Below are 51,495 nucleotides of genomic sequence, written 5' to 3'. Positions count from 1 at the left end.
AACCTGAATAATCCGCTGACCGTCACGCGCTATCACTCGCTGATTGTGGCGCGCGACACGCTGCCGCCGGAGTTTGACGTCACCGCCTGGAGCCTGCGCGACGGCGTTGCCGATGAGATCATGGGCTTCCGCCATCGTACGCTGCCGCTCGAGGGCGTGCAGTTCCATCCGGAGAGCATTCTCAGCGAGCAGGGGCATCAGCTGCTGGCGAATTTCCTCAATACGTAACTTCCGTTTGCCATTGCATGATTTTTTATGCATATTTTGTGATTATAATTTCACATCAGCTCAACAAATAACCCGATGAGGTCATCAATGGCAGCGGAAAATCTAGCGGTAAGCCGGGAAACGTTCGATAACGTTATTTTGCCTGTTTATGCACCTGCGCAGTTTGTGCCGGTTAAAGGCAAAGGCAGCCGCGTGTGGGATCAGCAGGGCAAAGAGTATATCGACTTCTCCGGTGGTATCGCGGTCACCGCGCTGGGCCATTGTCATCCGGCACTGGTGGAAACGCTGAAAAGCCAGGGCGAAACCCTGTGGCACACCAGCAACGTGTTCACCAATGAGCCGGCGCTGCGCCTCGCCAGTAAGCTGATCGCCGCCACCTTCGCCGAGCGGGTGTTCTTTGGCAACTCCGGCGCCGAGGCGAACGAAGCGGCGTTTAAGCTGGCGCGCTATTACGCCTGCAAAAAGCACAGTCCGTTCAAAAGCAAAATTATCGCCTTCCACAACGCCTTCCACGGCCGCACGCTGTTCACCGTTTCGGTGGGCGGCCAGCCGAAATACTCCGATGGCTTCGGCCCGAAACCGGCGGATATCGTCCATGTGCCGTTTAACGATCTGGCAGCAGTGAAAGCGGTGATTGATGACCACACCTGTGCGATTGTGGTGGAGCCGATTCAGGGTGAAGGCGGCGTGATGCCGGCAACGCCGGAATTCATGCAGGGATTGCGTGAACTGTGCGATCAGCACAACGCGCTGCTGGTGCTGGATGAAGTGCAGAGCGGCATGGGGCGCAGCGGTAAGCTGTTTGCTTACGAACACTATGGTATTAAGCCGGATATCATCACCAGCGCCAAAGCACTGGGCGGCGGTTTCCCGGTGAGCGCGATGCTGACCACCCATGAAATCGCCTCGGTGATGGCGCCGGGCGTGCACGGCACCACGTATGGCGGCAACCCGCTGGCCTGCGCCATCGCTGAAACCGCGCTGGATATCATCAACACGCCTGAAGTGCTGAACGGCGTGGACGCGCGCCGTGAGCAGTTTGTCTCGGCGCTGCAGAAGATCAACGAGCAATTCGACATCTTTAGCGAAATCCGTGGCAAAGGGCTGCTGCTGGGCGCCGTACTCAACGCGCAGCACGCCAGCAAAGCACGCGATATCCTCAACGCTTCCGCCGCCGAAGGCCTGATGGTGCTGACCGCCGGCAGCGACGTGATTCGTTTCGTGCCGTCGCTGGTGATTGAGCCGACCGATATCGCAGAAGGCATGGCGCGCTTCGCCCGGGCGATTGGGAAAGTCCTCAACTAACCTTTCGGCTTCAGCACGCTGAGCCAGCGGCCGTGATGCGGGCGCTGGCTCCATGCCAGCGAAGAAATGGTGTGCATTACATTGAGGTGCTGCAGAATGCGCTTCACGTGCTGCTCGACAATCGTCACCGGCCCCTCATTCAGATTCTCCGGCGCTTCCAGAATATTGCTGTCGTTGCCCGGCCCGTCGTAAGCCAGCCGCTGCTGACAGCGCTGCAGCGCGATTTCACAGGATTGCAAATAGCGCTCCGCCAGCTTTGGCGTCAGCATGGTGTGCTCGCGCGCCAGAATGGTCATGGCGTTGATATGCTCGACAATAAACTGGCTGTGGGTCACCCACAGGCGCATATCTTTCAGGTACTGGAAGTTAAAGCCCGGTTCGGTGGAGGCCTGGTTGAGCGAGTTGAACAGCGCGTTATGCGCCTGGTTAACCTTCACGCGCTGATACGCCAACTTCTCCGGCGCCTGTTCCGGACCGAGCAGCAGGCGCAGCGCCTCCTGATACGCCTCCAGCGCGTCGTGCGCGTTATTACGCAGCAGCCCGCTCTGCCACTGCGGCCACAGCCAGATCATGCCGGCGAAGGCGATCAGGCAGCCCATTAGCGTATCCATCATGCGCGGCAGCAGGAACTGCGCGCCGTTCAGCGACAGCAGCTGCAGCGAATACACCGCCGTTACCGTAAAGCCAATCATCGACCAGCCATAATATTTACGCGTGATCAGATAGCTGGCGAGCGTGATGACCAGCATGGTCAGCAGGGCAATCGACTCCGGAACGGCAAAGCGCAGCGACGCCGCAGCGATCAGCAATCCGGCGAAGGTGCCGAGCGCCCGGTGCTGAATGCGCACGCGCGTGGCGCTGTAGCCGTTCTGGCTGACAAACATGATGGTCATCAGAATCCAGTAGGGCTTGGGGATATTGAAGAACAGCGCCAGCGCGCTGCCGAACATCAGCATCACCGCAAAGCGCGCCGCGGTGCGCAGCGCGGCAGATTTCAGCGACAGGTAGCTGCGCAGCGCCGGCAGCAGCGGCAGGCGGCGCTGGCGATCGGCCATCAGGTCGCGGGTATACAGCGGCTTCTGCGTGCGCAGCACGCGCGCGATGCGGCTGAAATGGTAGAGGCAGAAATTACCGACCGGATTATCCGGATGCTGGCGGGCAATCTTCTCCAGCGCGCCGAGCTGCTTCTCCATGTAAAAGCGTTCCGGCAGCTGGTGGTAGAGAATGGCGTCGGCCAGCACCCGCAGCCGTGCCGAAATGGTTTTCGCGTTCCAGCGGATCACCGCTTCGGCGTGGCTCTGCTCCACCAGCTTTTGCACTTCTTCCGGCTGATGCAGGCTGACGGAGATGTGCTCCTGCAGATCGAGCGCAACCTGGAAAGCGCGCGTCAGGCGTTTGTGGCTGTTATCACGGCTGGCCGACAGCATATGCATCTGCTGATAACAGGTGGTGATCAGATCGACCGCTTTCTGCTGGCGCGCCAGTAAGGGCGGCAGCGCTTTTTCCGGGTCGGTCAGCTGCGTCAGCAGGGTGTATTTGGCGTCGCAGTAATCGGCCAGCTCGCGGTACAGCAGGCTGAGGGTCTCGCGCATCGGCTGCTCTTTCCACAGCCAGAACCAGAACCAGTTAAACAGCCCGTACCACAGCGTCCCGCCGATATACAGCAGCGGCGGCACCCACATCGGCATGCGCCCCACGAGGCTTAAGGTAAAGATGGCGGCGATCAGCGTGCCGGGCAGCAATCGGCCATGCAGCGGGCTGATTTCACCGGTCACGCCCACCAGCAGCGGCAGCACCAGCAGGATCAGCGGCAGCGGAACCGGGTAAGCGGTGAGATACTGAATCAGAAAACTGCCGCTGGCGAACAGCGCGCCGCCGACAATCAGCCGTTTGAAGAACCGCTTGTGTGGCGTATCGAGACCGGCGATGTTGCAGCAGGCTGGCACCAGGGAGAACAGCAGCCCTTTTTGCAGATCGCCAAACAGCCAGCCGAGCGCCACAGGCAGGCACAGCACCAGCGTTTGCCGCAGCGCATAGTTAACTTCCGGATGATAGATGATTCGACGCCACATCAGCTCATCGTAAACAGAAACGGCGCGATGTTGCCATCACGCCGTGGGTGAGAAGAAATCAGCGGGTGCCGTAAACGACGATGGTTTTGCCGTGAGCGGAGATCAGGTTCTGATCTTCCAGCATTTTCAGGATACGCCCCACGGTTTCGCGTGAGCAGCCCACGATCTGACCAATTTCCTGACGGGTGATTTTGATCTGCATGCCGTCCGGGTGGGTCATGGCATCCGGCTGTTTTGCCAGGTTAAGCAGCGTTTGCGCGATACGGCCGGTCACATCAAGGAAGGCAAGGTTGCCGACTTTCTCTGAGGTGACTTGCAGGCGACGCGCCATCTGCGCCGACAGGCGCATTAAAATATCCGGATTGACCTGAATCAGCTGACGGAATTTTTTGTAGGAAATTTCAGCCACTTCGCAGGCGGTTTTCGCACGTACCCAGGCGCTACGCTCCTGACCTTCTTCAAACAGGCCGAGCTCACCGATGAAATCTCCCTGATTGAGGTAGGAGAGGATCATCTCTTTGCCTTCTTCATCTTTAATCAGTACCGCGACGGAACCTTTCACGATGTAGTACAGCGTTTCCGCTTTCTCACCCTGGTGGATGAGGGTGCTTTTGGATGGATATTTGTGAATATGGCAATGGGACAGGAACCATTCGAGTGTAGGGTCTGTTTGCGGTTTGCCGAGAACCATTCGCTATTATCCTCTGTTGTAATCGTGCCCAAAACACAGGGGGCAGTTTTCCCTGTCAGGCGGTGAAATCGTCCAGCGTTTCCCGTGAGGGACAGTTATTCGGGGTGGATTCGTAAGCGACGCTTTTGATTCGTCCCGCTTTCGTCTGTCGTGACGAAAATATTTTCAGCACTGTTTGTAGCATAGCTTTTGCAACCTGTCTCCTGTTGTCTCGCTTCAGCAAGAGGGGGATGCATCTGCATTGCTGTTTGTCAGGTGAAAGCGTACTCTGGCGGCAAAACCGCCGCTTCAGGAGAAAGAATAATGCAGGCACGAGTGAAATGGGTGGAAGGGCTGACCTTTCTCGGAGAATCCTCATCCGGTCATCAGGTATTAATGGATGGCAATTCGGGCGATAAAGCGCCCAGCCCGATGGAGATGGTACTGATGGCTGCGGGCGGCTGCAGCGCAATTGACGTGGTGTCGATCCTGCAAAAAGGACGCAACGATGTCGCCGATTGTGAAGTCAAACTGACCTCTGAACGCCGCGAAGAAGCGCCACGTATTTTTACGCATATCAATCTGCATTTTATTGTCAGCGGCAAAGCGCTGAGCGATAAAGCGGTGGCGCGCGCGGTGGATCTGTCTGCGGAGAAGTACTGCTCGGTGGCGATCATGCTGGGCAAAGGTGTCGAGATCACCCACAGCTACGAAGTGGTGGAACAATAATTCAGCCGGGAGCGCTGCCCTGCGCTCCCGATCTCAGCTCCTCCCGGCGAAACTGGCGCGTTAGCCTGCGCTATTCAATACGTTTTCCTTCAATCAACCGCTGCACCAGCGGCGTCATGATCAACTCCATCGCCAGGCCCATCTTGCCGCCCGGCACCACCAGCGTATTCATGTGGGAAATAAACGAGCCCTGGATCATCGCCAGCAGGTAAGGGAAAGCAATGCCTTCCAGGCCGCGAAAGTGGATCACCACAAAGCTTTCGTCCAGCGACGGGATCTCGCGGGCGGCGAACGGGTTTGAGGTATCGACCGTCGGCACGCGCTGGAAGTTGAGGTGGGTACGGGAAAACTGCGGCGTGATGTAGTTGATGTAGTCTTCCATCGAGCGCACCACTGAATCCATCACCGCTTCGCGCGAATGGCCGCGCTCGCTGGTGTCGCGCACCAGTTTCTGAATCCACTCCAGATTGACAATCGGCACCACGCCAACCAGCAGATCGACATGCTCAGCGACGTTATGTTGCTGCGTCACCACGCCGCCGTGCAGCCCTTCATAGAACAGCACATCGGTGTTTTCCGGCAGCGGCTGCCACGGTGTGAACGTGCCCGGCACCTGATTCCACGGCACCGCTTCATCGTAGGTGTGCAGATATTTGCGTGACTGGCCGAGCCCGCTCTGGCCATAGTCGCGGAAAGTCTGCTCCAGCAGGCCGAAGTCGTTGGCTTCCGGGCCAAAATAGCTGATGTGACGCCCGAGATCGCGCGCCTTACGAATCGCCATGTCCATTTCCGGACGGGTGTAGCGATGGAAACTGTCGCCTTCCACTTCCGCCGCATGCAGATTCAACTGCTGGAAAATTTTACGGAAGGCGAGACTGGTGGTGGTGGTTCCGGCGCCGCTGGAACCGGTAACGGCTATGACTGGATGCCTGGCTGACATAACAGCGCTCCCTGTGAAGTCCGGCGATGAGCATTGTTACCACGAATTCCCGCGCGGCGCATCAGCCGCGAAATTCCCGCCGCGGCATAATATTGACCGACTCATGCAGTTCTGACCACACCAGCACCACCTCGCCCTGCTGCAGCTGGCGGCGCACGTCGGCCACTTTCTGCGTCAGGCTGCGCTCCTGTTCGCCGTAATCGGTGCCTTCGCGCAGCACAAAACTTTCAATCAGGTTTTCCAGCGTCGTCGGGTCAAGTTCTTGCCAGGGAATAATCACGATTCATACATCCAGATAAGTTGAGAGCCAGTCCGGCACGCGCTGCTCCAGCCACATTTTCGGGCGCAGCAGGCTGCCGCCCACGAAGCCGACGTGACCACCTTGCTGCGTCAGCTGATACTCAATTGTGGCAGACAACTGCTGCGGCTGCGGGATCACCGCATCGGTCATAAAGGGATCGTCTTTGGCATGGATGATCAGCAGCGGCTTGCGCACGCCGGTCAGCAGCGGCAGGGCGCTGGCACGCTGATAATAGTCGCGTGCATCAATAAAACCGTGGGCGCGGGCGGTAATCGCATCATCAAATTCCCGCAGCCGGCGGAAAGCGCGCAGCTGCGTCAGATCGACCGGCAGCGTACCCGGCCAGGCACGCAGTTTGCGCGTGGCGTTTTTCTTCAGCTGGGTCAGCAGATAGTGTTGATAAAAGCGTGAGAAGCCGACGTCCAGCTTCTGGCTGCACGGCTCCAGCGCCAGCGGCGCGGAGATAGCGACCGCCGCATCCAGCGGCGCTGCCGTACCCTGCAGCCCCAGCAGACAGGCCAGCATGTTACCGCCGAGCGAAACGCCGACCGCCGCAGTCGGCACCGTGCCCCATTCGCGCTGCAGCCAGTGCAGAAAATAGGTCGCATCTTCGGTTTCACCGGAGTGATAGATGCGCTGCAGACGGTTAGGCTCGCCGCTGCAGCCGCGGAAGTGCATGATCACCGCCAGCCAGCCGCGCGCCTGACACGCCTGCATCAGCCCATGGGCATACGGGCTGCGGAAACTGCCTTCCAGCCCGTGGAACAGCACCATGCGCGGCTTGTGGCGCGCCTGTGCCGGATCTTCGCTCCACGCCAGATCGACGAAGTCGCCGTCCGGCAGATCGAGGCGCTGCCAGTGCGGGCGCAGCGTGACGCGTCGGCGCAGCAGGCGCGGCAGCAGCGTTTGCAGATGCGCATTGCTGAAGCCGCGCAGCGGGGTAAAGCGCTCGCCGCTCGGGCGATCAAAATAGCCTGGGATTGTACTTGTCTGATGCATAACTCGCTGATAGCTTCGATGGGTTGTTCGCTTTTCTGGGTGAGGAGCACCCGAATATACATGGAACTGAGTCTCTTTTTATCAATGCTGGGCTTTCTCTGGGTCGCGGCCATTACGCCTGGGCCCAATAATATGTTACTTACCGCCTCAGGTGCTAATTTTGGCTTCCTGCGCACCTTTCCCCTGCTGATTGGTATCATGATTGGCATGCAGGTGATGTTGCTGATGGTGGCGTTTGGCATCGGCGGCCTGATCCTGCTCTATCCCTCACTGCATCTGGTGCTGAAGATTGCCGGCAGCCTGTACCTGCTGTGGCTGGCATGGAAAATTGCCAGCGCCGAGTACGAAACGCTGGAGACCGACGATGCCAGCGTGAAGCAGATGCCTTTCTGGCAGGGCGGGTTACTGCAGCTGATTAATCCGAAAGCCTGGCTGATGGCGCTGGGCGCGGTCGCCAGCTTCAGCCTTGCCGGCAGCGCCTATCTGCATTCGGTGGTAGCGATCAGCATCGGCATGGCGCTGGTGAACGTGGTTTCCGGCGTGATCTGGATGGGTTTCGGCTCGCTGATTGGCCGCCTGCTGCGCAGCCCGCGCGCGTGGAAAATTTTCAACCTCGCCATGGGGGCGCTGACCGCGGCCTGCGTGCTGTTGATCTGGCACTGAGTCAGCTGGAGGCGCGCTCAATGCGCGTCCACGGCAGCACTTCGTGCACCACTTCTGACTGGCGCTGACGGATGCGTGCCAGCAGCAGCTGCACGCTGCGGGCGCCCATCTGGTTCATCGGCTGGGCAATGGTGGTCAGCGGCGGGTTGATGCTGCTGGTAAACGGAATGCCGTCGAAGCCGACCACCGCCAGATCCTCCGGCACGCGCAGCCCGGCCTCAAGGGCAGCGTGAATCACGCCAACCGCCAGCACATCCGATACCGCAAACACCGCATCCGGTCGTTCCGGCTGCGTTAACAGTTCGCGCAGCGCCGCGCTGCCGGCTTCGCAGGAGATGTCGCTGGCGTAAGCGACGCCGTGCCAGTCGAGCCCCAGCTGTGCGATGGCCTCGCGATAGCCGCTTTCGCGCTGGTGCGAATAGAGATAGCGCATATCGCAGTTGACCAGCGCAATGCGCTGACGCCCTTTGCCGGCCAGATAATGCACCGTGTCATAGGCCGCCTGACGGTTATCGATGGTGACGCTGGAGGCATTGACCGAGGGATCGTACTCCGCACACTGCACCCACGGCGCATCACCAATCAACTCTTTCAGTCCCTGCAGACAGGCCGCGGCGTCCATGGTGATCACGCCATCCACCACTTTGCCGGCCAGCAGCGCCAGATAGGCGGTTTCCCGCCGCAGCTGTGACGCGGAATTACATAACAGGATGTGATAGCCGTGCGCTTCGGCCTCCGCCTCAATGCCCTGCACCACCCGGGAACAGAACGGATTGGTGATATCGGAAATCAGCACCAGCAACATGTTGCTCTGCGCGGTGCGCAGCTGACGCGCCAGCAGATTGGGCTGGTATTCGCACACATTAATGGCGGCCAGCACCCGTTTACGCGTATCCGGCCGGACGCCAGGATGCTGGTTTAACACCCGTGAAACCGTGGCTTTGGACACGCCCGCGAGGCGCGCAACTTTCTCAATCGACATGAAGGCCAGTACCGCTATAAAAGGGGGAAAAAAGCAAAACGAGATCAATACCACAGTCGGCATGTGAGCGCCTGACATATTTCTTCCGCATCAGCGGTTTTGTATTTGCACTTTTTGCATAGCGTTACCTGATGTTGATCTAAGAACGGTTTTTCATTAGGGATAATTTTTAATTCCTTTATGAAATCATTACGGCTGGCGACACTGCCGTCACGACTCAACATTGGGGTGAATGACGATGGCAGTAACCAAAACAATAAGCGCGATAGCCGCAGCGCTAGCGCTGATGACCTTTCAGGCGCAGGCGGTCAACGTGACCGTGGCTTATCAGACGTCGGCGGAACCGGCCAAAGTGGCGCAGGCTGACAATACCTTTGCTAAAGAGAGCGGTGCCACGGTTGACTGGCGCAAATTCGACAGCGGCGCCAGCGTTCTGCGCGCGTTAGCCTCGGGCGATGTGCAAATTGGCAACATCGGTTCCAGCCCGCTGGCGGTGGCCGCCACGCAGCAGCTGCCGATTGAAGCCTTCCTGCTGGCTTCACAGCTGGGCAATTCTGAAGCGCTGGTGGTGAAAAAAGGCATCAGCTCGCCCAAAGATTTGATCGGCAAACGCATTGCCGTTCCCTTCATCTCCACCACCCATTACAGCCTGCTGGCCGCGCTGAAACACTGGGGCATCAAACCCAACCAGGTGCAGCTGGTTAATCTGCAGCCGCCGGCGATCATTGCCGCCTGGCAGCGCGGTGATATCGACGGCGCTTACGTCTGGGCACCCGCCGTCAATGAACTGGAGAAAGACGGCAAGGTGCTGACCGACTCGTCGCAGGTCGGGCAGTGGGGCTCACCGACCCTCGACGTCTGGGTGGTGCGCAAGGATTTTGCCCGGCAGCATCCTGAGGTGGTCACCGCGTTCGCCCGTAGCGCGATTGCCGCGCAGCAGGCTTATATCGCCAATCCGCAGCAGTGGCTGCAGCAGCCGGATAACCTCAGCAAGCTGTCGCGCCTGAGCGGCGTGCCGGAAAGTGACGTTCCCGGGCTGGTGAAAGGCAATACCTACCTGACGGCGCAGCAGCAGGTGGAACAGCTGGGCAAACCGGTCAACAAGGCGATTGTTGATACCGCACAGTTTCTGAAAGAGCAGGGCAAAGTGCCGGATGCCGCCAGTGACTACAGCAGCTTTGTCACCACGCGCTTTGTTGCCCCCTTAGCCAAATAACGGAGGCCATATGCTCAGCATCACCCATCTCAACGCGCGTTACGCCGGGCAACCGGCGCTGCAGGATATCAATCTGCAGCTGGCCAGCCGTGAACTGCTGGTGGTGCTGGGGCCGTCCGGCTGTGGCAAAACCACGCTGCTGAACTTGATCGCCGGCTTTCTGCCGCTGGAGTCCGGCAGTATCACGCTGGATGGCAAGCCGGTACGCGGACCGGGCGCCGAGCGCGGCGTGGTCTTTCAGAACGAAGGGCTACTGCCGTGGCGTAACGTTATCAATAACGTGGCGTTTGGCCTGCAGCTGGCGGGCATGGCGAAAGCGGAACGGCACGCGATTGCCCGCCGTCTGATCCGTAAAGTCGGGCTGGAGGGCGCAGAAAAGCGTTTTATCTGGCAGCTCTCTGGGGGGCAGCGTCAGCGCGTGGGGATTGCCCGTGCGCTGGCTGCTGACCCTCAGCTGCTGCTGTTAGATGAGCCGTTCGGCGCGCTGGATGCCTTCACGCGCGAGCAGATGCAGACGCTGCTGCTGACGTTGTGGCGCGACACCGGCAAGCAGATTCTGCTGATCACCCATGACATCGAAGAAGCGGTGTTTCTCGCCAGCGAGCTGGTGCTGCTGTCGCCGGGGCCCGGTCGCGTGGTGGAGCGGCTGAAGCTCGACTTTGGCCAGCGCTTCGCCGCGGGCGAGGCGTGCCGCAGCATCAAATCCGATCCGGCGTTTATCGAACGACGTGAATATGTCCTGAATCAGGTGTTTGCGCAGCGCGAGGCGTTTGTATGAGTGCGGTTATCGATGAAAAACGCCGGACGCCGCGCGTTCGTCGCCTGCGCTGGCCGTTCTCCCGCCAGCTGTCGCTGAGCCTGCTGAGCGTGGCCGTTCTGCTGCTGCTGTGGTGGAGCGTCACCGCGCTGGGACTGATTGCACCGCTGTTTCTGCCACCGCCGCAGCAGGTGCTGCACAAGCTGCTGGTGATTGCCGGTCCGCAGGGTTTTATGGATGCCACGCTATGGCAGCACCTCGGTGCCAGCCTGACGCGCATGCTGATGGCGCTGTTTTTTGCCGCGCTGATCGGCATTCCGGTGGGCATTGCCATGGGCCTTAGCCCGGCGGTGCGCGGGCTGCTCGATCCGCTGATTGAACTCTACCGGCCGGTGCCGCCGCTGGCCTATTTGCCGCTGATGGTGATTTGGTTTGGCATTGGCGAAACCTCAAAAATATTACTGATTTATATGGCCATTTTCGCGCCGGTCACCTTGTCCACGCTTGCTGGCGTGAAGAATACGCAGCAGGTGCGGATTCGCGCGGCACAGGCGCTGGGCGCGACGCGCGGGCAGCTGCTGCGTTTTGTCATCCTGCCCGGTGCGCTGCCGGAGATTCTCACCGGCCTGCGTATTGGTCTTGGCGTGGGCTGGTCCACGCTGGTGGCGGCCGAACTGATTGCCGCAACGCGCGGACTGGGCTTTATGGTGCAGTCGGCCGGGGAGTTTCTTGCCACCGATGTGGTGCTGGCGGGCATCGCGGTGATTGCCCTGATTGCCTTTAGTTTAGAACTGGGTTTACGTGCGCTTCAGCGCCGACTGACGCCCTGGAATGGAGAACAGCAATGAACGAACGAGTGAATTTTACCGCGCTGGGTCCGTATATCGGGGCGCAGGTTAGCGATGTCGATCTCAGCCGTCCGCTGAGTGACGCGCAGTTTGAGCAGCTTTACCACGGTCTGCTGCGTCATCAGGTGCTGTTCCTGCGCGATCAGCGCATTACGCCGGCGCAGCAGCGCGCGCTGGCGATCCGCTTCGGCGATCTGCACATTCATCCGGTTTATCCGCATGCCGAAGGCGTGGAAGAGATTATCGTGCTGGATACGCATCAGGATAATCCGCCGGACAATGATAACTGGCACACCGACGTGACCTTTATTCAGACGCCGCCGGCGATCGCCATTCTGGCCTCAAAGCTGCTGCCGGAGAGCGGCGGCGATACGCTGTGGACCAGCGGGATTGCCGCTTACGAGGCGCTGTCAGAGCCGTTTAAACAGTTGCTGAGTGGCCTGCAGGCGGAGCACGACTTTAAGAAATCGTTCCAGGAGTATAAGTACCGTAAGACGGAAGAGGAGCATCAGCGCTGGCAGCAGGCCGTAGCGAAGCATCCGCCGGTGCAGCATCCGGTGATCCGCACCCATCCGGTGAGCGGACGCAAGGCGCTGTTTGTGAATGAAGGTTTTACCACCAGGCTGCTGGGCGTAAGCGAGAAGGAGAGCGAGGCGCTGCTGGGCTATCTGTTTGCGCACGCCACCAAACCGGAGTTTCAGGTGCGCTGGCGCTGGCAGCCGAACGATGTGGCGATCTGGGATAATCGCGTGACGCAGCATTATGCCAACGCAGATTATTATCCGGCGCGGCGCGTGATGCACCGCGCGACGGTGTTAGGGGATGTGCCGGTGTGATTTCGGCGCGTTGATTGCCCTCACCCCAACCCTCTCCCGCCAGCGGGAGAGGGGGCCGACCGTGCGTAGCAGGTAAGGCGGAGTAAGGTTTGTTCCCTCTCTCGTGGGAGAGGGCCAGGGTGAGGGCATCATCGCGCACCTTTAACCCGCGAGCATCTGCTCCAGCTGCTCCTGCGCCTCCAGCCACGCCATCTCGACTTCTTCCAGCGCCGCTTTGCTTTCCGCCTGGCGCTGCAGGGCGGCGGTCAAATCGGCTTTGCGGCTCTGCTCGTAAATCGCGCTGTCGGCCAGCTGTGTTTCGGCTTCACTGAGCTGCGTCTGCCATTTGACCATCTGCTTCTCCAGCTTTTCGATCTCTTTGCGCAGCGGCTGCGTCTGCGCACGCAACTCGGCATCGCGGCGCTTCTGATCTTTGCGGGACTGCGCGCTGTTGGCGTTGTCCTGCTTCGGTGCGGCATCCTGCTGCGTCTCCTGCTTCTGCAGGTCGCTCAGCCACTGCTGGTAATCGTCCAGATCGCCCTCGAACACGTCGACTTTGCGGTCGTGCACCAGGTAAAGATCGTCGGTAGTCGAACGCAGAAGGTGACGGTCGTGCGACACCACCACCAGTGCGCCTTCAAAGTCGATCAGCGCTTCGGTCAGCGCCTGGCGCATATCCAGATCGAGGTGGTTGGTCGGTTCGTCGAGCAGCAGCAGATTTGGCCGCTGCCAGACGATCAGCGCCAGCACCAGCCGCGCTTTCTCGCCACCGGAGAAACGCTCGGTGGCTTCGCTGACTTTATCGCCCTGGAAACCAAAGCCGCCAAGGTAATCACGCAGCTGCTGCTCCAGCGTTTTCGGGGCGATGCGCGCCAGATGCTGCAGCGGCGACTCATCGGCACGCAGATATTCGAGCTGATGCTGCGCGAAGTAACCCAGCTTGATGCCTTTTGCCAGGCCAACTTTGCCCGCCAGCGGCTCCAGCTCGCCGGCCAGCAGTTTGATCAGCGTGGATTTACCGGCGCCGTTGCGCCCCAGCAGGCCGATGCGCGAACCCGGCACCAGGTTGAGTTTGATGGCATCCAGAATCACGCGCTCACCGTAACCCGCCGAAACCTGCTCCATCTTCAGTAACGGGTTCGGCAGACTCTCCGGCGCGCGGAAGCTGAAGCTGAACGGATTGTCGACGTGCGCTGGCGCAATCAGCTCCATGCGCTCCAGCATTTTGATGCGGCTCTGCGCCTGTTTGGCTTTGGTGGCCTGTGCGCGGAAGCGATCAATGTACTTTTGCAGGTGCGTGACTTTTTCCTGCTGGCTCTGATACAGCGCCTGCTGCTGCGCCAGTTTGGCGACGCGCTGACGCTCGAACGAGCTGTAGTTGCCGGTGTATTCGAACATTGTCTGCTGTTCGATATGGATGATTTTATCCACCACCGGATCGAGGAAGTCGCGGTCGTGCGAAATCAGGATCAGCGTGCCGCTGTAGCTCTTCAGCCAGCGCTCCAGCCAAATCACCGCGTCGAGATCGAGATGGTTAGTCGGTTCATCCAGCAGCAGCAGGTCGGAACGGCACACCAGCGCCTGGGCAAGGTTGAGACGCATCCGCCAGCCGCCGGAGAAATCGCTCACCGACCGCATCAATTGTTCCTGGCTGAAGCCCAATCCGTGCAGCAGACTGGCGGCGCGCGCGTGTATGCTCCACGCCTGAATAGCGTCCAGCTTACCGTGCAGCAGCGCGATAGCGTTGCCATCGTCGCGTGCATTGGCCGCCGCTAATTCGGATTCGAGCTGACGATATTCGCGGTCGCCGTCGATAACATATTCCAGCGCGGCTTTACTCAGCGCCGGGGTTTCCTGGTTGACCCATGCCAGCGCCCAGTTGCCGGGAAAAGTCACGGTGCCGGCATCGCTGCTGATTTCACCCTTCAGCAGGGACAGCAGCGTGGATTTACCGCAGCCGTTTTTACCCACCAGGCCGACTTTTTGCCCCGGGTTAATGGTGGCCGTTGCGTTATCCAGCAGCACATTAGTGCCGCGACGGATTTGTAATGCGGAAAAGACAATCATAAGCGCCGTATCGTCAGAATATGTTAATTTATCGGCAACATAATTCGATAATGTTTGTTGCGTCGAGCATGGTAGCGGAATTCCGCCGCGGTGACGACGCTTTGGAGGGGAACGATGTCGCAGCCGCCCAAAATATTGCTGCTTTACGCCCATCCGGAATCACAGGATTCGATTGCCAATCGGGTTTTGCTGCAGTCGGCTATGGAACTGGACCACGTCACGGTGCACGATTTATACGCCCACTATCCGGATTTCTTTATTGATATTCACTATGAGCAGCAGCTGCTGCGCGACCATCAAATCGTGGTGTTTCAGCATCCGCTTTATACCTACAGCTGTCCGGCACTGCTGAAAGAGTGGCTGGATCGCGTGCTGTCGCGCGGCTTTGCCAGCGGCCAGGACGGCAATGCGCTGGAAGGCAAATACTGGCGCAGCGTCGTCACCACCGGTGAGCCGGAAACCGCCTATCACCACAGCGGTCTCAATCGTTATCCGATGAGCGACATCATGCGGCCCTTCGAGCTGACGGCGCAGATGTGCCGCATGCACTGGCTGACGCCGATGGTGATTTACTGGGCGCGTCGTCAGACGCCGGAAGTGATGCGCAACTTTGCGCGTGCCTATGGCGACTGGCTGGCGTCACCGCTGCCGAACGGAGGAGTGTGATGGAAGGCCAAACGTTACTCACCGCCGGGGTGATCTATCTGGTGGCGGCGGTGCTGGTGGTGCCGATTGCCGCCCGGCTCGGCATCGGTGCGGTGCTCGGCTATCTGCTGGCCGGTATCGCCATCGGCCCGTGGGGGCTGGGCTTCATCAGCGACGTGGACGAGATTCTGCACTTCTCGGAGCTTGGCGTGGTGTTCCTGATGTTCATCATCGGACTGGAACTGAACCCGGCCAAACTGTGGGCGCTGCGGCGATCTATTTTTGGTGTCGGTGCCGCGCAGGTGCTGGTATCGGCGGCGATTCTCGGCGTGCTGCTGTGGCTGACCGACTTCAGCTGGCAGGCGGCGGTGATTGGCGGTATCGGCCTGGCGATGTCCTCGACCGCGATGGCGCTGCAGCTGATGCGCGACAAAGGCATGAACCGCAGCGAATCCGGTCAGCTGGGCTTCTCGGTGCTGCTGTTCCAGGATCTGGCAGTGATTCCGGCGCTGGCGCTGGTGCCGCTGCTGGCCGGTAGCGACAGTGGCCACGTCGACTGGCTCAAGGTCGGCATGAAGGTGCTGGCTTTCGCCGGCATGCTGGTGGGCGGACGCTATTTGCTGCGGCCGATTTTCCGTTTCATCGCCGCGTCCGGCGTGCGTGAAGTGTTTACCGCTGCCTCGCTGCTGCTGGTGCTCGGATCGGCGCTGTTTATGGATGCGCTGGGCCTGTCGATGGCGCTGGGGACCTTTATCGCGGGTATCCTGCTGGCAGAGAGTGAATATCGCCACGAACTGGAAGTCGCTATTGAGCCGTTTAAAGGGCTGCTGCTTGGGCTGTTCTTTATCTCTGTCGGCATGGCGCTTAACCTCGGCGTGCTCTATACCCACATCCTCGAAATTCTCCTTGGCGTGGTGGTGCTGGTGGCGGTGAAAACGCTGGTGCTCTATGTGCTGGCGCGCATTTATGGTCTGCGCAGTTCGGAGCGTCTGCAGTTTGCCGGCGTGCTGAGTCAGGGCGGTGAATTCGCCTTCGTGCTGTTTTCGGCGGCGTCGTCGGCGAAACTGTTCAGCGGCGATCAGCTGCCGCTGCTGCTGGTGACGGTGACGCTGTCGATGATGACCACGCCGCTGCTGATGCAGGGCGTGGATAAGATTCTGGCGCGGCGCTTTAACGAACCGGAAGAAGAGGGCGAAAAGCCGTTCGTCGAAGACGATCAGCCGCAGGTGATTGTGGTGGGCTTTGGCCGTTTTGGTCAGGTGGTCGGGCGTTTGCTGATGGCCAACAACAAGCGCATTACCGTGCTGGAGCGCGATATCTCGGCGGTCAGCCTGATGCGCAAATATGGCTACAAGGTTTACTATGGCGATGCCACCGAGCTGGAGCTGTTACGCGCCGCCGGGGCAGAGAATGCGCAGTCGATCGTCATCACCTGTAACGATCCGGAAGATTCGATGACCATCGTGCATTTGTGCCAGCAGCACTTCCCGCAGCTGGAGATTCTGGCGCGGGCGCGTGGCCGCGTTGAGGCGCATGAGCTGCTGCAGGCCGGCGTGACGCTGTTCTCGCGTGAAACCTTCTCCAGCGCACTGGAGTTAGGCCGCAAGGCGCTGATATCGCTGGGCATGCATCCGCATCAGGCGCAGCGCGCCCAGCAGCACTTCCGCCGGCTGGACATGCGCATGCTGCGCGAACTGGTGCCGAGCCACGACGACAGCGTGCAGGTTTCACGCGTGCGCGAGGCGCGACGCGAGCTGGAGGACATTTTCCAGCGTGAAATGCAGCATGAAAAACGGCAGTTTGACGGCTGGGATGATGAGTAAGGCTACACTTAACGTATCCGTTCTGATGACGGGCAGGAAAGACTATGCGTAAACGTTTTATTGCCGGTGCGGTTTGTCCGCACTGTCAGGAGAAAGACACGCTGGCAATGTGGCGTGAAAACAATGTCGATGTGGTGGAGTGCGTGAAGTGCGGCCACCAGATGCGTGAGGCGGATAAGCAGGCGCGCGATCAGGTTCGCAGCACTGAGCAAGTGATTGGCATTTTTCATCCTGAGTAGCGGGATGGCGCAGCTTTTTTTATGCTTAGCCTTACAGCGGTATTGAATTCCGCTACAATCGGCGCCATTAACGCTGAGCAGTATGGCCCAACAGCCCTGTTGGCCTCCTCAGTACTGAACCTTTCTGGTTGGTTATTGCACGCGAGAATAGACCAATGAGACGGGATTCTTTGTTCTCAACGGTTAGGAGATATCATGAAAGTAGCAAAAGACCTGGTGGTGAGCCTGGCGTATCAGGTTCGTACCGAAGACGGTGTGTTGGTTGACGAGTCACCGGTGAGTGCGCCGTTGGACTATCTGCACGGTCATGGTTCCCTGATTTCTGGTCTGGAAAAAGCGCTGGAAAATCACGCGGTCGGCGACAAGTTTGACGTGCATATCCCGGCAAACGATGCATACGGCCAGTACGATGACAACCTGGTGCAGCGTGTACCGAAAGACGTGTTCATGGGCGTTGACGAGCTGCAGGTTGGCATGCGCTTCCTGGCGGAAACCGATCAGGGCCCGGTGCCGGTCGAGATCACGGAAGTCGAAGACGAGCACGTAGTGGTTGATGGTAACCACATGCTGGCGGGTCAGAACCTGAACTTCAACGTGGAAGTCGTGGCTATCCGTGAAGCTACGGAAGAAGAGATCGCCCACGGCCACGTTCATGGCGCTGACGGCCATCATCACGATCATGACCACGACCATGGTCACGATCACGGTCAGGGCGGCTGCGGCGGCCACGGTGGTTGCGGCTGCAACCACTAAGCGTAAAAAGGCCACCTGCGGGTGGCCTTTTTATTGGGCTGTCCTGCGCGCAAGATTAATAGTGCGGCGGCGGGGTCTCTTCCGACTGCGAAGCAATCATTGACGGGGCGGCGGCCTTCACTTTGTCCACCAGCAGGCGCACCTGCTCACGCAGTTTACTCATTTCCAGTTCGTGCTGAACCACCGTCTGATTGAGCTGCTCAATGGTATGTTCCTGGAAAGCCAGCTTGCTCTCCAGCGCCTCAAGGCGTTGATCCCATTCTGGTTGTTGCATCATCACTCCTCCTGTCACGGTGCTGCGCGTTGATCTAATCGGGCGTGATTCTACGGTCTTTCGTGTCAGAATCACCTGATATTTCACCTTCGGCCGGGCGTATGCATTGAATTCCCGCGTTACGCCTATATCTCTGATGAAACTTCCTGAAGCAAAAAAGGTCGGAGGTTGACCGGGTAATTACACTGTGGGAGTGTTCGCCACTGCCACGTAAAGTTATAGTGTGGGCCACTGTCCGCAATGATTCCCGAGGTTTTGAGGCTTCGGTTTTGGAGAAAGGATGAAATCACTGTTTAAAGTCACATTGTTAGCTACCACCATGGCCGTCGCGCTGAATGCACCGCTGGCAATGGCAGCAGAAACTACTGCGGCTCCGGCTGACGCAGCGCAGGCTGCGCCACAGGCGCCGAAAAATGCTGCCTTCAAAAACGAAGACCAGCAGTCCGCTTATGCGCTGGGCGCTTCTCTCGGTCGCTACATGGACAACTCTCTGAAGGAGCAGGAAAAACTGGGTATCAAACTGGACAAAGACCAGCTGATTGCCGGTGTTCAGGATGCGTTTGGTGGCAAGAGCAAGCTGTCAGACGAAGAGATCGAACAGACGCTGCAGGCGTTTGAAGGCCGCGTGAAAGGTGCGGCTCAGGCGAAGATGGAAAAAGACGCGAAAGAGAACGCTGACAAAGGCACGGCTTACGCGGACAAATTCGCCAAAGAGAAGGGCGTGAAGAAAACCGAATCTGGCCTGCTGTATCAGGTAGAGAAAGAGGGCAGCGGTGAAACGCCGAAAGACAGCGATACCGTGGTCGTGAACTATAAAGGTACGCTGATTGATGGCACCGAGTTCGACAACTCGTACACCCGCGGCGAGCCGCTGTCGTTCCGTCTGGACGGCGTGATTCCGGGCTGGACCGAAGGTCTGAAGCACGTGAAGAAAGGCGGTAAGATCAAGCTGGTGATCCCACCGAACCTCGCCTACGGTAAAAACGGCGTGCCGGGCATCCCGGCTAACTCAACGCTGGTGTTTGATGTTGAGCTGCTCGACATCAAGCCGGCGCCAAAAGCGGATGAGAAAGCGCAGGCGCCAGCCGCCGCTGACAAGAAAGCGCAGTAAGCTGCCTTGTACCGCCGCCTTCGGGCGGCGGTTTTGTATCGTTTACCCTGAATTAGGGTGCGTGATGAGTAAAGCTCTGGCTAAAAACGGTGACATTTGCCAGACTAGCGCCTGCACAATGATCATAAGATGAGTCTGCCCCAATGCTGTCGAGACAGGCTCCAGCCATTTAGGGTAATGTCTTCGATGTCTAATCCATTCAATCCCGGCGAACTGACTGACTTCGATTTACTGGAGCAGCGCCCGTTCGAGCAAGCAGACTACGATATTCTTAAATCCTACGAAGCGGTGGTCGACGGCCTGGCGATGCTGATTGGCTCGCACTGCGAAATCGTGCTGCATTCACTGGAAGATCTTAAATGTTCCGCCGTGCGCATCGCCAATGGCGAACATACCGGCCGCAAAGTGGGCTCCCCGATTACCGATCTGGCGCTGCGCATGCTGCATGATATGCACGGCGCAGAGAGCAACGTGTCGCGCGCCTACTTCACGCGGGCCAAAAGCGGCGTACTGATGAAGTCGGTAACCATTGCTATCCGCAACCGGCAGCAGCGGGTAATTGGTCTGCTGTGTATCAACATGAACCTGGACGTGCCGTTTTCGCAGATTATGTCGACCTTCATGCCGCCAGAGACGCAGCAGGTGGATTCTAACGTCAACTTTGCCAGCTCGGTGGAAGATCTGGTCACCCAGACGCTGGAGTTCACCATTGAAGAGGTGAGCGCCGACCGCAACGTGTCGAATAACGCCAAGAATCGCCAGATTGTCCTCAATCTGTATGAGAAAGGCATTTTCGATATTAAGGACGCCATTAACCAGGTGGCCGATCGCCTCAATATCTCCAAACACACCGTGTATCTGTATATCCGCCAGTTTAAAAGTGGCGATCTGCAGGGGCAGGATCGCTGATGCGCTACACGCTGCTGGTGACCGGACCGGCTTACGGCACGCAGCACGCCAGCAGCGCGCTGCTGTTTGCCCGTGCGCTGCTGGCGCAGGGACATCAGCTGGAGAGCGTGTTCTTTTACCGCGAGGGCGTGCTGAATGCTAACCAGCTTAGCGCACCGGCCAGCGATGAAGTGGACATGGTGCGCGCGTGGCAGCAGCTGCGCGACGACAGCGGCGCAGCGCTGAATATCTGCGTAGCGGCGGCGCTGCGGCGTGGCGTGACCGATGCGCAGGAAGCAGCACGCCTGCAGCTGGCCGGCAGCAATCTGCAGCCGGGATTTACCCTGAGCGGTCTGGGGGCACTGGCGGAAGCCGCGCTCAGCTGCGATCGCCTGGTGCAGTTCTGATGAACCGCGTGGCGTTTTTGTTTACCCAGGCACCGCACGGCAGCAGCGCCGGCCGGGAAGGGCTGGATGCGGTTCTGGCAACCGGCGCGCTGAGCGAGGAGATCGGCCTGTTCTTTATTGGCGACGGCGTGCTGCAGCTCAACCGCGATCAGCAGCCGGCGCAGATTCTGGCGCGTGACTATATTGCCACCTTTGGCGTGCTGGCGTTGTACGACATCGATCACTGCTACATCTGCCAGGCATCGCTGCTGGCACGCGGTCAGAGCCTGACGGCCGCGCGCGTGCTGGATGCGCAACTGCTGGAACCCGCCGCGCTGCGCCAGACGCTGGCGACCTATGACCGTATCCTCCGTTTCTGAGAACTGATCATGCTCTACACCCTGCTGCACTCTCCCTGGCAATGCGATTTCGACAGCCTGCTGTTGCTGTTGCAGGAGGGCGATGACCTGCTGCTGTTACAGGATGGCGTGACGGCCGCGCTGACAGGCAGCCAGAAGCTGGAGCAGCTACTGGCATCGCCCGCCACGCTGTGGGTATTAGAAGAAGACGTGATGGCGCGCGGACTGACTGCGCAAATTTCGACCAATGTCTTGCGTCTGAACTATACTGGTTTCGTTACGCTGACGACGAAGCACTCACAACAAGTGGCCTGGTGAAGGGTAAAACCTGGTTATTTCTTGACACCCTATTGGCACAGCCCTAAAATTCTGCCTCCTCGTAGTAATACGAGGCGATTTATTACGTGTTTACGAAGCAAAAGCTAAATCCAGGAGCTATTTAATGGCAACAGTTAACCAGCTGGTTCGCAAACCACGCGTTCGTCAGGTTGCTAAAAGCAACGTGCCGGCGCTGGAAGCTTGCCCGCAAAAACGTGGTGTTTGTACTCGTGTTTACACCACTACCCCGAAAAAACCAAACTCCGCACTGCGTAAAGTCTGCCGTGTGCGTTTGACTAACGGTTTTGAAGTCACCTCCTACATCGGCGGTGAAGGTCATAACCTGCAGGAGCACTCCGTGATCCTGATCCGTGGCGGTCGTGTAAAAGACCTGCCAGGTGTGCGTTACCACACCGTTCGTGGCGCGCTGGACTGCTCAGGTGTTAAAGACCGTAAGCAGGCTCGCTCCAAGTACGGCGTGAAGAAGCCAAAGGCTTAATGGTTCTCCGTTAAGTAAGGCCAAACGTTTTAACTTTAATGTCAAAATAAACTCGTAGAGTTTTGGACAATCCTGAATTAACAACGGAGTATTTCCATGCCACGTCGTCGCGTCATTGGTCAGCGTAAAATTCTGCCGGATCCTAAGTTCGGATCAGAGCTGCTGGCTAAATTTGTAAATATCCTGATGGTAGATGGTAAAAAATCCACTGCTGAATCAATCGTCTATACCGCACTTGATACCCTGGCTCAACGTGCTGGTAAAGATGGTCTGGAAGCTTTCGAAGTTGCACTCGAAAACGTACGTCCGACTGTCGAAGTTAAGTCACGTCGCGTTGGTGGTTCAACCTACCAGGTTCCAGTTGAAGTCCGTCCGGTTCGTCGTAATGCCCTGGCAATGCGCTGGATCGTAGAAGCTGCTCGTAAACGCGGTGATAAATCGATGGCTCTCCGCCTGGCGAACGAACTTTCTGACGCTGCAGAAAACAAAGGTACTGCAGTGAAGAAACGTGAAGACGTTCACCGTATGGCTGAAGCCAACAAGGCGTTCGCACACTACCGCTGGTAATCGCCACGTAGTTGTTGTTAAACCAGCGGGCGCTCATTCAGCCAACCCGCTGGGGTCGACTTACATTGAACGTCCGAGAATCAGAGGAATCAAATGGCTCGTACAACACCCATTGCGCGCTACCGTAACATTGGTATCAGCGCACACATTGACGCCGGTAAAACCACTACCACCGAGCGTATCCTGTTCTACACCGGTGTTAACCACAAAATCGGTGAAGTGCACGATGGCGCTGCAACCATGGACTGGATGGCTCAGGAGCAGGAACGTGGTATTACCATCACGTCTGCAGCGACCACTGCGTTCTGGTCAGGTATGGCGAAGCAGTTTGAGCCGCACCGCATTAACATCATCGACACCCCGGGACACGTTGACTTCACCATCGAAGTAGAACGTTCCATGCGTGTGCTCGACGGCGCAGTAATGGTTTACTGTGCAGTAGGTGGCGTGCAGCCACAGTCTGAAACCGTATGGCGCCAGGCAAACAAATATAAAGTTCCACGTATCGCGTTCGTTAACAAAATGGACCGTATGGGTGCGAACTTCCTGAAAGTTGTTGGTCAGATCGAATCACGTCTGGGCGCGACTCCGGTTCCACTGCAGCTGGCTATCGGCGCAGAAGAGAACTTCACCGGTGTTGTTGACCTGATCAAGATGAAAGAGATCAACTGGAACGACGCCGATCAGGGTACTACCTTCGTATACGAAGATATCCGTGCTGAGTTGCAGGAACTGGCTGAAGAGTGGCGCGGCAAGCTGATTGAAGCAGCGGCTGAAGCTTCTGAAGAGCTGATGGAGAAATTCTTTAGCGGTGAAGAACTGTCTGAAGAAGAGATCAAATCTGCTCTGCGTAAGCGCGTACTGAACAACGAGATCATCCTCGTGACCTGTGGTTCTGCATTTAAGAACAAAGGTGTTCAGGCGATGCTGGATGCGGTAGTTGAATATCTGCCAGCACCAACTGACGTTCCGGCGATCAACGGTATTCTGGACGACGGTAAAGATACTCCGGCTGAGCGTCACGCAACTGACGACGAGCCGTTCTCTGCACTGGCGTTCAAAATTGCCAACGACCCGTTCGTAGGTAACCTGACCTTCTTCCGCGTTTACTCGGGTGTGGTTAACTCGGGCGATACCGTACTGAACTCCGTGAAATCTGCACGTGAGCGTTTCGGTCGTATCGTTCAGATGCACGCTAACAAACGTGAAGAGATCAGCGAAGTTCGCGCAGGCGACATCGCTGCAGCAATCGGTCTGAAAGACGTGATCACCGGTGATACCCTGTGTGATCCTTCTAACCCGATCATTCTGGAGCGTATGGAATTCCCTGAGCCGGTAATTTCTATCGCCGTTGAGCCGAAAACCAAAGCTGACCAGGAAAAAATGGGTCTGGCTCTGGGTCGTCTGGCGAAAGAAGACCCGTCATTCCGCGTATGGACTGACGAAGAGTCTAACCAGACCATCATCGCTGGTATGGGTGAGCTGCACCTCGACATCATCGTTGACCGCATGAAGCGTGAATTCAACGTTGAAGCGAACGTCGGTAAACCTCAGGTTGCTTACCGCGAAGCGATTCGCTCTAAAGTTACCGATATCGAAGGTAAACACGCCAAGCAGTCTGGTGGTCGTGGTCAGTACGGTCATGTTGTTATCGACATGTACCCACTGGAGCCGGGTTCAAACCCGAAAGGCTACGAATTTGTCAACGATATCAAAGGTGGTGTGATTCCTGGTGAATACATCCCTGCGGTTGATAAAGGTATCCAGGAGCAGCTGAAGTCTGGTCCACTGGCCGGTTATCCGGTAGTTGATCTGGGCGTGCGCCTGCACTTCGGTTCTTACCATGACGTTGACTCCTCTGAGCTGGCGTTTAAACTGGCCGCTTCTATCGCCTTCAAAGATGGCTTTAAGAAAGCACAGCCGGTTCTGCTTGAACCAATCATGAAGGTTGAAGTAGAAACCCCAGAAGAGAACACCGGTGACGTTATCGGTGACCTGAGCCGCCGTCGTGGTATGCTGAAAGGTCAGGAATCTAACGCGACTGGCGTTCAGATTCACGCTGAAGTTCCGCTGTCTGAAATGTTCGGATACGCGACTCAGTTGCGTTCTCTGACTAAAGGCCGTGCTTCTTACTCCATGGAGTTCCTGAAGTACGATGATGCGCCGAACAACGTCGCTCAGGCCGTTATTGAAGCTCGTAGCAAATAAGGCTACGGTTTAAAAATTGTGAACTGATGCCTTCATCACTGATGAAGGCATAACGTAAGGATTATCGCCATGGCGAAAGAGCAATTTCAACGTAACAAACTGCACGTAAACGTGGGCACCATCGGTCACGTTGACCACGGTAAAACCACCCTGACTGCAGCGATCACCACCGTTCTGGCTAAAACCTACGGCGGCCAGGCTCGTGCATTCGATCAGATCGATAACGCGCCAGAAGAGAAGGCTCGTGGTATCACCATCAACACCTCTCACGTTGAATATGAAACCCCGACCCGTCACTACGCACACGTTGACTGCCCAGGCCACGCCGACTATGTGAAAAACATGATCACCGGTGCTGCGCAGATGGACGGCGCGATCCTGGTTGTTGCTGCGACTGATGGCCCAATGCCACAGACCCGTGAGCACATCCTGCTGGGCCGTCAGGTTGGCGTTCCTTACATCATCGTGTTCCTGAACAAGTGCGACATGGTTGATGACGAAGAGCTGCTGGAACTGGTTGAGATGGAAGTTCGCGATCTGCTGTCTCAGTACGACTTCCCAGGCGACGATACCCCAATCGTACGTGGTTCTGCGCTGAAAGCGCTGGAAGGCGACGCTGAGTGGGAAGCGAAAGTCGTTGAGCTGGCTGGTCACCTGGATACTTACATTCCAGATCCAGTACGTGCTATCGATCTGCCGTTCCTGCTGCCAATCGAAGACGTATTCTCAATCTCTGGCCGTGGTACCGTTGTTACCGGTCGTGTTGAGCGCGGCATCGTTAAAGTGGGCGACGAAGTAGAAATCGTTGGTATCAAAGCGACTGCTAAATCTACCTGTACCGGTGTTGAAATGTTCCGCAAACTGCTGGACCAGGGTCAGGCAGGCGAGAACTGTGGTGTTCTGCTGCGCGGTATCAAGCGTGAAGAGATCCAGCGTGGTCAGGTTCTGGCTAAGCCAGGCACCATCAAGCCACACACCAAGTTCGTATCAGAAGTGTACGTACTGTCTAAAGACGAAGGCGGCCGTCATACTCCGTTCTTCAAAGGCTACCGTCCACAGTTCTACTTCCGTACTACTGATGTGACCGGCAACATCGAACTGCCAGAAGGCGTTGAGATGGTAATGCCAGGCGACAACATCAAAATGACCGTTGAGCTGATCCACCCAATCGCGATGGACCAGGGTCTGCGTTTCGCAATCCGTGAAGGCGGTCGTACCGTTGGCGCGGGCGTTGTTGCTGAAGTTCTCGCTTAATTGCGTTAATAACGGTGGTAACTCCGGTTGCCACCGCAGCATCAAAAAGAGCACTTCGGTGCTCTTTTTTTTGCTCTGCATTGACCGGCGCCACGAATCCCACACAAAAGCTACGTTGAAATAAAAACCATTCTCATTTACACTTTGATCATAAATTGTACTGGAGTGGGCTGTAAATGTACGTCTGTCTGTGTAATGCCGTAAGCGATCGAACTCTGCGTGAAGTGGTCCGCCGTTATCAACCCAAATCGATTCAGCAACTGCGCCAGCTGGTGCCTGTTGGCAAGCAGTGCGGCAAGTGTATTCGCGCTGCGCGCGAGATTATGGATGATGAAATGCAAAATGTGCCGCTATACAAAGAGATAGCGTAACAGCACATGCGCCTCGCTTAAATAACCCCAAAAACTGTCGAGTTTTTTTGACTTCTTTTTATCCGCATCTACGCTCTATTTAACGGCAAGCGGAGGAAGCGAAATGAAGGGCGACGGCAAAATCATTACTCATCTCAATAAATTGCTGGGAAATGAGCTGGTTGCAATCAACCAGTACTTTCTACATGCGCGCATGTTCAAAAACTGGGGCTTAATCCGCCTCAACGATGTCGAATACCATGAATCCATTGATGAAATGAAACATGCGGACAAATACATTGAACGCATTTTGTTTCTCGAAGGTATTCCTAATCTGCAGGATCTCGGCCGGCTGCGCATCGGTGAAGACGTGCCGGAAATGCTGCAGTCGGACCTGACGCTCGAACTGGAAGGGGCGAAGGACTTGCGCGAGGCGATTGCGTACGCCGATAAAGTTCATGATTACGTCAGTCGTGACATGATGATCGAGATTCTGGCCGATGAAGAGCACCATATCGACTGGCTGGAAACGGAGCTCGACCTGATTCAGAAAATTGGTCTGCAAAACTATCTGCAGGCCCAGCTGAAAGAAGAGGGCGATAAGTAGCGTTTGCCATGCCGTTCCACTGACGGATACCAGCCCGCCCGGTGCGGGCTTTTTTGTTCGCGCACGCTTTTGCGGTTAAAAACGCAGCATGGGTTGCTTCCTGAACAGATTTACGTATAATGCGCGGGCCTGCCGATATTGGTGTGGCGCGATTCGAGCAGAATCGCAGGCGATAGCGATTAGTGTATCGCCTGACAATACTCCCGATTGGGGAGTTATATGCTGAACGATTACACTCCCCCATCAATCGTAATGGGTGTGGGTAGTAATTTTTTTCGTTTATAAAATGTTTGGAGCCTTGGTCTCATGTCGAACCAAAGAATCCGTATCCGTCTTAAAGCGTTTGATCATCGCCTGATCGATCAATCAACCGCGGAAATCGTCGAGACTGCCAAGCGCACTGGTGCGCAGGTACGTGGTCCGATCCCGCTGCCGACTCGCAAAGAGCGCTTCACCGTTCTGATCTCTCCGCACGTTAACAAAGATGCGCGTGATCAGTACGAAATCCGCACTCACAAGCGTCTGGTAGACATCGTTGAGCCAACTGAAAAAACCGTTGATGCTCTGATGCGTCTGGATCTGGCTGCCGGTGTTGACGTGCAGATCAGCCTGGGTTAATCAGGTCATCGAGCGATTGAGAGGTTGATACAATGATTGGTTTAGTCGGTAAAAAAGTGGGCATGACGCGCATCTTCACTGAAGAAGGCGTTTCAATCCCAGTAACCGTAATCGAAGTTGAAGCAAACCGCGTTACCCAGGTCAAAGGTCTGGAAAACGATGGTTACCAGGCGATCCAGGTTACCACCGGTGCTAAAAAAGCAAACCGTGTTGGTAAGCCGGAAGCAGGTCATTTTGCTAAAGCTGGCGTTGAAGCTGGCCGTGGTCTGTGGGAATTCCGCACCGAAGGTGAAGAATACTCTGTTGGCCAGAGCATCAGTGTTGAAATTTTCGCTGACGTTAAAAAAGTAGACGTTACCGGTACCTCTAAAGGTAAAGGTTTCGCAGGTACCGTTAAGCGCTGGAACTTCCGTACCCAGGACGCTACACACGGTAACTCCTTGTCACACCGCGTTCCGGGTTCTATCGGTCAGAACCAGACTCCGGGCAAAGTGTTCAAAGGCAAGAAAATGGCTGGTCAGCTGGGTAATGAGCGCGTAACCGTTCAGAGCCTGGAAGTAGTACGTGTTGACGCTGAGCGCAACCTGCTGCTGGTCAAAGGTGCTGTCCCGGGTGCAACCGGCAGCGACCTGATTGTTAAACCAGCTGTGAAGGCGTAAGGGGATAGCAATGGAATTAGTACTGAAAGACGCGCAGAGCGCGCTGACTGTTTCCGAAACTACCTTCGGTCGTGATTTCAACGAAGCGCTGGTTCACCAGGTTGTTGTTGCTTACGCTGCAGGTGCTCGTCAGGGTACTCGCGCGCAGAAAACTCGTGCTGAAGTAACTGGTTCAGGCAAAAAGCCATGGCGTCAGAAAGGCACCGGCCGTGCGCGTTCAGGTTCTATCAAGAGCCCGATCTGGCGTTCAGGTGGCGTGACCTTCGCTGCGCGTCCACAGGACCACAGTCAAAAAGTTAACAAAAAGATGTACCGCGGCGCGCTGAAAAGCATCCTGTCCGAGCTGGTACGTCAGGACCGTCTGATCGTTGTCGAGTCGTTCTCTGTAGAAGCGCCTAAAACTAAGCTGCTGGTACAGAAACTGAAAGACATGGCGCTGGAAGACGTGCTGATCATCACCGGTGAACTGGATGAGAATCTGTTCCTGGCTGCGCGTAACCTGTACAAGGTTGACGTGCGTGATGCAGCGGGTATCGACCCAGTTAGCCTGATCGCCTTCGACAAAGTCGTTATGACTGCAGAAGCAGTTAAGCAAGTTGAGGAGATGCTGGCATGATCCGTGAAGAACGTCTGCTGAAAGTACTGCGCGCGCCGCACGTATCTGAAAAAGCATCAACCGCGATGGAAAAAACCAATACCATCGTTCTCAAAGTTGCCAAAGACGCGACCAAAGCAGAGATCGTTGCTGCTGTTGAGAAACTGTTCGAAGTAGAAGTGAAAGACGTAAACACCCTGGTTGTTAAGGGTAAAGTTAAGCGTCACGGACAGCGTATCGGTCGTCGTAGCGACTGGAAAAAAGCTTACGTCACCCTGAAAGAAGGCCAGAACCTGGACTTCGTCGGCGGCGCTGAGTAAGTCGGAGGAGAAAGACAATGGCAGTTGTTAAATGTAAACCGACATCTCCGGGTCGTCGTCACGTAGTTAAAGTGGTGAACCCTGAGCTGCACAAAGGCAAGCCTTTTGCCGCGCTGGTTGAAAAAAACAGCAAATCCGGTGGTCGTAACAACAATGGTCGTATCACTACCCGTCATATCGGTGGTGGTCACAAGCAGGCTTACCGTATTGTTGACTTCAAACGCAACAAAGATGGTATCCCGGCAGTTGTTGAGCGTCTTGAGTACGATCCGAACCGTTCTGCGAACATCGCACTGGTTCTGTACAAAGATGGCGAGCGCCGTTACATCCTGGCCCCTAAAGGCCTGAAAGCTGGCGACCAGATTCAGTCTGGCGTTGATGCTGCGATCAAAGCAGGTAACACCCTGCCGATGCGTAACATCCCGGTTGGTTCAACCGTGCACAACGTAGAAATGAAACCAGGTAAAGGCGGTCAGATTGCCCGTTCTGCTGGTGCTTACGTGCAGATCGTTGCGCGTGAAGGTTCCTACGTTACCCTGCGTCTGCGTTCAGGCGAAATGCGTAAAGTCGAAGCTGACTGCCGCGCAACCCTGGGCGAAGTCGGTAACGCTGAGCACATGCTGCGCGTTCTGGGTAAAGCCGGTGCAACCCGTTGGCGTGGTGTTCGTCCTACCGTTCGCGGTACTGCGATGAACCCAGTCGATCACCCGCACGGTGGTGGTGAAGGTCGTAACTTTGGTAAGCACCCGGTAACTCCGTGGGGCGTTCAGACCAAAGGTAAGAAGACCCGTAGCAACAAGCGTACTGATAAATTTATCGTACGTCGCCGTAGCAAATAATTTTAGAGGATAAGCCATGCCACGTTCTCTCAAGAAAGGTCCTTTTATTGACCTGCACTTGCTGAAGAAGGTAGAGAAAGCGGTGGAAAGCGGTGACAAGAAGCCCCTGCGCACTTGGTCCCGTCGTTCAACGATCTTCCCTAACATGATCGGTTTGACCATCGCTGTCCATAATGGTCGTCAGCACGTTCCTGTCTTTGTTTCCGACGAAATGGTCGGCCACAAGCTGGGTGAATTTGCACCGACACGTACTTATCGCGGCCACGCTGCTGATAAGAAAGCCAAGAAGAAATAAGTAGGAGGAAGAGATGGAAACTATTGCTCAACATCGCCATGCTCGTTCTTCTGCTCAGAAGGTTCGCCTTGTTGCTGACCTGATTCGCGGTAAGAAAGTGTCGCAGGCTCTGGATATTCTGACTTACACCAACAAGAAAGCGGCTGTACTGGTTAAGAAAGTCCTGGAATCTGCCATTGCTAACGCCGAACACAACGATGGCGCTGATATCGACGATCTGAAAGTTGCGAAAATTTTCGTAGATGAAGGCCCTAGCATGAAGCGCATTATGCCGCGTGCTAAAGGTCGTGCAGATCGCATCCTGAAGCGCACCAGCCACATTACTGTGGTTGTGTCCGATCGCTGAGACTCTGGAGACTAGCAATGGGTCAGAAAGTACATCCTAATGGTATTCGCCTGGGTATTGTAAAACCATGGAACTCTACCTGGTTTGCGAACACCAAAGAATTCGCTGACAACCTGGACAGCGACTTTAAAGTACGTCAGTTCCTGAACAAAGAACTGGCAAAAGCGTCTGTATCTCGCATCGTTATCGAGCGTCCGGCTAAGAGCATCCGTGTGACCATTCACACCGCTCGCCCGGGTATCGTTATCGGTAAAAAAGGTGAAGACGTAGAAAAACTGCGCACGGTCGTAGCGAACATCGCTGGCGTTCCTGCACAGATCAATATCGCCGAAGTCCGTAAACCGGAACTGGACGCAAAACTGGTTGCTGACAGCATCACTTCACAGCTGGAGCGTCGTGTGATGTTCCGTCGTGCGATGAAGCGTGCTGTACAGAACGCAATGCGTCTGGGCGCTAAAGGTATCAAAGTTGAAGTTAGCGGCCGTCTGGGCGGTGCTGAGATCGCACGTACCGAATGGTACCGTGAAGGTCGTGTACCGCTGCACACGCTGCGTGCTGACATTGACTACAACACCTCTGAAGCGCACACCACTTATGGTGTAATCGGCGTTAAGGTATGGATCTTCAAAGGTGAGATCCTGGGTGGTATGGCTGCTGTTGAACAACCGGAACCGGCTGCTCAACCTAAAAAGCAGCAGCGTAAAGGCCGTAAGTAAGGAGAGTCGCTGATGTTACAACCAAAGCGTACGAAATTCCGTAAAGTGCACAAAGGCCGTAACCGCGGTCTGGCGCAGGGTACGGATGTTAGCTTCGGTACTTTCGGTCTGAAAGCTGTTGGCCGTGGTCGTCTGACTGCTCGTCAGATCGAAGCAGCACGTCGTGCTATGACCCGTGCAGTTAAGCGTCAAGGTAAGATTTGGATCCGTGTATTCCCGGACAAACCAATCACCGAGAAGCCGCTGGAAGTGCGTATGGGTAAAGGTAAGGGTAACGTGGAGTATTGGGTTGCCCTGATCCAGCCTGGTAAAGTCCTGTATGAAATGGACGGTGTACCGGAAGAGCTGGCCCGTGAAGCATTCAAGCTGGCAGCAGCAAAACTGCCTATCAAAACCACCTTTGTAACTAAGACGGTGATGTAATGAAAGCAACTGAGCTGCGTGAAAAAAGCGTTGAAGAGCTGAACACTGAGCTGCTTAACCTCCTGCGCGAGCAGTTTAACCTGCGCATGCAGGCAGCATCTGGCCAGCTGCAGCAGACCCATCTGCTGAAGCAAGTTCGCCGTGATGTTGCACGCGTTAAGACTTTACTGACTGAGAAGGCGGCGTAATGACCGATAAAATCCGTACTCTGCAGGGTCGTGTTGTTAGTGACAAAATGCAGAAATCTGCTGTTGTTGCTATCGAGCGTTTCGTGAAGCACCCGATCTACGGTAAATTCATTAAGCGTACGACTAAGCTGCACATCCATGACGAGAACAACGAGTGTGGTATTGGTGACGTGGTTGAAATCCGCGAAACCCGTCCACTGTCCAAGACTAAGTCCTGGACTCTGGTTCGCGTTGTAGAGAAAGCGATTCTGTAATAGAATCCGCTTCCTCTAAAAACAAAATGAACGGCTCTATGGAGCCGTTCATTTTTTCTACCCATCTGCGAGAACCGGTGTTATAATGCCGCGCCCTCAATTATGGGGCTTTTTAACGACCTGAGGTTTGGGTCCCGAAGTAGTAGTTGACATTAGCGGAGCACTAAAATGATCCAAGAACAGACTATGCTGAACGTCGCCGACAACTCCGGTGCACGTCGCGTAATGTGTATCAAGGTTCTGGGTGGCTCGCACCGTCGCTACGCAGGCGTCGGCGATATCATCAAAGTGACCATCAAGGAAGCAATTCCGCGTGGCAAGGTGAAAAAAGGTGATGTCCTGAAAGCGGTAGTGGTGCGCACCAGGAAGGGTGTTCGTCGCCCGGACGGTTCTGTCATTCGCTTCGATGGTAATGCATGCGTTATTCTGAACAATAACAGCGAGCAGCCTATCGGAACGCGTATTTTTGGGCCGGTAACTCGTGAACTTCGTACTGAAAAGTTCATGAAAATTATCTCTCTGGCACCAGAAGTACTCTAAGGAGCGAACAATGGCAGCGAAAATCCGTCGTAACGACGAAGTTATCGTGCTTACCGGTAAAGACAAAGGTAAACGCGGTAAAGTAAAGAATGTCCTGACTTCTGGTAAGGTCATCGTTGAAGGTATCAACCTGGTTAAGAAACACCAGAAGCCGGTTCCGGCTCTGAACCAACCAGGCGGCATCGTTGAAAAAGAAGCTGCTATTCAGGTTTCTAACGTTGCAATCTTCAATGCGGCAACCGGCAAGGCTGACCGTGTAGGCTTTAGATTCGAAGACGGTAAAAAAGTCCGTTTCTTCAAGTCTAACAGCGAAACTATCAAGTAATTTGGAGTAGTACGATGGCGAAACTGCATGATTACTACAAAGACGAAGTAGTCCAGAAACTCATGACAGAGTTTGGCTACAATTCTGTCATGCAAGTCCCTCGGGTCGAGAAGATCACCCTGAACATGGGTGTTGGTGAAGCGATCGCTGACAAGAAACTGCTGGATAACGCAGCAGCTGACCTGGCAGCAATCTCCGGTCAAAAACCGCTGATCACCAAAGCACGCAAATCAGTTGCAGGCTTCAAAATCCGTCAGGGCTATCCGATCGGCTGTAAAGTAACTCTGCGTGGCGAGCGCATGTGGGAGTTCTTTGAGCGTCTGATCACTATTGCTGTACCGCGTATCCGTGACTTCCGTGGTCTGTCCGCGAAGTCTTTCGACGGTCGTGGTAACTACAGCATGGGCGTTCGTGAGCAGATCATCTTCCCAGAAATCGACTACGACAAAGTCGATCGCGTTCGTGGTTTGGATATCACCATTACCACTACTGCGAAATCTGATGATGAAGGCCGTGCTCTGCTGGCTGCCTTTGACTTCCCGTTCCGCAAGTAAGGTAGGGTTACTTAATGGCTAAGCAATCTATGAAAGCACGCGAAGTTAAGCGTGTGAAATTAGCAGACAAGTTCTTCGCAAAACGCGCTGAACTGAAAGCGATCATTTCTGATGTGAACGCATCCGACGAAGACCGTTGGAACGCCGTTCTCAAGCTGCAGAGTCTGCCGCGTGATTCCAGCCCTTCACGTCAGCGTAACCGCTGCCGTCAGACAGGTCGTCCGCACGGTTTCCTGCGGAAGTTTGGGTTGAGCCGTATCAAGGTCCGTGAAGCCGCAATGCGCGGTGAAATCCCGGGTCTGAAAAAGGCTAGCTGGTAATTGTCACCATTTGAATCACGGGAGTAACACAGATGAGCATGCAAGATCCGATCGCGGATATGCTGACCCGTATCCGTAACGGTCAGGCCGCGAACAAAGTTGCGGTCTCTATGCCTTCCTCCAAGCTGAAAGTGGCAATTGCCAACGTGCTGAAGGAAGAAGGCTATATTCAAGATTTTAAAATCGAAGGCGACATCAAGCCGGAACTGGAACTGACTCTTAAGTACTTCCAGGGTAAAGCTGTTGTAGAAAGCATTCAGCGTGTTAGCCGTCCAGGTCTGCGCATCTATAAGAAAAAAGATGAGCTGCCAAAAGTTATGGCCGGTCTGGGCATTGCTGTAATTTCTACCTCTAAAGGTGTCATGACTGATCGTGCAGCGCGCCAGGCTGGTCTTGGTGGCGAAATTATCTGCTACGTAGCGTAATCGGAGGATAAAATGTCTCGTGTTGCAAAAGCACCTGTCGTTGTTCCTGCCGGCGTAGAGGTAAAACTCAACGGTCAGGAAATTTCGATCAAAGGCAAAAACGGCGAGCTGACTCGTACTATCAACAGTGCTGTAGAAGTTAAGCATGCAGACAACGCCCTGACTTTCGCTCCGCGCGAAGGTTATGCGGATGGTTGGGCACAGGCAGGTACTGCCCGTGCGCTGCTGAACGGCATGGTTATCGGTGTTACCGAAGGCTTCACCAAGAAGCTGCAACTGGTTGGTGTTGGTTATCGTGCAGCTGTTAAAGGCAACTCTGTGAGTCTGGCCCTGGGCTTCTCTCACCCGGTTGACCATGCACTGCCGGCCGGCATCACTGCTGAATGCCCAACTCAGACTGAGATCGTGCTGAAAGGCGCTGATAAACAGCTGATTGGTCAGGTTGCAGCTGATCTGCGCGCCTACCGTCGTCCTGAGCCTTACAAAGGCAAGGGTGTTCGTTACGCCGACGAAGTCGTGCGTACCAAAGAGGCTAAGAAGAAGTAAGGTAACACTATGGATAAGAAATCTGCTCGTATCCGTCGTGCGACCCGTGCACGTCGCAAGCTCAAAGAGCTGGGTGCTACTCGCCTGGTGGTACATCGTACCCCGCGTCACATTTACGCACAGGTAATCGCCCCGAACGGTTCCGAAGTTCTGGTTGCTGCTTCTACTGTAGAAAAAGCTATCGCTGAACAACTGAAGTATACCGGTAACAAAGACGCCGCTGCAGCTGTAGGTAAAGCTCTGGCTGAGCGCGCTATCGAAAAAGGCATCAAAGATGTTTCTTTCGACCGTTCCGGTTTCCAATATCATGGTCGCGTCCAGGCACTTGCAGATGCTGCTCGTGAAGCTGGCCTTCAGTTCTAAGGTAGAGGTCTAAGATGGCACACATCGAGAAACAAGCTGGCGACCTGCAGGAAAAACTGATCGCGGTAAACCGTGTCTCTAAAACTGTGAAAGGTGGTCGTATTTTCTCCTTCACCGCTCTGACTGTAGTGGGTGATGGTAACGGCCGCGTTGGTTTTGGTTACGGTAAAGCGCGTGAAGTTCCAGCAGCGATCCAGAAAGCGATGGAAAAAGCTCGTCGCAATATGGTTAATGTCGCGCTGACTCACGGCACCCTGCAGCACCCGGTTAAAGGTGCGCACACGGGTTCTCGTGTGTTCATGCAGCCGGCTTCTGAAGGTACCGGTATCATCGCCGGCGGTGCAATGCGCGCCGTTCTGGAAGTCGCTGGAGTTCATAACGTTCTGGCTAAAGCCTATGGTTCCACCAACCCGATCAACGTGGTTCGTGCAACTATCGACGGCCTGGGCAATATGAAGTCTCCGGATATGGTTGCTGCCAAGCGTGGTAAATCCGTTGAAGAAATTCTGGGGTAATCACGATGGCTAAGACAATCAAAATTACACAAACCCGTAGCTCAATCGGCCGCCTGCCTAAGCACAAAGCCACTCTGGTTGGTCTGGGTCTGCGTCGTATTGGTCACACCGTTGAGCGTGAAGACACGCCAGCTGTACGCGGTATGATCAACGCGATTTCTTACATGCTGAAAGTGGAGGAGTAAGAGATGCGTTTAAACACTCTGTCTCCGGCCGAAGGGTCTAAACACGCTTCCAAGCGTCTGGGCCGTGGTATCGGTTCTGGCCTCGGTAAAACCGGCGGTCGTGGTCACAAAGGTCAGAAGTCTCGTTCTGGCGGTGGCGTACGTCGTGGTTTCGAGGGTGGTCAGATGCCTCTGTACCGTCGTCTGCCGAAGTTCGGCTTCACCTCGCGCAAATCATTCGTGACTGCAGAAGTGCGTCTGTCTGATCTGGCGAAAGTGGAAGGCGGTATCGTCGACCTGAACACGCTGAAAGCAGCTAACATCATCGGTGTACAGATTGAGTTCGCGAAAGTGATCCTGTCTGGTGAAGTTTCTGCACCTGTTACGATTCGTGGTCTGCGTGTCACCAAAGGTGCTCGTGCTGCAATCGAAGCTGCTGGCGGTAAAATCGAGGAATAAGTAGCAGATGGCAAAGCAACCGGGATTAGATTTTCAAAGTGCCAAAGGTGGCTTTGGTGAACTGAAGCGCAGACTGTTGTTTGTAATCGGTGCACTGATTGTCTTCCGTATTGGCTCTTTTATTCCAATCCCCGGTATCGATGCCACTGTACTTGCCAAACTGCTTGAGCAACAGCGTGGCACCATCATTGAAATGTTCAACATGTTCTCTGGTGGTGCTCTCAGTCGTGCCTCAATCTTCGCGCTGGGTATTATGCCGTATATTTCGGCCTCTATTATTATCCAGCTGCTGACGGTGGTTCATCCCGCGTTGGCCGAGATTAAGAAAGAGGGTGAAGCTGGTCGTCGTAAGATCAGCCAGTACACTCGCTACGGCACACTGGTTCTGGCTATATTCCAGTCGATCGGTATTGCTACCGGTTTGCCGAATATGCCTGGAATGCAGGGCCTGGTATTAAATCCAGGTTTTGCTTTCTACTTTACCGCTGTTGTAAGTCTGGTTACCGGAACCATGTTCCTGATGTGGCTGGGCGAACAGATTACTGAACGAGGTATCGGTAACGGTATTTCGATCATTATCTTCGCGGGTATTGTTGCGGGTTTACCGCCGGCCATTGGCCATACCATCGAGCAAGCGCGGCAAGGCGACCTGCACTTCCTTCTGTTGCTGTTGGTTGCAGTTCTTGTATTTGCAGTGACGTTCTTTGTTATTTTCGTTGAGCGTGGCCAGCGCCGCATTGTGGTCAACTACGCTAAACGTCAGCAAGGTCGTCGTGTATATGCTGCACAGAGCACACATTTACCGTTGAAAGTGAACATGGCGGGCGTAATCCCAGCCATCTTTGCTTCCAGCATTATCCTGTTCCCGGCGACGATAGCATCCTGGTTCGGGGGCGGTACCGGTTGGAACTGGCTGACAACAATTTCGCTGTATTTGCAGCCAGGACAGCCGCTTTATGTGCTACTCTATGCGACTGCAATCATCTTCTTCTGTTTCTTCTACACGGCGTTGGTTTTCAACCCGCGTGAAACAGCAGATAACCTGAAGAAGTCTGGTGCATTCGTACCGGGAATTCGTCCGGGAGAGCAAACGGCGAAGTACATCGATAAAGTAATGACACGTCTGACCTTAATCGGCGCACTGTATATTACTTTTATCTGCCTGATCCCGGAGTTCATGCGTGATGCCATGAAGGTTCCCTTCTACTTTGGCGGCACCTCGCTGCTGATTGTAGTGGTTGTCATCATGGACTTTATGGCTCAAGTGCAAACTCTGATGATGTCCAGTCAGTACGAGTCTGCATTGAAGAAAGCTAACCTGAAAGGCTATGGCCGTTAATTCAGTAGCTTGAGAAGTTACGGAGAGTAAAAATGAAAGTTCGTGCTTCCGTCAAGAAATTATGTCGTAACTGCAAAATCATTCGTCGCGACGGTGTCGTCCGTGTGATCTGCAGCTCCGAGCCTAAGCATAAACAGCGCCAGGGCTGATTAAGTCACATATTTTTCTTGCAAAGTCGGGTTGAGCTGGCTAGATTAGCCAGCCAATCTTTTGTATGTCGATGCGTTTCCATTTGAGTATCCTGAAAACGGGCTTTTCAGCATGGTACGCATTTATTTAATTATAGGAGTGCATAGTGGCCCGTATAGCAGGCATTAACATTCCTGATCAAAAACATACCGTTATCGCATTAACTTCGATCTTCGGTATCGGCAAAACCCGTTCTAAAGCCATCTGTGCTGAAACGGGCATCGCTGAAAATGTTAAGATCAGTGAGCTGTCTGAAGAACAAATTGATCAGCTGCGTGAAGCAGTTGGTAAATTCGTTGTTGAAGGTGATCTGCGCCGTGAAATCACCCTGAGCATCAAGCGTCTGATGGACCTTGGTTGCTACCGTGGTTTACGCCATCGTCGTGGTCTGCCGGTGCGCGGTCAGCGTACTAAGACCAACGCACGTACCCGTAAGGGTCCGCGTAAACCGATCAAGAAATAATCGGGGTGAGTAAATAATGGCAAAGGCACCAGTTCGTGCACGTAAGCGTGTAAGAAAACAAGTCTCAGATGGCGTGGCTCATGTCCATGCGTCTTTTAACAACACCATCGTTACTATTACTGATCGTCAGGGTAACGCACTGGGTTGGGCAACCGCCGGTGGTTCCGGTTTCCGCGGTTCACGTAAATCTACTCCGTTTGCTGCTCAGGTCGCTGCAGAGCGCTGTGCAGAAGCCGTGAAAGATTACGGTATTAAGAACCTGGAAGTTATGGTTAAGGGTCCGGGTCCAGGCCGCGAATCTACTATTCGTGCTCTGAACGCCGCTGGTTTCCGCATCACTAATATTACTGATGTGACTCCGATCCCTCACAACGGTTGTCGTCCGCCGAAAAAACGTCGCGTTTAACGTTCCGTTTTTTAGGTTAGTTGGAGAAAGAAAATGGCAAGATATTTGGGTCCTAAGCTCAAGCTGAGCCGTCGTGAGGGCACCGACTTATTCCTTAAGTCTGGCGTTCGCGCGATTGATTCCAAGTGCAAAATTGAACAAGCCCCTGGTCAGCATGGTGCGCGTAAACCGCGTCTGTCTGATTACGGCGGCCAGTTACGTGAAAAGCAAAAAGTTCGTCGTATCTACGGCGTGCTGGAGCGTCAGTTCCGTAACTACTATAAAGAAGCAGCGCGTCTGAAAGGCAACACCGGTGAAAACCTGTTAGCTCTGCTGGAAGGTCGTCTGGATAACGTAGTTTACCGTATGGGCTTTGGTGCCACTCGTGCAGAAGCACGTCAGCTGGTTAGCCACAAATCTGTAATGGTAAACGGTCGCGTTGTTAACATCGCTTCTTATCAGGTATCTCCGAATGATGTCGTAAGCATCCGTGAGAAAGCCAAAAAGCAATCTCGCGTGAAGGCCGCTCTGGAGCTGGCTGAGCAGCGTGAAAAGCCAACCTGGCTGGAAGTTGATGCGACTAAGATGGAAGGTGTGTTCAAGCGTATTCCTGAGCGTGCCGATCTGTCTGCGGACATTAACGAACACCTGATCGTCGAGCTTTACTCCAAGTAAAGCTTAGTACCAAAGAGAGGACACAATGCAGGGTTCTGTGACAGAGTTTCTAAAACCGCGCCTGGTAGATATCGAGCAAGTGAGTTCGACGCACGCCAAGGTGACCCTTGAGCCGTTAGAGCGTGGCTTTGGCCATACTCTTGGTAACGCACTGCGCCGTATTCTGCTTTCTTCCATGCCGGGTTGCGCGGTGACCGAGGTTGAGATTGATGGCGTGCTGCACGAGTACTCCACCAAAGAGGGCGTACAGGAAGATATCCTGGAAATCCTGCTCAATCTGAAAGGGCTGGCGGTAAGAGTTCAGGGTAAAGATGAAGTCATCCTCACTCTGAATAAATCTGGCATTGGCCCTGTGACTGCAGCCGACATTACCCACGACGGTGATGTCGAAATCGTCAAGCCGCAGCATGTGATCTGCCATCTGACCGATGAAAACGCATCTATTAGCATGCGTATCAAAGTTCAGCGTGGTCGTGGTTATGTGCCGGCTTCTGCCCGAATTCATTCGGAAGAAGATGAGCGCCCAATCGGCCGTCTGTTGGTTGACGCTTGCTACAGCCCTGTAGACCGTATCGCCTACAATGTTGAAGCAGCGCGTGTAGAACAGCGCACCGACCTGGACAAGCTGGTCATCGAAATGGAAACCAACGGCACAATCGATCCTGAAGAGGCGATTCGTCGTGCGGCAACCATCCTGGCAGAACAACTGGAAGCTTTCGTTGACTTACGTGATGTACGTCAGCCGGAAGTCAAAGAAGAGAAACCAGAATTCGATCCGATCCTGCTGCGCCCTGTTGACGATCTGGAATTGACTGTCCGCTCTGCTAACTGCCTTAAGGCAGAAGCTATCCACTACATCGGTGATCTGGTACAGCGTACCGAGGTTGAGCTGCTTAAAACGCCTAACCTGGGTAAAAAATCTCTTACCGAGATTAAAGACGTGCTCGCATCACGTGGTCTGTCTCTGGGCATGCGCCTGGAAAACTGGCCACCGGCAAGCATTGCTGATGAATAACCGGATCGCAGGTTAAGGTTTCACTGAGAAGGATAAGGTCATGCGCCATCGTAAGAGTGGTCGTCAACTGAACCGCAACAGCAGCCATCGTCAGGCTATGTTCCGCAACATGGCTGGTTCTCTGGTTCGTCATGAGATCATTAAGACGACTCTGCCGAAAGCCAAAGAGCTGCGTCGCGTAGTTGAGCCGCTGATTACTCTTGCCAAGACCGACAGCGTAGCTAATCGTCGTCTGGCATTCGCCCGTACTCGTGATAACGAGATCGTGGCAAAACTGTTTAACGAGCTGGGCCCGCGTTTCGCGAGCCGTGCCGGTGGTTACACTCGTATTCTGAAGTGTGGCTTCCGTGCTGGTGACAACGCTCCGATGGCATACATCGAGCTGGTTGATCGTCCAGAAGCTCAAGCAGAAGCTGCTGCAGAGTAATTTGCAGTATCGTAAAAAACCCGCTTCGGCGGGTTTTTTATTGCCCGTCATTTCTTCCCATTTCCCACTCATTCGCTATTCTGTTGGCAGACATGCCTGCAGGAGGTTTCTATGTGGCTTATCGATCAGCTGGCTGAACAGCACATCCGCGCGGCCCAGGAGAAGGGCGAACTTAGCAATTTGCCCGGTGAAGGTGCACCGATCACGCTGGACGATGATAGTGGCGTGCCGGCAGAATTGCGCAGCGCCTGGCGATTGCTGAAAAACGCCGGTTATTTACCCCCGGAACTGGAGATGCGCCGCGACGCGCTGGCGCTAAGCGATTTACTGCGTGAACTCGATCCAGATGATAGCGAGGCGCGCGAGCTGGCCAAACGTTTGACGCTGCTGGAAATGAAGCTGCAGCAGGCCGGCATGAGCACCGATTTTCTGCGCGGTGAATACCGACCGGCGATCGGCCAACGGTTACAGCAGGAGAAATAGTATGTATCGCATTGGTCAGCTGGCGAAACTGGCGGACGTGACGCCGGACACCATCCGCTTTTATGAAAAACAGCAGATGATGGATCATGAAGTCCGCACGGAGGGCGGCTTTCGCCTGTACAGTGATAATGATCTGCAGCGCCTGCGTTTTATCCGTTACGGCCGGCAGCTTGGTTTCAGCCTGGAATCGATCCGCGACCTGCTGTCGATCCGCATCGATCCAGCGCATCACACCTGTGAAGAGTCGAAAGCGATCGTGGCGAAACGACTGGATGAGGTGAACAATATGATCGGCGAACTGCAAACCATGCAGCGCTCGCTGCAACGGCTGGCCGAGACCTGCTGTGGCGATCAACACAGCAGCGCCTGTTGTTCGATCCTCGAAGCGCTGGAAACCGGTGAGGATCCGCATCCCGAAATTTGTTGTAGCAAGGATTGAATTCTGGCGTGCAAGGACTATAGTTGCGCCATCACTAACCGGAGGATGATATGAGTCACTATCAGCATCGAAAAGGCAAAATTAACGATAACGCCCTGGAAGCCCTGTTACACGATCCGCTGTATCGCCAGCGAGTTGAGCGCAATCAGAAGGGGAAAGGCAGCTACCGGCGTAAAGATAAACACACAAAGGGAGCGAATCAGGAGGCCAGCGGTAAGCAACAGTGTTTACCTCTGGCCTTCTGCTTTAGTGACAAAAAAGCCGCCTGAACAGGCGGCTTTTATTCATCACACTTTATTATTTTGTTGCTTAAGCAGGTCGCGAATCTCGGTCAGCAGCACTTCTTCATTAGTCGGTTTAGGCGCTGGTTTTTCCACTTCTTTCTTTTTATACAGTTTATTCATTACTTTGATGGCAATGAAGATAGCAAACGCCACGATGATGAAATCAAATACCGTCTGAATAAAGTTACCGTATTCCATCACCACCGCTGGGATATCGCCTTCTGCTGGCTTGAGTACCCATTTAAACTGCTTAAAGTCGACGCCGCCAATCAGTAAACCGAGCGGTGGCATAATGATGTTCGCAACCAGTGACGATACGATCTTACCGAACGCAGCACCGATGATCACACCGACCGCCAGGTCCACTACGTTGCCGCGCATCGCAAAATCACGAAACTCTTTGAATAAACTCATTGTTATCTCCTTGCCTTGGCCAATGGCTAAAGTCTAACAAACCTTCGTGTAATTGCCATTATAACAATGGATTAAACACCACTCTCACGTCAGCCCAATCACAACCCGTTACAGGAAGAACGGGCTCGGCTGGAACAGACGCTCAACGTCCGGCACAAACTTTTTGTCGGTGAGGAACATGATCACGTGGTCGCCTTGCTCAATACGCACATTATCATTGGCGATGATCACCTCATCACCACGCACCACCGCGCCGATAATTGTGCCCGGCGGCAGTTTGATATCTTCAATCAGGCGCCCGACCACGCGCGAAGTGGTTTCGTCACCGTGAGCGATGGCTTCAATGGCTTCCGCAATACCGCGGCGCAGCGAAGAGACGCCGACGATATCCGCTTTGCGCACGTGTCCAAGCAGCGCCGAAATGGTGGCCTGCTGCGGCGAGATGGCAATGTCGATCACGCTGCCCTGCACCAGATCGACATAGGCGCGGCGCTGGATCAGCACCATCACCTTTTTCGCGCCCATCTTTTTGGCCAGCATCGCTGACATGATATTGGCTTCGTCGTCGTTGGTGACGGCGATAAACAGATCGACCTGATCGACATGCTCTTCGGCCAGCAGCTCCTGATCCGACGCATCGCCATAAAATACAATCGTGTCCTGCAGATGTTCGGCCAGTTCAGCTGCGCGCTGCGGATTCCGCTCGATCAGCTTGACGCTGTACTGCTTCTCCAGCCGCTGCGCCAGGCCAAAACCAATGTTACCGCCGCCGACCAGCATGATGCGCTTATAGGGCTTTTCGAGGCGCTGCATCTCGCTCATCACCGCACGAATGTGCTGACTGGCGGCGATAAAAAACACTTCATCGCCGGCTTCAACGATGGTCGATCCCTGCGGGCGGATCGGACGATCCTGGCGGAAAATCGCAGCCACGCGCGTATCGATGTGCGGCATATGTTCACGCAGGATCGACAGCGGATTGCCCACCAGCGGTCCGCCATAATAGGCTTTGACCACTGCCAGGCTGACTTTGCCCTCGGCAAAATTCACTACCTGCAGTGCGCCTGGATACTGAATCAGACGATAGATGTTGTCGATCACCAGCTGCTCGGGCGAGATCAGATGGTCGATGGGTACGGCTTCCGGCACGAACAGTTTTTCCGCATCGCGCAGATAATCGGCGGCGCGAATACGCGCAATGCGGTTTGGCGTGTTAAACAGCGAGTAGGCAATCTGACAGGCAATCATGTTGGTTTCGTCAGAGCTGGTCACCGCCACCAGCATATCCGCATCTTCGGCGCCGGCTTCACGTAACACGCGCGGATGTGAACCATGGCCCTGCACCACGCGCAGGTCGAACTTATCCTGCAGCACGCGTAAGCGTGAGGGATCGCTATCAACCACGGTGATGTCATTGTTTTCGCCCACCAGGTTTTCGGCGAGCGTGCCGCCCACCTGGCCGGCGCCGAGGATAATAATTTTCATGGATACGTTGCTCTTGTCACTGTGCGCTGCACTATTTTTTCATCAGCTTAGCGTAGAAGAACCCGTCGCCGCCATCGATGGCAGGGAAAACCTGCCAGCCGTTAAGTTGCCCCTGTGGCAGCGCCTGCGGCACCGCATCAGCATGCGTGGCGAGGAAAGCGTCGATCTGCTGCTGGTTCTCCTGTGGCAACACTGAGCAGGTGGCATAAATCAGCGTGCCGCCGGATTTCAGGCGCGGCCAGATGGCGTCCAGGATTTCACGCTGTAGCGCGGCGAGTTCATCGATATCGCGATCGCGGCGCAACCATTTAATATCCGGATGGCGCCGGATAACACCGGTGGCCGAGCAGGGCGCATCCAGCAGGATACGGTCGAACTGCCGGTCGTCGCACCAGGCCGCTGGCGTACGGCCATCGCCCTGACGCACCTCGGCCTGCATACCGAGCCGCTGCAGGTTTTCCGTCACGCGTGACAGACGCTGTGCGTCGATATCCACCGCCAGCACATTAGCCTGCGGCGCGATTTCGAGAATATGGGTAGTTTTACCGCCGGGCGCAGCGCACAGGTCGAGAATGGTTTCGCCGTTTTCCGGTGCCAGCAGCAGAGCGCAACGCTGAGCAGAGAGATCCTGCACTGTCACCCAGCCCTGTTCAAAGCCTGGCAGCTGATTGACCGGCGCTGGCGCTTCCAGACGCAGCGCATCCGGCGCGTCGGCGCTAAACGCGTTTTTGTCCTGCTGGGTCAACAACGCCAGCCAGGCGTCACGGCTGTGATGCTGACGATTCACACGCAGCCACATGGGCGGCCGCTGGTTGTTGGCTTCCACAATCTGCTGCCACTGCTCCGGCCACGCAGTTTGCAGCCGTTTCAGCAGCCAGCCCGGGTGCCAGTAACGCTGCGGTCCCTGATTCACTTCCGTCAGTAGCGCATCCTGCTGACGCTGGAACTGACGCAGTACGCCGTTGAGCAATCCTTTCAGGTTTGCCCGCTTTAAGGCTTCAGCGCCGGCTACGGTTTCTGCCAGCGCGGCGTGCGGCGGAACGCGGGTATACAGCAGCTGGTACAGACCCACCATGATCAGATAGTGCAGCACGCGCTGTTTACCGGTTAACGGGCGCGCCATCAGCTTGTTAATCAGCGCTTCCAGCTGCGGCAGCGTCCGCGTGACGCCAAAACACAGCTCCTGCAGCAGCGCGCCATCGTTGTTTGCCAGCGTTTTTTGCGCAGCGGGCAGAATCGCACTCAGCGATTCTCCTTTATCCACCACGCGTTCAATCAGTTGCGCGGCAAGGCTGCGCAGGTTGGTCGCTTTTTTCATATTCATTCATCAGACAAAAAGCCCGGCGGAGACCGGGCTGGAGAATCAGGCCAGAACGGTACCGGGTGTGAACCATTCACGGCGTGAATTGAGCAGGTCCTGCGCCGTCATGGCTTTTTTGCCGGCAGGCTGCAGTGACAGCAGTTTCAGCACGCCGTCAGCGGTCGCGATCTGGATGCCGTGCTTGTCAGCCTGCAAAATTGTCCCCGGCTGGGCGCTGTGGTGCGGTAACACGCTGGCCTGCCAGACTTTAACCGGCTGATCGTCGATGAGGAAATAACTCACCGGCCACGGATTAAAAGCACGGATGCAGCGTTCCAGCTGGGCGGCAGAGAGCGACCAGTCGAGACGCGCCTCTTCTTTACTGAGCTTTTCGGCATAGGAAACCAGCGCCTCATCCTGCACTTCGGGCTGCGCGCGGCCGGCGGCCAGCAGACTGAGCGTGGTCAGCATACCCTGCGGGCCGAGCTGCGCCAGCTTGTCGTACAGCGAAGCGCTGGTGTCGTCGGCATTAATCGGGCAGGTTATTTTGTGCAGCATATCGCCAGTATCAAGACCCACATCCATCTGCATGATGGTGACACCGGTTTCACTATCGCCGGCCCACAGTGAGCGCTGAATCGGCGCCGCACCGCGCCAGCGCGGCAGCAGGGAGCCGTGCACGTTGATGCAGCCAAGGCGCGGCATCGTCAGCACCGCCTGGGGCAGAATCAGGCCATAAGCGACGACTACCATCACATCGGCCTGCAGCCCGGCGACCAGCTGCTGGTTCTCTTCCGGCTTCAGGGATTTGGGCTGAAACACCGGGATGTCATGCGCCTGCGCCAGCACTTTAACCGGGCCCGGCGTGAGTTTGTTACCACGGCCGGCAGGGCGGTCGGGCTGAGTAAAGACGCCAACCACCTGATGCTCAGAAGCAAGCAGCGCGTCGAGATGACGCGCTGCGAAGTCAGGTGTACCGGCAAAGATGATTTTTAACGGTGCAGACACAGTTTAACCTTCTGTTCGCTCTCAGGATGCGCGTGCATTCTGGCGGGCCAGTTTTTCCAGTTTCTGTTTAATACGCTGACGCTTCAGCGGCGACAGATAATCAATAAACAGCTTACCGTCGAGATGGTCGATCTCATGCTGAATGCAGATCGCCAGCAGACCGTCTGTTTCCAGCTCGAAGCTATTACCGTCGCGATCCAGCGCGCGCACTTTGACCCGCTCGGCGCGCGGTACAAACGCCCGCTGTTCCGGGATCGACAGGCAGCCCTCTTCAATACCGGTTTCGCCACTTTTTTCCAGCAGCTCCGGGTTAATCAGCACCAGGCGCTCTTCGCGGCTTTCAGAAACATCAATCACGATGATGCGCTGGTGAATATCCACCTGCGTCGCCGCCAGACCAATGCCTTCTTCGGCGTACATGGTCTCAAACATATCGTCGACAATACGCTGAACGTCAGCATTCACAGCCGCAACCGGTGCGGCAATTTTGCGAAGGCGATCGTCAGGGAAATGTAATACCTGCAAAACTGACATAAATATCCAGATCTGTATGCGTTAAAGAAAAGATTACTGCCTCATATTGTAGACTTTTTGGGGCCTGATTGACAGCATTGTGCCGCATCAGAGCACGGCTGACAGGGAGCGCAGCATGGAACGCAGTGAAGGGATTATCCGGCTAACCAACGTCTGGGGCTTAAGCGGTGAGCGCGCCCGCCAGTTCATCATGGCGCTTGAGCACGCCAGCCATGTTGATGAGGCGTGGCTGGAGCAGCAAGGGCTGAACGACACGCAGCGACAACAGTTTCTCACCCTCTGCCCACGGCAGCTGGAAAAGACGCAGCGCTGGCTGCAGCAGGCGCAGCATCACCTGATCGCCTGCACCGATGCACATTATCCTGCCCGTTTACGGGAAATCAGCCGCTATCCGGCGGCGCTTTATGTGGCGGGCGACGTCACTGCGCTTGCTGCGCCGCAGCTGGCGGTAGTCGGCAGCCGTCACTGTTCGCCCTATGGCAGAGAGTGGGGCAGCTGGTTTAGCCAGCAGCTGGCGCTGAGCGGGTTGACCATCACCAGCGGGCTGGCGCGCGGCATAGATGGCGTGGCGCATCGTGCCGCGCTGGAAGTGCAGGGCAAAACCCTGGCCGTGCTGGGCAGTGGGCTGAATCATCTTTACCCGAAAAGCCATCAGCCGCTGGCACAGGAGATTATCGCCCGCGGCGGCGCGCTGGTTTCCGAACTGCCGCTGTCGATGGCGCCCCATGCAGTAAATTTCCCGCGGCGTAATCGTATTATCAGCGGCCTGAGTCATGGCGTGCTGGTGGTTGAAGCTTCACTGAAGAGTGGCTCACTGGTGACAGCGCGGTATGCGCTGGAACAAAACCGTAACGTGTATGCGTTGCCGGGCGCGTTGGGTAATCCTGGCTGTGAAGGCACGCACTGGCTGATTCAGCAGGGTGCGCTGCTGGTGGCCCATCCCAACAATATCCTTGAAGATTTGCATTCTGCGCTGCAATGGTTGCCAGCCAGTATCTCAGAAACAATATATTCACAACTCAGTGATGATGTGCCATTGCCATTTCCCAGCGTGTTGGCTAACGTAGGTGATGAGGTTACACCTGTTGACGTCGTCGCTGAACGTGCCGGCCAACCTGTGCCAGTTATCGCAGCGCAATTGCTGGAGCTGGAGTTAGCAGGATGGATCGCAGCTGTACCCGGCGGCTATGTCCGATTGAGGAGGGCATGCCATGTTCGACGTACTTATGTACTTGTTTGAGACGTATATCCACAACGAGGCTGAAATGCGCGTTGATCAGGATAAATTGACCGATGACTTAACCGATGCCGGTTTTCATCGCGAAGATATCTACAATGCGTTGAATTGGCTTGAGCGGTTAGCGGATTATCAGGATGGTCTGGTCGCGCCAGTACTGCTGGCTAACGATCCGCTCTCCATGCGAATCTACACCGAAGAAGAGAGCCAGCGTTTAGATGCCGAGTGTCGTGGTTTTATTCTGTTCCTGGAGCAAATTCAGGTGCTGAATATGGAAACGCGCGAAATGGTCATTGAACGGGTTATGGCGCTTGATACGCTGGAATTCGATCTGGAAGATCTCAAATGGGTGGTGCTGATGGTGCTGTTTAACATCCCCGGGTGTGAAAATGCTTATCAGCAGATGGAAGAACTGTTATTCGACGTCAATGAAGGTATGCTGCATTAATTTGCGATTAATGCATTCGGTAATATGAGTAAACCAGCACTATTTACCGTGCGTAAACACGATCCCTGCCCCGCCTGCGGGGCAGAATTAGTGATACGCGCCGGCAAACACGGGCCTTTTCTCGGCTGTGTGAATTATCCAACCTGCGACTATATTCGCCCGCTGAAAAGCCAGGGTGATGGCCACATCGTCAAAGTGCTGGAAGGCCATGCCTGCCCGCAGTGTGGCGCGGACAAAGTGCTGCGCCAGGGGCGATTCGGCATGTTTGTCGGCTGTAGCCATTACCCGGAATGTGATTACACGGAAACCATCGATAAGCCGGACGAAACCGCGATTGCCTGTCCGCAGTGCGCCAGCGGCAAGCTGGTGCAGCGCCGTTCACGCTATGGCAAAACCTTCCACGCCTGCGATCGTTATCCCGAGTGTCAGTTCGCGATCAATGCCACGCCGCTGGAAGGTATCTGTCCCCATTGCCAGTTCCCATTGTTAATAGAAAAGAAAACCGCACAGGGCATGAAGCGCTTCTGCGCCAGCAAACGCTGCGGCAAGCCCATCGCCCAGGACGAAGAGTGATCATGAACCAGAGCCAGCATGCACCCGGAAGCCTCGACTTCTGCATTGAACAACTTCAGCAACAGCACGTGATTGCTTACCCTACCGAAGCGGTATTTGGCCTTGGCTGCGATCCGGACAGCGAAAGCGCGGTGATGGCCCTGCTGGCACTGAAACAGCGCCCGGTAGAAAAAGGACTGATCCTGATCGCCGCTGATTATGCACAGCTCGAGCCTTATATTGCCGATCGAGAACTAACCGTACTGCAGCGCGAGCGGATGTTTGCCAGCTGGCCGGGTCCGGTCACCTATGTGGTACCTGCTTCGCCGCATACGCCGCGCTGGTTAACCGGCCGCTTCGATTCGCTGGCGATTCGCGTCAGCGATCACCCGCAGGTACAGGCGCTGTGTCGCGGATTTGGCAAGCCGCTGGTCTCAACCAGCGCGAATTTAACCGGTCAGCCGCCGTGCCGCAGCGCCGCCGAAGTGGCAGAGCAGTTTGGCACGTCGTTCCCGGTGTTGCAGGCGGCCACCGGCGGCCGTCTGAATCCTTCTGAAATCCGCGATGCCATCAGCGGTGAACTCATTCGTCAGGGCTAATCATGGAACATTTTGCCGTTTTCGGTCATCCCATCGCCCACAGCAAATCTCCGTTTATCCACGCTGCCTTTGCTGAACAAACCGGTATCGCACATCCCTACGGACGCATCTGCGCACCGCTGGAAGGATTCCCGCAGGCGATCGGGGCGTTTTTTTCGGCCGGTGGCAAAGGCGCCAACGTCACGCTGCCGTTTAAACAGCAGGCATGGGAATTCGCGGATGAGCTCAGCGAACGCGCGGCGTTGTCCGGCGCGGTAAATACCTTAAAGAAGAGAGCGGATGGTTCGATTCTGGGTGATAACACGGACGGCATCGGCCTGCTGAGCGATCTGCTACGGTTGCAGATGATCCGGCCGGGCGATCGTATTCTGCTGGTGGGCGCGGGCGGCGCGGCGCGTGGGGTGATCCTGCCGCTGCTCTCGACGGGCTGCGCGCTGGTGGTGGTAAACCGCACGGCAGAACGGGCGCAACAGCTGGCCGATCTGTTTCAGCACAGTGGGGCGATCCAGGCGATGAACTTTGATCAGCTGGCCGGCGAACATTTTGATCTGATCATCAATGCCACCTCCAGCGGCGTGGCGGGCGACATACCGCCGCTGCCGGCCTCGCTGATTAATGCCCAGATGCGCTGCTACGACATGTTTTACCAGCAGGGGCTGACGCCATTTCTGGCGTGGTGCCAGCAGCACGGCACCCAGCAGCTGGCGGATGGACTTGGTATGCTGGTGGGCCAGGCTGCGCATGCGTTTCAGCTGTGGCATGGTGTCATGCCGGAGATCGCGCCGGTCATCGATCGACTTAAACAGGCGATGCAGGCATGAATCAGGCCATCCAGTTTCCCGATCGGGAAAGCTGGGACGAAGCCCGTCAGGCGGTGCTGTTCCCGGTGTTAGTTAATGGCATGGGACTGACCTGCGCGATTTCGCTGCCCGCGCTGCAGCAGCGCTTTGGTGCCGGAGAGGCGATGGCGCTATTCAGCGCGCATCGCTGGGATCTGGAAGAAGAGGCAGAGCAGCTGCTCCGGGCGGAACAGGACGACGATCAGGGCTGGCTGTGGCTGCCCTGAGCCAGGTATTCATCTTTCCAGCCGACATAATTGCTGGCGGAGTAAAGCAGTCCGCCAATTTCCGCCTCGCTTAGCGGCCGGATCTGCTTCACCGGGCTGCCTAAATAGAGATAGCCGCTTTGCAGGCGTTTACCGGGCGGCACCAGGCTGCCGGCACCAATCATCACATCATCTTCGACTATCACGCCATCCAGCAGGATCGAGCCCATACCCACCAGCACGCGGTTGCCAATGGTACAGCCGTGCAGCATTGCTTTGTGTCCTACCGTTACGTCTTCACCGATAATTAATGGAAAGCCGTCTGGGTTACTGCTGGATTTATGCGTGACGTGCAGCACGCTGCCGTCCTGGATATTGCTGCGTTTACCAATTACCACCTTATTCACGTCACCGCGGATCGCTACCAGCGGCCAGATGCTGACATCATCCGCCAGTGCCACTTCACCAACCACCACGCTGCTGCTGTCTACCATCACGCGCTCGCCGGTGAGGGGAACATGTTGTTTATAAGGGCGCAGGGCTACAGACATGCTATTTCTCCTTTCATTATGTTTTCCGTTAGCCTGCGACTAAGCGCGCGGGTAAACAAGCTGATTTTTGCGCGGATCGCTCGCGATCGCAGCGAAAAGAGTGAAAACTCGCCAGTCGATAAAAAAGATCGAAAAAAGGGGTTGTGCAAAAAATCCGGATCCCTATAATGCGCCACCACTGAGACGGCAAAGCGGCAACGCAGGCGGCTCAGCAGGGCGTGAAGCGATTCACCCCGCCGGAGAAAAACGCTGAAAAAAGTGTTTGACTCTGAAGGAGGAAAGCGTA

Annotated in this window: 75 protein-coding genes (1 of these 75 only partly in view); 60 read left to right on the top strand and 15 right to left on the bottom strand. The window is 55.6% G+C overall.

The window, feature by feature from the left end:
• On the top strand, positions 1-228 hold the end of the coding sequence (locus tag MXF20_RS18410; protein WP_325970651.1) for an aminodeoxychorismate synthase component II. 348 nt of this gene lie to the left of the window's left edge; 228 of the gene's 576 nt are visible here — the last part of the coding sequence; its start codon lies beyond the left edge, outside the window; its stop codon occupies positions 226-228.
• Positions 229-315: 87 nt separating this feature from the next.
• Positions 316-1,533 carry a bifunctional acetylornithine/succinyldiaminopimelate transaminase gene (gene argD / locus MXF20_RS18405; RefSeq protein WP_325970650.1) on the top strand — a complete coding sequence of 406 codons (1,218 nt, stop codon included), beginning with the start codon at positions 316-318 and terminating at the stop codon, positions 1,531-1,533.
• Here argD and MXF20_RS18400 read toward each other — a convergent pair.
• On the bottom strand, positions 1,530-3,605 hold the full coding sequence (locus MXF20_RS18400; protein WP_325970649.1) for a YccS/YhfK family putative transporter: 2,076 nt from the start codon (positions 3,603-3,605) through the stop codon (positions 1,530-1,532). The two genes, argD and MXF20_RS18400, sit on opposite strands and share 4 nt — an antisense overlap.
• 58 nt (positions 3,606-3,663) lie before the next feature.
• Complete coding sequence (gene crp / locus MXF20_RS18395; protein WP_000242755.1) at positions 3,664-4,296, bottom strand: cAMP-activated global transcriptional regulator CRP; 633 nt, start codon at positions 4,294-4,296, stop codon at positions 3,664-3,666.
• A gap of 303 nt (positions 4,297-4,599) precedes the next feature.
• Here crp and MXF20_RS18390 point away from each other — a divergent pair, with 303 nt between their 5' ends.
• Positions 4,600-5,004, top strand: coding sequence for an OsmC family protein (locus tag MXF20_RS18390; protein WP_325970648.1), 405 nt, complete (start codon positions 4,600-4,602; stop codon positions 5,002-5,004).
• A gap of 70 nt (positions 5,005-5,074) precedes the next feature.
• Here the strand turns inward: MXF20_RS18390 and MXF20_RS18385 are convergent, their stop codons facing one another.
• From MXF20_RS18385 to MXF20_RS18375, 3 genes are all read right to left on the bottom strand, one after another.
• Entirely contained in the window at positions 5,075-5,944 is an 870-nt protein-coding gene (locus tag MXF20_RS18385) for a phosphoribulokinase (protein ID WP_127834657.1), read from the bottom strand.
• 61 nt (positions 5,945-6,005) lie between these two features.
• Complete coding sequence (locus tag MXF20_RS18380; protein WP_325970647.1) at positions 6,006-6,224, bottom strand: YheU family protein; 219 nt, start codon at positions 6,222-6,224, stop codon at positions 6,006-6,008.
• Positions 6,225-6,227: 3 nt separating this feature from the next.
• Positions 6,228-7,244 (bottom strand): hydrolase, encoded by a 1,017-nt coding sequence (locus MXF20_RS18375; RefSeq protein WP_325970646.1) that lies wholly within the window; start codon positions 7,242-7,244, stop codon positions 6,228-6,230.
• A 60-nt stretch (positions 7,245-7,304) separates the two neighbouring features.
• Between MXF20_RS18375 and MXF20_RS18370 the strand changes: the two genes are divergently transcribed.
• On the top strand, positions 7,305-7,907 hold the full coding sequence (locus MXF20_RS18370; RefSeq protein WP_325970645.1) for a LysE family translocator: 603 nt from the start codon (positions 7,305-7,307) through the stop codon (positions 7,905-7,907).
• 1 nt (position 7,908) lies between these two features.
• On the opposite strand, the gene MXF20_RS18365 is transcribed toward MXF20_RS18370, so the two are convergent.
• Positions 7,909-8,889, bottom strand: a complete 981-nt coding sequence (locus MXF20_RS18365) for a LacI family DNA-binding transcriptional regulator (protein ID WP_325970644.1) — start codon at positions 8,887-8,889, stop codon at positions 7,909-7,911.
• Between the two features lie 238 nt (positions 8,890-9,127).
• Between MXF20_RS18365 and tauA the strand changes: the two genes are divergently transcribed.
• From tauA to tauD, 4 genes are read left to right on the top strand one after another with little or no spacing between them, the layout of a single operon-like run.
• Positions 9,128-10,105 carry a taurine ABC transporter substrate-binding protein gene (gene tauA / locus MXF20_RS18360; RefSeq protein WP_325970643.1) on the top strand — a complete coding sequence of 326 codons (978 nt, stop codon included), beginning with the start codon at positions 9,128-9,130 and terminating at the stop codon, positions 10,103-10,105.
• A gap of 10 nt (positions 10,106-10,115) precedes the next feature.
• Positions 10,116-10,883: a taurine ABC transporter ATP-binding subunit gene (gene tauB / locus MXF20_RS18355; protein WP_325970642.1), complete on the top strand. Its 768-nt coding sequence runs from the start codon at positions 10,116-10,118 to the stop codon at positions 10,881-10,883.
• Entirely contained in the window at positions 10,880-11,710 is an 831-nt protein-coding gene (gene tauC / locus MXF20_RS18350; RefSeq protein ID WP_325970641.1) for a taurine ABC transporter permease TauC, read from the top strand. Before tauB ends, tauC begins: the two co-directional genes overlap by 4 nt.
• A complete protein-coding gene (gene tauD, locus MXF20_RS18345) occupies positions 11,707-12,546 on the top strand; it encodes a taurine dioxygenase (protein WP_325970640.1) in 840 nt (279 codons plus the stop codon). The genes tauC and tauD overlap by 4 nt, the downstream gene beginning before the upstream one ends.
• Before the next feature lie 141 nt (positions 12,547-12,687).
• Here tauD and MXF20_RS18340 read toward each other — a convergent pair whose 3' ends face one another.
• Positions 12,688-14,592 (bottom strand): ABC transporter ATP-binding protein, encoded by a 1,905-nt coding sequence (locus tag MXF20_RS18340; RefSeq protein WP_325970639.1) that lies wholly within the window; start codon positions 14,590-14,592, stop codon positions 12,688-12,690.
• A 114-nt stretch (positions 14,593-14,706) separates the two neighbouring features.
• Between MXF20_RS18340 and kefG the strand changes: the two genes are divergently transcribed.
• The 4 genes from kefG (at position 14,707) to slyD (ending at position 18,052) form a co-directional block, all read left to right on the top strand.
• Positions 14,707-15,258: a glutathione-regulated potassium-efflux system ancillary protein KefG gene (kefG, locus tag MXF20_RS18335; protein WP_325970638.1), complete on the top strand. Its 552-nt coding sequence runs from the start codon at positions 14,707-14,709 to the stop codon at positions 15,256-15,258.
• Positions 15,258-17,060: a glutathione-regulated potassium-efflux system protein KefB gene (gene kefB / locus MXF20_RS18330; protein WP_325970637.1), complete on the top strand. Its 1,803-nt coding sequence runs from the start codon at positions 15,258-15,260 to the stop codon at positions 17,058-17,060. The genes kefG and kefB overlap by 1 nt, the downstream gene beginning before the upstream one ends.
• A 44-nt stretch (positions 17,061-17,104) precedes the next feature.
• Complete coding sequence (locus tag MXF20_RS18325; protein WP_021507453.1) at positions 17,105-17,299, top strand: YheV family putative zinc ribbon protein; 195 nt, start codon at positions 17,105-17,107, stop codon at positions 17,297-17,299.
• A gap of 195 nt (positions 17,300-17,494) precedes the next feature.
• The gene (gene slyD / locus MXF20_RS18320; protein WP_260642098.1) at positions 17,495-18,052 is read left to right on the top strand and encodes a peptidylprolyl isomerase; all 558 of its coding nucleotides are present in this window, start codon (positions 17,495-17,497) and stop codon (positions 18,050-18,052) included.
• 55 nt (positions 18,053-18,107) lie between these two features.
• On the opposite strand, the gene MXF20_RS18315 is transcribed toward slyD, so the two are convergent.
• Complete coding sequence (locus MXF20_RS18315; RefSeq protein WP_325970767.1) at positions 18,108-18,326, bottom strand: SlyX family protein; 219 nt, start codon at positions 18,324-18,326, stop codon at positions 18,108-18,110.
• 280 nt (positions 18,327-18,606) lie between these two features.
• On the opposite strand from MXF20_RS18315, the gene fkpA reads away from it, so the two are divergent.
• The 42 genes from fkpA to MXF20_RS18105 all read left to right on the top strand — a co-directional run bounded on the left by fkpA (position 18,607) and on the right by MXF20_RS18105 (position 42,021).
• Entirely contained in the window at positions 18,607-19,437 is an 831-nt protein-coding gene (fkpA, locus tag MXF20_RS18310; RefSeq protein WP_021507456.1) for an FKBP-type peptidyl-prolyl cis-trans isomerase, read from the top strand.
• A 186-nt stretch (positions 19,438-19,623) separates the two neighbouring features.
• Entirely contained in the window at positions 19,624-20,346 is a 723-nt protein-coding gene (locus tag MXF20_RS18305; protein ID WP_021507457.1) for a helix-turn-helix transcriptional regulator, read from the top strand.
• On the top strand, positions 20,346-20,732 hold the full coding sequence (tusD, locus tag MXF20_RS18300) for a sulfurtransferase complex subunit TusD (protein WP_021507458.1): 387 nt from the start codon (positions 20,346-20,348) through the stop codon (positions 20,730-20,732). Before MXF20_RS18305 ends, tusD begins: the two co-directional genes overlap by 1 nt.
• Positions 20,732-21,091: a sulfurtransferase complex subunit TusC gene (gene tusC, locus MXF20_RS18295; RefSeq protein WP_325970636.1), complete on the top strand. Its 360-nt coding sequence runs from the start codon at positions 20,732-20,734 to the stop codon at positions 21,089-21,091. The genes tusD and tusC overlap by 1 nt, the downstream gene beginning before the upstream one ends.
• Before the next feature lie 9 nt (positions 21,092-21,100).
• Positions 21,101-21,388: a sulfurtransferase complex subunit TusB gene (gene tusB / locus MXF20_RS18290; protein WP_325970635.1), complete on the top strand. Its 288-nt coding sequence runs from the start codon at positions 21,101-21,103 to the stop codon at positions 21,386-21,388.
• Between the two features lie 124 nt (positions 21,389-21,512).
• The gene (gene rpsL / locus MXF20_RS18285) at positions 21,513-21,887 is read left to right on the top strand and encodes a 30S ribosomal protein S12 (protein ID WP_010616440.1); all 375 of its coding nucleotides are present in this window, start codon (positions 21,513-21,515) and stop codon (positions 21,885-21,887) included.
• A 96-nt stretch (positions 21,888-21,983) separates the two neighbouring features.
• Positions 21,984-22,454: a 30S ribosomal protein S7 gene (gene rpsG / locus MXF20_RS18280; protein WP_007886246.1), complete on the top strand. Its 471-nt coding sequence runs from the start codon at positions 21,984-21,986 to the stop codon at positions 22,452-22,454.
• Positions 22,455-22,547: 93 nt separating this feature from the next.
• Positions 22,548-24,662 carry an elongation factor G gene (gene fusA, locus MXF20_RS18275; RefSeq protein ID WP_021507461.1) on the top strand — a complete coding sequence of 705 codons (2,115 nt, stop codon included), beginning with the start codon at positions 22,548-22,550 and terminating at the stop codon, positions 24,660-24,662.
• A 69-nt stretch (positions 24,663-24,731) separates the two neighbouring features.
• Complete coding sequence (gene tuf / locus MXF20_RS18270; protein WP_058770981.1) at positions 24,732-25,916, top strand: elongation factor Tu; 1,185 nt, start codon at positions 24,732-24,734, stop codon at positions 25,914-25,916.
• Positions 25,917-26,092: 176 nt separating this feature from the next.
• On the top strand, positions 26,093-26,287 hold the full coding sequence (gene bfd / locus MXF20_RS18265; RefSeq protein WP_325970634.1) for a bacterioferritin-associated ferredoxin: 195 nt from the start codon (positions 26,093-26,095) through the stop codon (positions 26,285-26,287).
• 103 nt (positions 26,288-26,390) lie between these two features.
• Entirely contained in the window at positions 26,391-26,873 is a 483-nt protein-coding gene (gene bfr, locus MXF20_RS18260) for a bacterioferritin (protein ID WP_325970633.1), read from the top strand.
• A gap of 306 nt (positions 26,874-27,179) precedes the next feature.
• Positions 27,180-27,491, top strand: coding sequence for a 30S ribosomal protein S10 (gene rpsJ / locus MXF20_RS18255; RefSeq protein ID WP_006120582.1), 312 nt, complete (start codon positions 27,180-27,182; stop codon positions 27,489-27,491).
• 32 nt (positions 27,492-27,523) lie between these two features.
• Positions 27,524-28,150: a 50S ribosomal protein L3 gene (gene rplC, locus MXF20_RS18250; protein ID WP_021508214.1), complete on the top strand. Its 627-nt coding sequence runs from the start codon at positions 27,524-27,526 to the stop codon at positions 28,148-28,150.
• A gap of 10 nt (positions 28,151-28,160) precedes the next feature.
• Positions 28,161-28,766, top strand: a complete 606-nt coding sequence (gene rplD, locus MXF20_RS18245) for a 50S ribosomal protein L4 (protein ID WP_021508215.1) — start codon at positions 28,161-28,163, stop codon at positions 28,764-28,766.
• On the top strand, positions 28,763-29,065 hold the full coding sequence (gene rplW, locus MXF20_RS18240) for a 50S ribosomal protein L23 (RefSeq protein WP_010618574.1): 303 nt from the start codon (positions 28,763-28,765) through the stop codon (positions 29,063-29,065). The genes rplD and rplW overlap by 4 nt, the downstream gene beginning before the upstream one ends.
• A gap of 17 nt (positions 29,066-29,082) precedes the next feature.
• A complete protein-coding gene (gene rplB / locus MXF20_RS18235; protein WP_010618573.1) occupies positions 29,083-29,904 on the top strand; it encodes a 50S ribosomal protein L2 in 822 nt (273 codons plus the stop codon).
• Between the two features lie 16 nt (positions 29,905-29,920).
• The gene (rpsS, locus tag MXF20_RS18230; protein ID WP_001138115.1) at positions 29,921-30,199 is read left to right on the top strand and encodes a 30S ribosomal protein S19; all 279 of its coding nucleotides are present in this window, start codon (positions 29,921-29,923) and stop codon (positions 30,197-30,199) included.
• A 13-nt stretch (positions 30,200-30,212) separates the two neighbouring features.
• Positions 30,213-30,545, top strand: a complete 333-nt coding sequence (gene rplV, locus MXF20_RS18225) for a 50S ribosomal protein L22 (RefSeq protein WP_007891659.1) — start codon at positions 30,213-30,215, stop codon at positions 30,543-30,545.
• 17 nt (positions 30,546-30,562) lie between these two features.
• Positions 30,563-31,261 carry a 30S ribosomal protein S3 gene (gene rpsC, locus MXF20_RS18220; RefSeq protein ID WP_021508216.1) on the top strand — a complete coding sequence of 233 codons (699 nt, stop codon included), beginning with the start codon at positions 30,563-30,565 and terminating at the stop codon, positions 31,259-31,261.
• 12 nt (positions 31,262-31,273) lie between these two features.
• Positions 31,274-31,684 carry a 50S ribosomal protein L16 gene (rplP, locus tag MXF20_RS18215; protein ID WP_002438716.1) on the top strand — a complete coding sequence of 137 codons (411 nt, stop codon included), beginning with the start codon at positions 31,274-31,276 and terminating at the stop codon, positions 31,682-31,684.
• Entirely contained in the window at positions 31,684-31,872 is a 189-nt protein-coding gene (rpmC, locus tag MXF20_RS18210; protein WP_021508217.1) for a 50S ribosomal protein L29, read from the top strand. The genes rplP and rpmC overlap by 1 nt, the downstream gene beginning before the upstream one ends.
• Positions 31,872-32,126, top strand: a complete 255-nt coding sequence (gene rpsQ, locus MXF20_RS18205; RefSeq protein ID WP_010618568.1) for a 30S ribosomal protein S17 — start codon at positions 31,872-31,874, stop codon at positions 32,124-32,126. The genes rpmC and rpsQ overlap by 1 nt, the downstream gene beginning before the upstream one ends.
• 168 nt (positions 32,127-32,294) lie before the next feature.
• Positions 32,295-32,666, top strand: coding sequence for a 50S ribosomal protein L14 (gene rplN, locus MXF20_RS18200; protein ID WP_006120590.1), 372 nt, complete (start codon positions 32,295-32,297; stop codon positions 32,664-32,666).
• Between the two features lie 10 nt (positions 32,667-32,676).
• Positions 32,677-32,991 (top strand): 50S ribosomal protein L24, encoded by a 315-nt coding sequence (gene rplX, locus MXF20_RS18195; RefSeq protein ID WP_021508218.1) that lies wholly within the window; start codon positions 32,677-32,679, stop codon positions 32,989-32,991.
• A 14-nt stretch (positions 32,992-33,005) separates the two neighbouring features.
• Positions 33,006-33,545 (top strand): 50S ribosomal protein L5, encoded by a 540-nt coding sequence (rplE, locus tag MXF20_RS18190; RefSeq protein ID WP_013510763.1) that lies wholly within the window; start codon positions 33,006-33,008, stop codon positions 33,543-33,545.
• 14 nt (positions 33,546-33,559) lie between these two features.
• Entirely contained in the window at positions 33,560-33,865 is a 306-nt protein-coding gene (rpsN, locus tag MXF20_RS18185; RefSeq protein WP_010618564.1) for a 30S ribosomal protein S14, read from the top strand.
• A 32-nt stretch (positions 33,866-33,897) separates the two neighbouring features.
• Positions 33,898-34,290 carry a 30S ribosomal protein S8 gene (gene rpsH / locus MXF20_RS18180; protein WP_021508220.1) on the top strand — a complete coding sequence of 131 codons (393 nt, stop codon included), beginning with the start codon at positions 33,898-33,900 and terminating at the stop codon, positions 34,288-34,290.
• Positions 34,291-34,302: 12 nt separating this feature from the next.
• Positions 34,303-34,836, top strand: coding sequence for a 50S ribosomal protein L6 (rplF, locus tag MXF20_RS18175; protein ID WP_128602637.1), 534 nt, complete (start codon positions 34,303-34,305; stop codon positions 34,834-34,836).
• A 9-nt stretch (positions 34,837-34,845) separates the two neighbouring features.
• Positions 34,846-35,199 (top strand): 50S ribosomal protein L18, encoded by a 354-nt coding sequence (rplR, locus tag MXF20_RS18170; protein ID WP_013510760.1) that lies wholly within the window; start codon positions 34,846-34,848, stop codon positions 35,197-35,199.
• Between the two features lie 14 nt (positions 35,200-35,213).
• Positions 35,214-35,714, top strand: coding sequence for a 30S ribosomal protein S5 (gene rpsE / locus MXF20_RS18165; RefSeq protein WP_010618560.1), 501 nt, complete (start codon positions 35,214-35,216; stop codon positions 35,712-35,714).
• Between the two features lie 5 nt (positions 35,715-35,719).
• Complete coding sequence (gene rpmD, locus MXF20_RS18160) at positions 35,720-35,899, top strand: 50S ribosomal protein L30 (protein WP_013510758.1); 180 nt, start codon at positions 35,720-35,722, stop codon at positions 35,897-35,899.
• Positions 35,900-35,902: 3 nt separating this feature from the next.
• Positions 35,903-36,337 carry a 50S ribosomal protein L15 gene (gene rplO, locus MXF20_RS18155; protein WP_021508221.1) on the top strand — a complete coding sequence of 145 codons (435 nt, stop codon included), beginning with the start codon at positions 35,903-35,905 and terminating at the stop codon, positions 36,335-36,337.
• Positions 36,338-36,344: 7 nt separating this feature from the next.
• Positions 36,345-37,676, top strand: a complete 1,332-nt coding sequence (secY, locus tag MXF20_RS18150) for a preprotein translocase subunit SecY (RefSeq protein WP_021508222.1) — start codon at positions 36,345-36,347, stop codon at positions 37,674-37,676.
• 32 nt (positions 37,677-37,708) lie between these two features.
• Positions 37,709-37,825: a 50S ribosomal protein L36 gene (gene rpmJ / locus MXF20_RS18145; RefSeq protein ID WP_071813610.1), complete on the top strand. Its 117-nt coding sequence runs from the start codon at positions 37,709-37,711 to the stop codon at positions 37,823-37,825.
• A 146-nt stretch (positions 37,826-37,971) separates the two neighbouring features.
• Positions 37,972-38,328 carry a 30S ribosomal protein S13 gene (gene rpsM / locus MXF20_RS18140; protein ID WP_021508223.1) on the top strand — a complete coding sequence of 119 codons (357 nt, stop codon included), beginning with the start codon at positions 37,972-37,974 and terminating at the stop codon, positions 38,326-38,328.
• Positions 38,329-38,344: 16 nt separating this feature from the next.
• A complete protein-coding gene (gene rpsK / locus MXF20_RS18135; RefSeq protein ID WP_004160563.1) occupies positions 38,345-38,734 on the top strand; it encodes a 30S ribosomal protein S11 in 390 nt (129 codons plus the stop codon).
• Positions 38,735-38,767: 33 nt separating this feature from the next.
• Positions 38,768-39,388, top strand: a complete 621-nt coding sequence (gene rpsD, locus MXF20_RS18130) for a 30S ribosomal protein S4 (protein ID WP_325970632.1) — start codon at positions 38,768-38,770, stop codon at positions 39,386-39,388.
• A 25-nt stretch (positions 39,389-39,413) separates the two neighbouring features.
• A complete protein-coding gene (locus MXF20_RS18125; protein WP_007891688.1) occupies positions 39,414-40,403 on the top strand; it encodes a DNA-directed RNA polymerase subunit alpha in 990 nt (329 codons plus the stop codon).
• 40 nt (positions 40,404-40,443) lie between these two features.
• Positions 40,444-40,830, top strand: a complete 387-nt coding sequence (gene rplQ, locus MXF20_RS18120) for a 50S ribosomal protein L17 (RefSeq protein ID WP_003850180.1) — start codon at positions 40,444-40,446, stop codon at positions 40,828-40,830.
• 111 nt (positions 40,831-40,941) lie between these two features.
• Positions 40,942-41,313 carry a DUF1992 domain-containing protein gene (locus tag MXF20_RS18115; protein WP_325970631.1) on the top strand — a complete coding sequence of 124 codons (372 nt, stop codon included), beginning with the start codon at positions 40,942-40,944 and terminating at the stop codon, positions 41,311-41,313.
• A 1-nt stretch (position 41,314) separates the two neighbouring features.
• Positions 41,315-41,752 (top strand): Zn(2+)-responsive transcriptional regulator, encoded by a 438-nt coding sequence (gene zntR / locus MXF20_RS18110; RefSeq protein ID WP_325970630.1) that lies wholly within the window; start codon positions 41,315-41,317, stop codon positions 41,750-41,752.
• A 50-nt stretch (positions 41,753-41,802) separates the two neighbouring features.
• Positions 41,803-42,021 (top strand): ribosome alternative rescue factor ArfA, encoded by a 219-nt coding sequence (locus MXF20_RS18105; protein ID WP_315656557.1) that lies wholly within the window; start codon positions 41,803-41,805, stop codon positions 42,019-42,021.
• A gap of 18 nt (positions 42,022-42,039) precedes the next feature.
• On the opposite strand, the gene mscL is transcribed toward MXF20_RS18105, so the two are convergent.
• The 5 genes from mscL to def form a co-directional block, all read right to left on the bottom strand.
• Entirely contained in the window at positions 42,040-42,450 is a 411-nt protein-coding gene (gene mscL / locus MXF20_RS18100; protein ID WP_021508227.1) for a large-conductance mechanosensitive channel protein MscL, read from the bottom strand.
• 108 nt (positions 42,451-42,558) lie between these two features.
• On the bottom strand, positions 42,559-43,935 hold the full coding sequence (gene trkA, locus MXF20_RS18095; RefSeq protein WP_325970629.1) for a Trk system potassium transporter TrkA: 1,377 nt from the start codon (positions 43,933-43,935) through the stop codon (positions 42,559-42,561).
• A 31-nt stretch (positions 43,936-43,966) separates the two neighbouring features.
• Positions 43,967-45,253 (bottom strand): 16S rRNA (cytosine(967)-C(5))-methyltransferase RsmB, encoded by a 1,287-nt coding sequence (rsmB, locus tag MXF20_RS18090; RefSeq protein ID WP_325970628.1) that lies wholly within the window; start codon positions 45,251-45,253, stop codon positions 43,967-43,969.
• 45 nt (positions 45,254-45,298) lie between these two features.
• Positions 45,299-46,243, bottom strand: a complete 945-nt coding sequence (fmt, locus tag MXF20_RS18085) for a methionyl-tRNA formyltransferase (RefSeq protein WP_325970627.1) — start codon at positions 46,241-46,243, stop codon at positions 45,299-45,301.
• Between the two features lie 21 nt (positions 46,244-46,264).
• Positions 46,265-46,777 (bottom strand): peptide deformylase, encoded by a 513-nt coding sequence (def, locus tag MXF20_RS18080; protein ID WP_021508231.1) that lies wholly within the window; start codon positions 46,775-46,777, stop codon positions 46,265-46,267.
• 115 nt (positions 46,778-46,892) lie between these two features.
• Here def and dprA point away from each other — a divergent pair, with 115 nt between their 5' ends.
• Genes dprA through MXF20_RS18050 form a run of 6 tightly spaced genes read left to right on the top strand, consistent with a single transcriptional unit; the run spans position 46,893 to position 50,679 of the window.
• Complete coding sequence (gene dprA, locus MXF20_RS18075) at positions 46,893-48,017, top strand: DNA-protecting protein DprA (RefSeq protein ID WP_325970626.1); 1,125 nt, start codon at positions 46,893-46,895, stop codon at positions 48,015-48,017.
• Positions 47,989-48,462: a DUF494 family protein Smg gene (gene smg, locus MXF20_RS18070; protein WP_031279836.1), complete on the top strand. Its 474-nt coding sequence runs from the start codon at positions 47,989-47,991 to the stop codon at positions 48,460-48,462. Before dprA ends, smg begins: the two co-directional genes overlap by 29 nt.
• A gap of 24 nt (positions 48,463-48,486) precedes the next feature.
• A complete protein-coding gene (locus MXF20_RS18065) occupies positions 48,487-49,035 on the top strand; it encodes a type I DNA topoisomerase (protein WP_325970625.1) in 549 nt (182 codons plus the stop codon).
• 2 nt (positions 49,036-49,037) lie between these two features.
• A complete protein-coding gene (gene tsaC, locus MXF20_RS18060; RefSeq protein WP_325970624.1) occupies positions 49,038-49,613 on the top strand; it encodes an L-threonylcarbamoyladenylate synthase type 1 TsaC in 576 nt (191 codons plus the stop codon).
• Between the two features lie 2 nt (positions 49,614-49,615).
• Positions 49,616-50,434 (top strand): shikimate dehydrogenase, encoded by an 819-nt coding sequence (aroE, locus tag MXF20_RS18055; protein ID WP_325970623.1) that lies wholly within the window; start codon positions 49,616-49,618, stop codon positions 50,432-50,434.
• Positions 50,431-50,679: a DUF1488 domain-containing protein gene (locus MXF20_RS18050; protein ID WP_325970622.1), complete on the top strand. Its 249-nt coding sequence runs from the start codon at positions 50,431-50,433 to the stop codon at positions 50,677-50,679. Before aroE ends, MXF20_RS18050 begins: the two co-directional genes overlap by 4 nt.
• On the opposite strand, the gene MXF20_RS18045 is transcribed toward MXF20_RS18050, so the two are convergent.
• Together MXF20_RS18045 and MXF20_RS18040 are read right to left on the bottom strand one after the other, a co-directional pair.
• Positions 50,655-51,209, bottom strand: coding sequence for a gamma carbonic anhydrase family protein (locus tag MXF20_RS18045; RefSeq protein WP_325970621.1), 555 nt, complete (start codon positions 51,207-51,209; stop codon positions 50,655-50,657). The two genes, MXF20_RS18050 and MXF20_RS18045, sit on opposite strands and share 25 nt — an antisense overlap.
• Positions 51,200-51,495, bottom strand: a 296-nt coding sequence (locus MXF20_RS18040; RefSeq protein WP_325970620.1) for a hypothetical protein, incomplete at its 5' end; no start/stop codon positions are given. The genes MXF20_RS18040 and MXF20_RS18045, both read right to left, overlap by 10 nt.

It is taken from the genome of Pantoea dispersa (genome assembly GCF_035783935.1).
In the GTDB taxonomy this organism is placed as follows: Bacteria; Pseudomonadota; Gammaproteobacteria; order Enterobacterales; family Enterobacteriaceae; genus Pantoea; species Pantoea dispersa_C.
This window is presented reverse-complemented; position numbering and strand designations above follow the sequence as displayed.

What these genes read in the sequence shown, in the direction of transcription:
- rpsQ (WP_010618568.1), top strand. Translation starts at nt 31,872, where the DNA reads ATGACCGATAAAATCCGTACTCTGCAGGGTCGTGTTGTTAGTGACAAA.
- fusA (WP_021507461.1), top strand. Translation starts at nt 22,548, where the DNA reads ATGGCTCGTACAACACCCATTGCGCGCTACCGTAACATTGGTATCAGC.
- rplE (WP_013510763.1), top strand. Translation starts at nt 33,006, where the DNA reads ATGGCGAAACTGCATGATTACTACAAAGACGAAGTAGTCCAGAAACTC.
- MXF20_RS18385 (WP_127834657.1), bottom strand. Translation starts at nt 5,944, where the DNA reads ATGTCAGCCAGGCATCCAGTCATAGCCGTTACCGGTTCCAGCGGCGCC.
- crp (WP_000242755.1), bottom strand. Translation starts at nt 4,296, where the DNA reads ATGGTTCTCGGCAAACCGCAAACAGACCCTACACTCGAATGGTTCCTG.
- rpsL (WP_010616440.1), top strand. Translation starts at nt 21,513, where the DNA reads ATGGCAACAGTTAACCAGCTGGTTCGCAAACCACGCGTTCGTCAGGTT.
- fkpA (WP_021507456.1), top strand. Translation starts at nt 18,607, where the DNA reads ATGAAATCACTGTTTAAAGTCACATTGTTAGCTACCACCATGGCCGTC.
- rpsG (WP_007886246.1), top strand. Translation starts at nt 21,984, where the DNA reads ATGCCACGTCGTCGCGTCATTGGTCAGCGTAAAATTCTGCCGGATCCT.
- rplO (WP_021508221.1), top strand. Translation starts at nt 35,903, where the DNA reads ATGCGTTTAAACACTCTGTCTCCGGCCGAAGGGTCTAAACACGCTTCC.
- rplR (WP_013510760.1), top strand. Translation starts at nt 34,846, where the DNA reads ATGGATAAGAAATCTGCTCGTATCCGTCGTGCGACCCGTGCACGTCGC.
- MXF20_RS18125 (WP_007891688.1), top strand. Translation starts at nt 39,414, where the DNA reads ATGCAGGGTTCTGTGACAGAGTTTCTAAAACCGCGCCTGGTAGATATC.
- tauB (WP_325970642.1), top strand. Translation starts at nt 10,116, where the DNA reads ATGCTCAGCATCACCCATCTCAACGCGCGTTACGCCGGGCAACCGGCG.
- rplV (WP_007891659.1), top strand. Translation starts at nt 30,213, where the DNA reads ATGGAAACTATTGCTCAACATCGCCATGCTCGTTCTTCTGCTCAGAAG.
- tuf (WP_058770981.1), top strand. Translation starts at nt 24,732, where the DNA reads ATGGCGAAAGAGCAATTTCAACGTAACAAACTGCACGTAAACGTGGGC.
- tusB (WP_325970635.1), top strand. Translation starts at nt 21,101, where the DNA reads ATGCTCTACACCCTGCTGCACTCTCCCTGGCAATGCGATTTCGACAGC.
- slyD (WP_260642098.1), top strand. Translation starts at nt 17,495, where the DNA reads ATGAAAGTAGCAAAAGACCTGGTGGTGAGCCTGGCGTATCAGGTTCGT.
- dprA (WP_325970626.1), top strand. Translation starts at nt 46,893, where the DNA reads ATGGAACGCAGTGAAGGGATTATCCGGCTAACCAACGTCTGGGGCTTA.
- rpmC (WP_021508217.1), top strand. Translation starts at nt 31,684, where the DNA reads ATGAAAGCAACTGAGCTGCGTGAAAAAAGCGTTGAAGAGCTGAACACT.
- secY (WP_021508222.1), top strand. Translation starts at nt 36,345, where the DNA reads ATGGCAAAGCAACCGGGATTAGATTTTCAAAGTGCCAAAGGTGGCTTT.
- MXF20_RS18340 (WP_325970639.1), bottom strand. Translation starts at nt 14,592, where the DNA reads ATGATTGTCTTTTCCGCATTACAAATCCGTCGCGGCACTAATGTGCTG.
- rplB (WP_010618573.1), top strand. Translation starts at nt 29,083, where the DNA reads ATGGCAGTTGTTAAATGTAAACCGACATCTCCGGGTCGTCGTCACGTA.
- MXF20_RS18370 (WP_325970645.1), top strand. Translation starts at nt 7,305, where the DNA reads ATGGAACTGAGTCTCTTTTTATCAATGCTGGGCTTTCTCTGGGTCGCG.
- rpsE (WP_010618560.1), top strand. Translation starts at nt 35,214, where the DNA reads ATGGCACACATCGAGAAACAAGCTGGCGACCTGCAGGAAAAACTGATC.
- MXF20_RS18375 (WP_325970646.1), bottom strand. Translation starts at nt 7,244, where the DNA reads ATGCATCAGACAAGTACAATCCCAGGCTATTTTGATCGCCCGAGCGGC.
- MXF20_RS18115 (WP_325970631.1), top strand. Translation starts at nt 40,942, where the DNA reads ATGTGGCTTATCGATCAGCTGGCTGAACAGCACATCCGCGCGGCCCAG.
- MXF20_RS18400 (WP_325970649.1), bottom strand. Translation starts at nt 3,605, where the DNA reads ATGTGGCGTCGAATCATCTATCATCCGGAAGTTAACTATGCGCTGCGG.
- bfr (WP_325970633.1), top strand. Translation starts at nt 26,391, where the DNA reads ATGAAGGGCGACGGCAAAATCATTACTCATCTCAATAAATTGCTGGGA.
- MXF20_RS18365 (WP_325970644.1), bottom strand. Translation starts at nt 8,889, where the DNA reads ATGTCGATTGAGAAAGTTGCGCGCCTCGCGGGCGTGTCCAAAGCCACG.
- rpsK (WP_004160563.1), top strand. Translation starts at nt 38,345, where the DNA reads ATGGCAAAGGCACCAGTTCGTGCACGTAAGCGTGTAAGAAAACAAGTC.
- MXF20_RS18305 (WP_021507457.1), top strand. Translation starts at nt 19,624, where the DNA reads ATGTCTAATCCATTCAATCCCGGCGAACTGACTGACTTCGATTTACTG.
- rplW (WP_010618574.1), top strand. Translation starts at nt 28,763, where the DNA reads ATGATCCGTGAAGAACGTCTGCTGAAAGTACTGCGCGCGCCGCACGTA.
- tusC (WP_325970636.1), top strand. Translation starts at nt 20,732, where the DNA reads ATGAACCGCGTGGCGTTTTTGTTTACCCAGGCACCGCACGGCAGCAGC.
- MXF20_RS18050 (WP_325970622.1), top strand. Translation starts at nt 50,431, where the DNA reads ATGAATCAGGCCATCCAGTTTCCCGATCGGGAAAGCTGGGACGAAGCC.
- rpsC (WP_021508216.1), top strand. Translation starts at nt 30,563, where the DNA reads ATGGGTCAGAAAGTACATCCTAATGGTATTCGCCTGGGTATTGTAAAA.
- MXF20_RS18390 (WP_325970648.1), top strand. Translation starts at nt 4,600, where the DNA reads ATGCAGGCACGAGTGAAATGGGTGGAAGGGCTGACCTTTCTCGGAGAA.
- tauC (WP_325970641.1), top strand. Translation starts at nt 10,880, where the DNA reads ATGAGTGCGGTTATCGATGAAAAACGCCGGACGCCGCGCGTTCGTCGC.
- rpmJ (WP_071813610.1), top strand. Translation starts at nt 37,709, where the DNA reads ATGAAAGTTCGTGCTTCCGTCAAGAAATTATGTCGTAACTGCAAAATC.
- aroE (WP_325970623.1), top strand. Translation starts at nt 49,616, where the DNA reads ATGGAACATTTTGCCGTTTTCGGTCATCCCATCGCCCACAGCAAATCT.
- rpsD (WP_325970632.1), top strand. Translation starts at nt 38,768, where the DNA reads ATGGCAAGATATTTGGGTCCTAAGCTCAAGCTGAGCCGTCGTGAGGGC.
- argD (WP_325970650.1), top strand. Translation starts at nt 316, where the DNA reads ATGGCAGCGGAAAATCTAGCGGTAAGCCGGGAAACGTTCGATAACGTT.
- MXF20_RS18045 (WP_325970621.1), bottom strand. Translation starts at nt 51,209, where the DNA reads ATGTCTGTAGCCCTGCGCCCTTATAAACAACATGTTCCCCTCACCGGC.
- rpmD (WP_013510758.1), top strand. Translation starts at nt 35,720, where the DNA reads ATGGCTAAGACAATCAAAATTACACAAACCCGTAGCTCAATCGGCCGC.
- tauD (WP_325970640.1), top strand. Translation starts at nt 11,707, where the DNA reads ATGAACGAACGAGTGAATTTTACCGCGCTGGGTCCGTATATCGGGGCG.
- rplQ (WP_003850180.1), top strand. Translation starts at nt 40,444, where the DNA reads ATGCGCCATCGTAAGAGTGGTCGTCAACTGAACCGCAACAGCAGCCAT.
- MXF20_RS18105 (WP_315656557.1), top strand. Translation starts at nt 41,803, where the DNA reads ATGAGTCACTATCAGCATCGAAAAGGCAAAATTAACGATAACGCCCTG.
- tauA (WP_325970643.1), top strand. Translation starts at nt 9,128, where the DNA reads ATGGCAGTAACCAAAACAATAAGCGCGATAGCCGCAGCGCTAGCGCTG.
- trkA (WP_325970629.1), bottom strand. Translation starts at nt 43,935, where the DNA reads ATGAAAATTATTATCCTCGGCGCCGGCCAGGTGGGCGGCACGCTCGCC.
- kefB (WP_325970637.1), top strand. Translation starts at nt 15,258, where the DNA reads ATGGAAGGCCAAACGTTACTCACCGCCGGGGTGATCTATCTGGTGGCG.
- rplP (WP_002438716.1), top strand. Translation starts at nt 31,274, where the DNA reads ATGTTACAACCAAAGCGTACGAAATTCCGTAAAGTGCACAAAGGCCGT.
- rplD (WP_021508215.1), top strand. Translation starts at nt 28,161, where the DNA reads ATGGAATTAGTACTGAAAGACGCGCAGAGCGCGCTGACTGTTTCCGAA.
- MXF20_RS18325 (WP_021507453.1), top strand. Translation starts at nt 17,105, where the DNA reads ATGCGTAAACGTTTTATTGCCGGTGCGGTTTGTCCGCACTGTCAGGAG.
- smg (WP_031279836.1), top strand. Translation starts at nt 47,989, where the DNA reads ATGTTCGACGTACTTATGTACTTGTTTGAGACGTATATCCACAACGAG.
- tusD (WP_021507458.1), top strand. Translation starts at nt 20,346, where the DNA reads ATGCGCTACACGCTGCTGGTGACCGGACCGGCTTACGGCACGCAGCAC.
- rpsN (WP_010618564.1), top strand. Translation starts at nt 33,560, where the DNA reads ATGGCTAAGCAATCTATGAAAGCACGCGAAGTTAAGCGTGTGAAATTA.
- rplF (WP_128602637.1), top strand. Translation starts at nt 34,303, where the DNA reads ATGTCTCGTGTTGCAAAAGCACCTGTCGTTGTTCCTGCCGGCGTAGAG.
- rplX (WP_021508218.1), top strand. Translation starts at nt 32,677, where the DNA reads ATGGCAGCGAAAATCCGTCGTAACGACGAAGTTATCGTGCTTACCGGT.
- rpsS (WP_001138115.1), top strand. Translation starts at nt 29,921, where the DNA reads ATGCCACGTTCTCTCAAGAAAGGTCCTTTTATTGACCTGCACTTGCTG.
- rplN (WP_006120590.1), top strand. Translation starts at nt 32,295, where the DNA reads ATGATCCAAGAACAGACTATGCTGAACGTCGCCGACAACTCCGGTGCA.
- rpsH (WP_021508220.1), top strand. Translation starts at nt 33,898, where the DNA reads ATGAGCATGCAAGATCCGATCGCGGATATGCTGACCCGTATCCGTAAC.
- rplC (WP_021508214.1), top strand. Translation starts at nt 27,524, where the DNA reads ATGATTGGTTTAGTCGGTAAAAAAGTGGGCATGACGCGCATCTTCACT.
- tsaC (WP_325970624.1), top strand. Translation starts at nt 49,038, where the DNA reads ATGAACCAGAGCCAGCATGCACCCGGAAGCCTCGACTTCTGCATTGAA.
- mscL (WP_021508227.1), bottom strand. Translation starts at nt 42,450, where the DNA reads ATGAGTTTATTCAAAGAGTTTCGTGATTTTGCGATGCGCGGCAACGTA.
- zntR (WP_325970630.1), top strand. Translation starts at nt 41,315, where the DNA reads ATGTATCGCATTGGTCAGCTGGCGAAACTGGCGGACGTGACGCCGGAC.
- kefG (WP_325970638.1), top strand. Translation starts at nt 14,707, where the DNA reads ATGTCGCAGCCGCCCAAAATATTGCTGCTTTACGCCCATCCGGAATCA.
- MXF20_RS18315 (WP_325970767.1), bottom strand. Translation starts at nt 18,326, where the DNA reads ATGCAACAACCAGAATGGGATCAACGCCTTGAGGCGCTGGAGAGCAAG.
- rsmB (WP_325970628.1), bottom strand. Translation starts at nt 45,253, where the DNA reads ATGAAAAAAGCGACCAACCTGCGCAGCCTTGCCGCGCAACTGATTGAA.
- rpsJ (WP_006120582.1), top strand. Translation starts at nt 27,180, where the DNA reads ATGTCGAACCAAAGAATCCGTATCCGTCTTAAAGCGTTTGATCATCGC.
- MXF20_RS18065 (WP_325970625.1), top strand. Translation starts at nt 48,487, where the DNA reads ATGAGTAAACCAGCACTATTTACCGTGCGTAAACACGATCCCTGCCCC.
- def (WP_021508231.1), bottom strand. Translation starts at nt 46,777, where the DNA reads ATGTCAGTTTTGCAGGTATTACATTTCCCTGACGATCGCCTTCGCAAA.
- bfd (WP_325970634.1), top strand. Translation starts at nt 26,093, where the DNA reads ATGTACGTCTGTCTGTGTAATGCCGTAAGCGATCGAACTCTGCGTGAA.